Annotated in this window: 31 protein-coding genes, 2 tRNA genes, 2 rRNA genes and 2 pseudogenes (1 of these 37 cut by a window edge); 16 read left to right on the forward strand and 21 right to left on the reverse strand. The window is 46.4% G+C overall.

Annotated features, from left to right (window positions below):
- The 3 genes from M2137_RS04320 to M2137_RS04330 form a co-directional block, all read right to left on the reverse strand.
- Positions 1-310, reverse strand: the 5' portion of a protein-coding gene (locus tag M2137_RS04320) for a hypothetical protein (RefSeq protein WP_280765231.1). The gene continues 134 nt to the left of window position 1, outside the view; 310 of the gene's 444 nt are visible here — the first part of the coding sequence; the start codon lies at positions 308-310; its stop codon lies off the left edge, out of view.
- 80 nt (positions 311-390) lie between these two features.
- Positions 391-10,068: a LamG-like jellyroll fold domain-containing protein gene (locus M2137_RS04325; RefSeq protein ID WP_280765232.1), complete on the reverse strand. Its 9,678-nt coding sequence runs from the start codon at positions 10,066-10,068 to the stop codon at positions 391-393.
- A 390-nt stretch (positions 10,069-10,458) separates the two neighbouring features.
- A complete protein-coding gene (locus tag M2137_RS04330; RefSeq protein ID WP_280765233.1) occupies positions 10,459-12,267 on the reverse strand; it encodes a helix-turn-helix domain-containing protein in 1,809 nt (602 codons plus the stop codon).
- Between the two features lie 130 nt (positions 12,268-12,397).
- Between M2137_RS04330 and M2137_RS04335 the strand changes: the two genes are divergently transcribed.
- From M2137_RS04335 to M2137_RS04345, 3 genes are all read left to right on the forward strand, one after another.
- A tRNA-Arg gene (locus M2137_RS04335) sits at positions 12,398-12,471 on the forward strand.
- Between the two features lie 36 nt (positions 12,472-12,507).
- Positions 12,508-12,581: transfer RNA gene (locus M2137_RS04340), tRNA-Arg, on the forward strand.
- Positions 12,582-12,669: 88 nt separating this feature from the next.
- Complete coding sequence (locus M2137_RS04345; protein ID WP_280765234.1) at positions 12,670-14,283, forward strand: phosphomethylpyrimidine synthase ThiC; 1,614 nt, start codon at positions 12,670-12,672, stop codon at positions 14,281-14,283.
- Here the strand turns inward: M2137_RS04345 and M2137_RS04350 are convergent.
- From M2137_RS04350 to M2137_RS04360, 3 genes are all read right to left on the reverse strand, one after another.
- Positions 14,267-15,118, reverse strand: a complete 852-nt coding sequence (locus tag M2137_RS04350) for a patatin family protein (protein ID WP_280765235.1) — start codon at positions 15,116-15,118, stop codon at positions 14,267-14,269. The two genes, M2137_RS04345 and M2137_RS04350, sit on opposite strands and share 17 nt — an antisense overlap.
- Before the next feature lie 345 nt (positions 15,119-15,463).
- The gene (locus M2137_RS04355; protein ID WP_280765236.1) at positions 15,464-16,348 is read right to left on the reverse strand and encodes a HAMP domain-containing sensor histidine kinase; all 885 of its coding nucleotides are present in this window, start codon (positions 16,346-16,348) and stop codon (positions 15,464-15,466) included.
- Positions 16,345-17,019: a response regulator transcription factor gene (locus M2137_RS04360; protein ID WP_280765237.1), complete on the reverse strand. Its 675-nt coding sequence runs from the start codon at positions 17,017-17,019 to the stop codon at positions 16,345-16,347. Before M2137_RS04360 ends, M2137_RS04355 begins: the two co-directional genes overlap by 4 nt.
- Before the next feature lie 160 nt (positions 17,020-17,179).
- On the opposite strand from M2137_RS04360, the gene M2137_RS04365 reads away from it, so the two are divergent.
- The 4 genes from M2137_RS04365 (at position 17,180) to M2137_RS04380 (ending at position 21,834) form a co-directional block, all read left to right on the forward strand.
- A complete protein-coding gene (locus tag M2137_RS04365; RefSeq protein WP_280765238.1) occupies positions 17,180-18,112 on the forward strand; it encodes a DUF362 domain-containing protein in 933 nt (310 codons plus the stop codon).
- Positions 18,112-19,689, forward strand: coding sequence for a 4Fe-4S binding protein (locus M2137_RS04370; protein ID WP_280765239.1), 1,578 nt, complete (start codon positions 18,112-18,114; stop codon positions 19,687-19,689). The genes M2137_RS04365 and M2137_RS04370 overlap by 1 nt, the downstream gene beginning before the upstream one ends.
- A gap of 142 nt (positions 19,690-19,831) precedes the next feature.
- Complete coding sequence (locus tag M2137_RS04375) at positions 19,832-20,245, forward strand: PaaI family thioesterase (RefSeq protein ID WP_280765240.1); 414 nt, start codon at positions 19,832-19,834, stop codon at positions 20,243-20,245.
- 20 nt (positions 20,246-20,265) lie between these two features.
- The gene (locus M2137_RS04380; protein WP_280765241.1) at positions 20,266-21,834 is read left to right on the forward strand and encodes a serine hydrolase; all 1,569 of its coding nucleotides are present in this window, start codon (positions 20,266-20,268) and stop codon (positions 21,832-21,834) included.
- A gap of 61 nt (positions 21,835-21,895) precedes the next feature.
- Here the strand turns inward: M2137_RS04380 and mdh are convergent, their stop codons facing one another.
- The gene (mdh, locus tag M2137_RS04385; RefSeq protein ID WP_280765242.1) at positions 21,896-22,837 is read right to left on the reverse strand and encodes a malate dehydrogenase; all 942 of its coding nucleotides are present in this window, start codon (positions 22,835-22,837) and stop codon (positions 21,896-21,898) included.
- Between the two features lie 552 nt (positions 22,838-23,389).
- Positions 23,390-23,794 (reverse strand): DUF6249 domain-containing protein, encoded by a 405-nt coding sequence (locus tag M2137_RS04390; protein WP_280765243.1) that lies wholly within the window; start codon positions 23,792-23,794, stop codon positions 23,390-23,392.
- 162 nt (positions 23,795-23,956) lie between these two features.
- Here M2137_RS04390 and M2137_RS04395 point away from each other — a divergent pair, with 162 nt between their 5' ends.
- The 4 genes from M2137_RS04395 (at position 23,957) to M2137_RS04410 (ending at position 27,083) form a co-directional block, all read left to right on the forward strand.
- A complete protein-coding gene (locus tag M2137_RS04395) occupies positions 23,957-24,520 on the forward strand; it encodes an RNA polymerase sigma factor (RefSeq protein WP_280750654.1) in 564 nt (187 codons plus the stop codon).
- Positions 24,517-24,873 (forward strand): hypothetical protein, encoded by a 357-nt coding sequence (locus M2137_RS04400; RefSeq protein ID WP_280765244.1) that lies wholly within the window; start codon positions 24,517-24,519, stop codon positions 24,871-24,873. Before M2137_RS04395 ends, M2137_RS04400 begins: the two co-directional genes overlap by 4 nt.
- A 21-nt stretch (positions 24,874-24,894) precedes the next feature.
- A complete protein-coding gene (locus M2137_RS04405) occupies positions 24,895-26,361 on the forward strand; it encodes a TlpA disulfide reductase family protein (protein ID WP_280765245.1) in 1,467 nt (488 codons plus the stop codon).
- A 263-nt stretch (positions 26,362-26,624) separates the two neighbouring features.
- The gene (locus tag M2137_RS04410; protein WP_280765246.1) at positions 26,625-27,083 is read left to right on the forward strand and encodes a transposase; all 459 of its coding nucleotides are present in this window, start codon (positions 26,625-26,627) and stop codon (positions 27,081-27,083) included.
- Positions 27,084-27,356: 273 nt separating this feature from the next.
- On the opposite strand, the gene M2137_RS04415 is transcribed toward M2137_RS04410, so the two are convergent.
- The 6 genes and pseudogenes from M2137_RS04415 to M2137_RS04440 all read right to left on the reverse strand — a co-directional run bounded on the left by M2137_RS04415 (position 27,357) and on the right by M2137_RS04440 (position 33,459).
- Positions 27,357-28,469 (reverse strand): ABC transporter permease, encoded by a 1,113-nt coding sequence (locus M2137_RS04415; protein ID WP_280765247.1) that lies wholly within the window; start codon positions 28,467-28,469, stop codon positions 27,357-27,359.
- A gap of 21 nt (positions 28,470-28,490) precedes the next feature.
- Positions 28,491-29,594, reverse strand: a complete 1,104-nt coding sequence (locus M2137_RS04420; RefSeq protein WP_280765248.1) for an ABC transporter permease — start codon at positions 29,592-29,594, stop codon at positions 28,491-28,493.
- 2 nt (positions 29,595-29,596) lie between these two features.
- A pseudogene (locus M2137_RS04425) lies at positions 29,597-30,340 on the reverse strand (ATP-binding cassette domain-containing protein); the annotation flags it as partial.
- A gap of 264 nt (positions 30,341-30,604) precedes the next feature.
- Positions 30,605-31,225, reverse strand: a pseudogene (locus M2137_RS04430) (ABC transporter ATP-binding protein); the annotation flags it as partial.
- 58 nt (positions 31,226-31,283) lie between these two features.
- Positions 31,284-32,171 carry an HlyD family efflux transporter periplasmic adaptor subunit gene (locus tag M2137_RS04435; protein WP_280765250.1) on the reverse strand — a complete coding sequence of 296 codons (888 nt, stop codon included), beginning with the start codon at positions 32,169-32,171 and terminating at the stop codon, positions 31,284-31,286.
- 10 nt (positions 32,172-32,181) lie between these two features.
- Positions 32,182-33,459, reverse strand: a complete 1,278-nt coding sequence (locus M2137_RS04440; protein WP_280765251.1) for a TolC family protein — start codon at positions 33,457-33,459, stop codon at positions 32,182-32,184.
- Positions 33,460-34,389: 930 nt separating this feature from the next.
- Between M2137_RS04440 and M2137_RS04445 the strand changes: the two genes are divergently transcribed.
- From M2137_RS04445 to M2137_RS04465, 5 genes are all read left to right on the forward strand, one after another.
- Positions 34,390-34,782 carry a BACON domain-containing protein gene (locus M2137_RS04445; RefSeq protein ID WP_280765252.1) on the forward strand — a complete coding sequence of 131 codons (393 nt, stop codon included), beginning with the start codon at positions 34,390-34,392 and terminating at the stop codon, positions 34,780-34,782.
- Between the two features lie 20 nt (positions 34,783-34,802).
- The gene (locus M2137_RS04450; protein WP_280765253.1) at positions 34,803-35,354 is read left to right on the forward strand and encodes a DUF3575 domain-containing protein; all 552 of its coding nucleotides are present in this window, start codon (positions 34,803-34,805) and stop codon (positions 35,352-35,354) included.
- A gap of 13 nt (positions 35,355-35,367) precedes the next feature.
- A complete protein-coding gene (locus tag M2137_RS04455; protein ID WP_280765254.1) occupies positions 35,368-39,510 on the forward strand; it encodes a BACON domain-containing protein in 4,143 nt (1,380 codons plus the stop codon).
- A 369-nt stretch (positions 39,511-39,879) separates the two neighbouring features.
- A complete protein-coding gene (locus M2137_RS04460; protein ID WP_280765270.1) occupies positions 39,880-42,639 on the forward strand; it encodes a SusC/RagA family TonB-linked outer membrane protein in 2,760 nt (919 codons plus the stop codon).
- Positions 42,640-42,653: 14 nt separating this feature from the next.
- Positions 42,654-44,279 carry a RagB/SusD family nutrient uptake outer membrane protein gene (locus M2137_RS04465; protein WP_280765255.1) on the forward strand — a complete coding sequence of 542 codons (1,626 nt, stop codon included), beginning with the start codon at positions 42,654-42,656 and terminating at the stop codon, positions 44,277-44,279.
- Between the two features lie 12 nt (positions 44,280-44,291).
- Here M2137_RS04465 and M2137_RS04470 read toward each other — a convergent pair whose 3' ends face one another.
- The 7 genes from M2137_RS04470 to M2137_RS04500 form a co-directional block, all read right to left on the reverse strand.
- Entirely contained in the window at positions 44,292-45,476 is a 1,185-nt protein-coding gene (locus tag M2137_RS04470; protein WP_280765256.1) for a class I SAM-dependent rRNA methyltransferase, read from the reverse strand.
- Positions 45,473-46,057, reverse strand: a complete 585-nt coding sequence (locus M2137_RS04475) for a 3'-5' exonuclease (protein ID WP_280765257.1) — start codon at positions 46,055-46,057, stop codon at positions 45,473-45,475. The genes M2137_RS04470 and M2137_RS04475 overlap by 4 nt, the downstream gene beginning before the upstream one ends.
- A complete protein-coding gene (locus M2137_RS04480; RefSeq protein WP_280765271.1) occupies positions 46,054-46,602 on the reverse strand; it encodes a DUF5063 domain-containing protein in 549 nt (182 codons plus the stop codon). The genes M2137_RS04475 and M2137_RS04480 overlap by 4 nt, the downstream gene beginning before the upstream one ends.
- Before the next feature lie 316 nt (positions 46,603-46,918).
- Entirely contained in the window at positions 46,919-47,968 is a 1,050-nt protein-coding gene (locus tag M2137_RS04485; RefSeq protein WP_280765258.1) for a Gfo/Idh/MocA family oxidoreductase, read from the reverse strand.
- 34 nt (positions 47,969-48,002) lie between these two features.
- Positions 48,003-48,812 (reverse strand): alpha/beta hydrolase family protein, encoded by an 810-nt coding sequence (locus M2137_RS04490; RefSeq protein ID WP_280765259.1) that lies wholly within the window; start codon positions 48,810-48,812, stop codon positions 48,003-48,005.
- Between the two features lie 105 nt (positions 48,813-48,917).
- Positions 48,918-49,029 (reverse strand): 5S ribosomal RNA (gene rrf / locus M2137_RS04495).
- 114 nt (positions 49,030-49,143) lie between these two features.
- A 23S ribosomal RNA gene (locus M2137_RS04500) occupies positions 49,144-49,242 on the reverse strand; the annotation flags it as partial.

The following is a 49,242-nucleotide window of genomic DNA, read 5'->3' on the forward strand; positions in this document are numbered from 1 at the left end:
GGTTGCTCACAATCGTCAGATAGCAGATATACAGATCATACTCCGCCTCATATTTCAAGCTGACCATACCACGACATTCTTCGCCACTGAAGGCCGACACAACTGTGTTTGTACTCTTGCTTATACCATCCGGGAAAGCGACCTGGGCAATATAAGTCATACTGTATTCGTAGCTCTCAACCTTAGGTTGTACCCAATCAATCGTATCGTTTGATGGGATCGGTTCGTTCTCGTCGTCTTTCCCGCAGGAGATACAGAGGGAAAGGGAAATAGAAACAAACAATAGATATATATATTTAATTGATTTCATAAGATTTTATTTTTTTGTTTAAGGAGGTATCAAAAGCCTGTTACAGCTTTTGACACATCCTTTTGGGAATTAAACGATTATTATCTATTCTTAATCAGCTTGAAAGAGTCGATTCTCTCACCGGTTTTAACCTGCAAGACATACACTCCTTCAATCAGCGAATCCAGTTTACTCCGATCCAATTGGATATGATTCAATCCCGGAACAGCATTATGATTGGACTGATAAACCAAGACGCCCATCAGGTTATACATACTCAGGGTGATCGTATTGGTTTCAGGGGTATCTACCTCAACAGTAAGCCTTGAGCTAAATGGATTGGGATAGACAAGCGTGTTGTTTGCCAACAGAGTCAATGTCTGAGGTCTCCCCAGACTGCCGTACACGGCATTCTTGTCGAAGCCAAGTTTCTCACGCAAGGGGAACTCTTCGTTGTAAACCTGGAGACTGAAGGAGATCATATCATCCGATTCTTCTCCCGGTATGGTAGCAAAGAAGAGTTGTTTGCCATCGACCTCGACAAGAGGCGTTGTATGGGTGATCGTCCCGTTCAGGCGGGTGACAAGCTCAGCTGCAGCCGGCAGTTCCGTACCATAATCTACTTCTGCAATCAGGGAGAGGTTATGTTCATACGGTGAGGATTCACCTATATGTTCTTCCGCCACCGGAGTTTCCCAATCGAATGATGCTTTAGTCGACAACGACGAGCGCTCAGGATACGTAAAGCTCTTGGCAGATCCTGCCTTATACATATACCCCACACCGGGCATCATATAGGAGAGACTGCCCACCCAACCTAAATTGGAATCGTAGACGGCAAAGCCGGTCATACTCTTAACAATATCGCCTTCACTGGGGGTAAATCCGGCAAATGCCTCTCCTACTCCCATATTGGATTGTGGAATGAACGAGATCCAGTTCCAGCCTGTTGCCAAATGGATCGATGTTTGTGCCGGATTCAAGGGCGTTCCGGAAATCTGCAGTTTGTTATTGCCATCCATCTTCACCAGATACATTTGAGTAGTGTTTACTCCACTGCCACCCAGATCGCTATTTAGCCATCCGCCTAATTCATTGTCGTAGCGGCTAAACGCTCCCGATGCTTGTCCTTTCAGCTCAACACCGTTTTTGATACCGGCAAATAGCTTATTGACATCGTTGAAAACAGAGGAGGTCATATTAAATGATACCCAGTTCCAACCTGCCTTCAGGTCGATTGTCTGCAACATGCTGTTGGTTGTTGCAAAAATAACAGGATTCAAGGCTGAACCATGCAGTGTATTAGGCACGAAGGAAATATTGCTCGGTAATACATTGGCATAGGTCTTACCTGTGCTGGCATCCCATATACGGAATTCAATCGGGGCATCATTCGTTGAATAATAGATATTCAACATCACCTGCCATACGTCATACCCTTTATTGTATAAGGGGCTTGTCACTCCGACACATTCTCCATTGATAAAGGCGGCCACCAGGTCGTTCTCATCTTTCGAGATGACATCGTTGATCTTTAACTGACCAATCATCGACATGGATGTTTCATATTTCCCCGGATCGACCGACCAATCGGGCTTTTCACCACCCACGTTCAGCGTAAACAACAAGGTATGCGAATATTCCCCTTTCAAATGGATCTGTTCTTCATAGATACCCGGATTCAATCCGTCATCTACTTTAAACTGAAGCGTCTGTGTGGTTCCCGGTTGAATCGTTCCGCTACTTGGCGTAATGGTCAGCCAGCTTGGGATATTCTCAATGGTATAGTTCTCTTCGTATCCACCTAATTTGGCGATTTTCACATCGAACGTCAACGATTCACCATTCTTTTTGGTCTTTTGCAGCTCAGACTCTTCCCAGTGAAGGAAGCTTCTGTCGATATAAGCACTCCAGGAAACGGGTGATTTCATACCATTCCCATTTAGGTCCTGAATACCTTTTGCCGTAATGGTTATATAGGTACGTTCGATCAGGTCACTGGATTCAGTCAGATTCAACACAATCTGATCCTTATTAGTCACATATTTAAATTGATAGTTCTCTACCGGTCCCGCATCTTTTACAGGAGCAATCTCGGCTACTTCCACAGCATTCGTAGAAATGGCCACCGGCGTATTCGCCTCGTTCACCTGATCACTCAGCGAGAAGGCGAGTTCTTTATTTTGATTATTATTAACAATATATGTATCAAACGGATAATAAGCAATCAAACCGACTTCGCCACCCAACAACCTTACATTATTATTTCGGCTGATGTAATCTTGCGTCAAGGCCAAGTTCCAGATGCGGAACTCATCGATCACTCCGTTAAACGGCAGGTCGGAGCTTGTGCCGTTCCAACGACGCATGCCTATGTGCATTTCTGAATTTGCTAACGAACCGATCTCCATGCCGTCCATATAGGTCTGAAGCTCACCGTCCACATATACATTCGCACTACCGGCACGATTCACCGCTAAGGCAAAGTGATGCCATTTGTTATCCAGGTAGTTTGTGGAGGTAATGTCGTGTACAAATCCTTTCGACGCCATCTTCAACGTACCGTTTTCGAAATAGATACTCAATTTTCCGCCTGTTGAATTATCATTTCCATCACCACGTCCGCTCGAGAAGAGCGTTCCGTTTGCCGTACTGCCTTTGAACCACATTTCGATAGAGAAATCCTGTTCTTCGTCGATAACAACCGTCGCACCGGTATTGATTGTCAGGTAAGCATCCCGTCCATTGAAAGAAAGAGCGTGTCCTTCGGGAAGAATCTTCCAGGAGGCATTCATTGCTCCATGACGATTCGCGCTCTTATCCTGCAACAGGGTTCCTTTTCCTTCATCCATCATCCAATAACCGATAAGTCCAAGCGTATTGCCCGGAAGGCGCACATTCCGATCTTTCGACACCTTACTTTGCGTAAGGGCTCTGTCCCAAAGACGTAATCCGTGCATATTCCCGGCAAGATGATTCGTGTTGGTCAGTGATGAGCCCACTTTAATAACCCCCATTCCATTGTATGCCGCGGCTTGCTTGCCGGTAAACAATACGCTACCGTAGCTTCCTGCTGCATAATAGGCGGAAATAGTTGTTTTTGTATGGTCATAAACAATGGCATAATGTCCCCATTCGCTGGTATTCGTGATAGCCTCTTCGCTGGTTAAAACAGTATTACCCACTGTTACCTGCAATTTATTGGCTTCCGTGAATCCGATTGAGAAGGATTCGTTCTGCGTGCCATGGCTAAAGACAGTTGACGCACCCAGTGCCTCTCGTTTCAACCAGAACTCAACTGTAAAGGATTTATTGGCCAGATTGATTTCCTGCTCCATGGTCACATTCCCGGCTACGCCGTCGAAATGAACCGAAGTAAAATGATTGTCTGACGATCCATTCTTCACTCCTGTGATTGTGAAGTTCCTTTCCGACACCATTCCTTCATTAATATCTTTGTTAAAGCGGATCATCAGATCATTGGTACCCGTCAGGATACCGTTTGCCGGTTGAGGTTTGCCAAACAGCTGCAATTTCACATTGTCTTTCACGCCCGCGATAGAAGGCGTTATCATCTCAGACAACAGATAGCCATCTTCGGTTTCACATACGGTACGCGCCCTGAGTTCATACCTGCCGTCAAGTTCTTGAGACATATTCCAACGATAGCGGATATTTGTATCCGACTCTTCGATCAGGATATCTCCCGGTTGGTAACTACCCGTTTCCTTCAGGAAGAACTTCTGCAAGCTAATCCAAGTCGATGCGGAGGATTCTTTATACTGCAGATCAACATAGGTAAAATTATTGTAATTCACATCGTATCCTTCCAATACGATATCCAGCGTATCTCCTGTTTCCGAATTGACAATCCAGTTTTCCCTGGGGAAAGCAAAAGATATATCACTACAAGAAGGCAGGAATTCTGCCGAAAGGAACACATCTTCGAAAAGAGACTGTTGTTGACATTCCGCTGCCAGTATGATACGGATATCTTCATACAGATTCTGATCCGGTCCTTTCTCTATTGTCAGTGTTTTCTCCACAATCTCATTGGCCGGCAGCAGGAAGGTGCGTCCGTTTCCAATCGGAAGGCCGTCTATTTTTATCACCGCTCCATGCGGATTTGTCGTATCATCTACCATCAATACATAGTAGTTGTCCCATCCTATTTCCGACAGGTTCTTCAACTCGAGTGTGAAAGAGGCCGGACGATGGCTCGGCACACGCAGGCGCGTGTTGCCTCCCTTGACGGATATATCGGGCACATCCACCTGCATGGTTGATTCGCTCAACACATGCACGCCAGGTTCATAATACTGGGTTCTCACCTCCGGTTCGTAAGGACAGGAGGTGCGACCACCGCGCGTCTTAAAGGCAATCATTCCCGCCTCTGTCCAGCCATAATCAACACTTATCTGATCCGTCAATCCCTCTTCGGATAAAACAAACCCTACGGTTTTTGTTTCTGATGCACCGGATGAGGAAGAGCTTTCCGTACCAATGTTTATGGTGGATGAGGTATTCACCGTCATACCGATTCCTAAGACCGTTCCTCCTATTTTGCCTGTCACTTTAGGTGAAAGCAGGAAGGTAAATTCACTGGAGGTGGTATAGCTATTGGTAGTCGATTGAGAATATTCTATTTGTGAACCGGCGCCGAAGCTATAGTTACCGATCACATCCATCTCTACTTTTCTTCGCTCATTCTCTGCCAATGCTTTTTCCCACAGATTGATCTGATCATGACAATACTGTATGGAGTCGACAAACGAATCCATCTCTTCAGATTCCAGATATCCTACGGGGAAAATAATCTCATAACTCGGCCCTTCATAAGCACTCCTTCTTGTCTGATTTCCGAATATCGGATCCATATTACTTTTCCCGAAATACAGCGAATCACTCTTACTGTATTTACTCCGGTAGTAAGGAGCCTCCAGTGCGGTCGGATCAGGCTCTTCATTTTTCAGTAAAGAGTGAATCAGATTCTTCCATTTGGGGATATTGGTTTCAATGATTTCCATTTCCGTATAAGCAAACCGGGTATCGAAGGTCAACCCAAAGGCCAATCCTTTCGATTTACCAATCACATAATCGCTTCCTTCGATAAACTCAGAGATCCTTTCGTTGGTAGCCGTTTCCAATTCGTCTCTATGCAAAATGGTGATCGCATTGGTTTCCCCATATTGGATATTGGTGGAGTTAGCAATAAATACATCTCCTGAATGCCCCACATATAAGGGATCGTCCTTGGTCTGAAATCGTTCGGTAAAGGTGGTTACCTTTTCCGTTTGCGTTGTGTTTTTATAGGTTGTGCTTTCCGTAACGCCTGTCTCTACTTCAGCCACGATCTCCGACTCCAGGATGACACCGGCACCGATTCCTGTCCAGGTAATCGTTTTAGTACCCACGTCGAGTAATACGGAAGCGTCTACCGACTGCCCACCTGTGATCGAAATATCCGATGTCTTGGTAAAACTGGTTCCTTTTTCCAGATAGGAGTAACTATTGCTACCTGGAGGATCATGTACTACGGCCGTGATTTCATCCGGACCTGCTGTTACAAAGTCGGTACCTGTCGATTTAGCACCAAGCACATAGGCCGACAACGAAGGATCTTTCATCGTCCAGTTGTAAGGAATATTATCTATATACAATACCGCACTGAAACTCTTAACACCTTCTACTAATTCAGGCGCTCCGACATAGAAGGAGTAGGTCGCTTCCCCAATACTATCCAACTGAATAGTGGGTCGCCTATCTTCCAATGCCAGATCGTTCGATATCCGTATCTCACCGGTAGACACTTTGACCTCATCTGTAATGTCTTTGATGTCATTCACATATTTTTCGTATGCGCTAAACTTGAACTTATAAGTATTGCTTTGAGAAAATACGGGCAGGTCAAATTCATATTTTGCTTCCCCGTTCACCTTCGATACCAACGTTAATTCCAGCTTTTCTCCCGTAATCGGATTCGCACGGGTAAAGTTCTCATCTCCAAAATAATACAAAGGAGTACTTCCGTCCAATTGTTGAACGCTAAAAGAGGGATATGCCTGATGAATATAAGACCAGGTCGCGTGATAATAAACCGTATCCGAACGGGTTACTGCTTTCCGGTAGGCAGGTTGGCTACCAGACGCCGGCACATCAACCGAATCGACCCAGGTACGGATACTTTGCTGCATCATACTCGTATCATCTACGGCGGAATGAGTCAGATCTAACTCTTCCATTGCTTCCAATAAAAAGTTATACTTGTCTTTCCCGTAAGTAATCTCTTGTATCAGATAAGCTTCCGGATACAGATCGACAACAAACTCTCCTGTTTCTTCGCTAACAGTTATTTCAATTTCACTTCCATGGATATTCATATTCGTTACATCCTGCATGACAAGGTTTTCCTTTTTCCATTCACCGTTATTATGCTCTCTCACGATGGTCGTATCTCCGTCAAACAAGTCATAATTCTTTTTAGCCACAAGCTTGATCGTGGTTGCACCGATATTGTTTTTCGATTCGCCAAATCCGAGGGGTTTTGCTTCTTCCACCTTTCCTCCCACGACGCGACCAACCACTTTCACACGCGTGCTGTCTGTGAAATTAAAACTACACGGATTCGAAATAACCGGGTTTATTCCATTCTGCAGCGCTCGTCCATTATTTGCAAAAACATGTCCGGTCTTTTCCACCTTGATCTCGTGCTGTCCAATCGGTATGGGAATCTCGTAATAGCCATTCGCGCCTGACAGAATCGGTGTGCCATACATATCGGTCACAGTTTTCCCGTCAACCAGAAAACTACAACCTTCCACCGGATAGTCACCTCCGGCATAATACACATAACCGGAAACAATGAACGACGAATTATCGACAAAGTCTATATTATTATGCACCGGGCTGTTCGGTGAGAAAAAAAGAGATTTCTGTGGAGGTGTGAACGAATGTCCTCCCAATAAAGGTATCAACCGATAGTCCGACCCATCTTTTGTATAGGGCACAGTCGTGATCTGGTAATTCCCGTAATCGTCTGTGACCCCCTTGATCGACAATTGCTCACTGGTAGGCACCTCTGTTGTGTTACGGGTTGCCGAACCCATGATTTTGGCATGATTCTCATTGTAGTTCGATCCCGATCCGGAATAATCATACACATCTTCTCCGAAGAACTCGTCAAACCGGTAATAGGCCACCAAGCCATATTCCTTTCCGGAAAGATAGCGGTCGTAGTTTTTCTTTATGTCATCTTCCGTCAGCGAGTAGTCCCATAACCTTACCTCATCCATATAGCCGTTGAGGATGGAGGCACTATCAAACCAGCGTCCCAGATTAATGTAAACATTGGCCGGATCTTCTTCCGGCGAATAACATCCATCTGTAATTTTGGCTGATCCAACCTCTTTCCCGTTTATGTATAAAATGACACTTTCAGTAGCATAATTATTCACGACGGTAACATGATGAAAATCAGTAAAGTCAAAGGTATCTTTATCTAACTTATCTGCATCAAACTCAATCACATAGCTTTTTCTGTTCTCATATGCCCCTTTGATAACAAAGAATCGATATTGCTTATTTTCTGTACTGAAATCCAAGGCGTAAAGGTTGTTTGCGAATATAATGGTTTGATTTTTAGTAGTTGCCGTTGCAAAATCCTTAAACTTTATCCACGCCTGAAAGGTAAAACCATTTCGGGGAACCAAGATCGGTTTATAAGGAATCCGCACTTGCGTCCAGGCCTCTTGCTTGAACTCCATCGAACGATTCAGTATGCTGCTGGTTCCTTCTGCCAGAATCGACACCCCAACGGCTGGAGTCATCTTATCGGTATATAAAATATTCCCGCTGACAACACCATAAGGCTGTTTGAATCCAACGGATGAAATGATTGACGTCGCGATGGTAGAAACGACTCCATTACATTCTACCTGTCCCGCAATCACGTATTCGTAATAGATCCCCGGATCCGGATCCGGATCGCGATAGGTGTACAGGTAGTTTCCCGTTTCATAATCAAACCGCCCGATAACTTCCGATTGACTCATCGAGGTATTTTCGTTGCTTCCTGATAAAGGCCTACGGGTCAATATAAAACGTTTGAAATTGTTGGCGTATTCATCCTCCTTTACTTTCCATTCCAATTTAACGGCATCTGCCGTCACCCCTTTAGAGGCTTTAAAGTATTCTATGGCGGGAGCAATAGTATTATCCTGAAGTACAATTTTCTCAAAGGTGTGCTTGCCGACAGCAGTTTCCATAGAGCCTTCTCCTTTTACGACCGCTATTTCAAAAGTTAGAGGCGTACACATCTCCAACTGATCGATTGACAAAGAGGTCGTAGCTTTATTACCCGAATACACAGGAGTGACACCGCTGCTTGAAGTCATCGTCAGTTTATACTTAAACCCCTCTTCCCATATTCCATCTGTTACCGCATCCCACGAAACCTGAACGGATGTGTTGCCTTTATTTTCAAAACGAAAACTTTCGGGAAAGGCATAGTTTGTATTAAAAGGAATATGTGATTTGATAGAGAAAAGAGTTTCCCATTGTCCAAACTCCTGGGGTTTCGCCCGATAATAATAGGAAATAAAACCCTTACTTCTGTCTTTTATCTTGTCGATAAGCTGACCTGTATTTTCCCCACTTTCAATGGTTATATTTCCAATGGACTCTTTGTCGGAAAAATCAGCTTTTGTTGCACGCTGAACTTCAAACGTAGTCCGTGTATTCGCCTTGCTGGCTAATATCAACTTACATTGCACGCTTCCATCCAACAGGTTTCCTGTTTCCAACTTATTTATAGTCGGATATCTATACTCTGAAGTGGCATTTGAGGTAGCATAAAATATCGGCATCGTATGCGTTTCATGATATGGTTTTCTTTCCCTGACAACCCGAAGTTTGAAACCTTTGTTTAACTCGTCTTTGGAAAATTTATTCAAGGGAATCAGTATTTCACCCTGAGCGTCTTTATTGGTAAAAGAGCTTTCCTTTTGTAATACAGTCCATTTTGAATCTCCGGTTATCTGTTTCTCGACAATAAACCTTCCTGTTCCATCGACTGCCCTGTCACTATTAAAGTTATTTATATTCCAGTTTAATTTAATACGGTTTTGTGCCAAATCTTCCGTCGCGTTTAGGGATAGATTATGGACAGGTGAGGTGAGATTTACCTCGAATGTTTTTTTCCCTAATATCGGTTCTCGACCTTCTTTTGTTAGACTCTCTTTATAAGCATAATCATAATGATATTCATAAATAATCTTTACTGTCTTTCCCATGAAACGTTGGGGAATGTACCAATGTGTTTCTGTTTTCCAGCCTTTATCATCGGCATAACTATTAAGTGACAATGATTGACGGTTCTTTTTTTGCGGATCGCTCCACCCGTCTTTGTGTTGAGTCACCCACATCCCATATTGATCCTGATCGAACACTTGATTTGTAACAGAAAAACTTCGCGATCCTCCATAATCTCCTTCTCCTACTTTATTAATCAAATAGCAGTATGTAGTACTATTATCAATCACTACATGTATTTTTAAATACATTATATAAGAAGGCAGTGACCAGCTTGATTGAGTCCTTATCCTACATATATCATACATCAGAACCACCTTTCCCTCTTTTTCGTCATAGCGGACTTTCATGTATTCATTCTGATCCAAATGATTGCTTTCTGCCTTCCCTGTGGCAGCACCCAAGACCATGAAGGTCCACACCATTAGCCATACGGCCAATTTTCTCGATCGGTTAGTTTTTCTTTCCATAATATGTTTCCTTTTAAAGTTGATGAAACAAATATAGAATAGGATAACATTCGGGTAGTCTCACTCCCGCAAAATCAAGTCCTATATGCGCAAAACATTCACAAACAGCGCTTTATAGTTTTATATTTTTTCGACACAAAACAAAAAAAACCTTCAAAACGTTGCAAAGTTTGAATAGTTACGCCGTATTACAACCATGTGAACAAATGTTAATCATATCACTTTCAACAAAACCCCCAATTTACGATTTGTAATTTCCGAAGGACTTTGCGCGCAAAAAAGCAGGAGTATTTTTGCAAACTCCCGGGAGAAACACTTTTTAACGTATGGAATTGTAAGCAAAACGGCCGTTTTGCTTACAATCGCTATTTTAACATTTCGGGGTTTTTCTTACACCGCCTGCCCGACGAAGGACTTTTCGGTCATCATTTCGCGTATTTCGGTCGGGGTTAAGCCGTATTTCTTCCGGAAGAGACGGTAGAATGTGCTCTTAGTGGAGAAACCGGAGTAGAGGAATATCTCTTCGATCGTCTGATTCTTATTGTTCATCAATAGGTCTTTGGCGTGTATCAACCGCAAATTGTTGATATAGTCGTTGAATGTCAGGCCGGTCTCTTCCTGTATGGCATCGCAGAGATACTGGCGGTTGGTGCCGACTTGCAGGGCTAAGTGTTCACGGGTCAGGTCTGCTTCCAGGTAGCGCTGTGTCTCCAGCAGGTATTTTTGCGCCTGCAAGAACAGATGGGATTTGCTGCCATCAGCTGTTTTTCCGGCGTCGGCCAGCGATTCGGAGAGCTTCAGGGATAACTCTTCCGCCTCTTTTCGCTGTTCGTTCTGCCATTGCAGCTGTTCGAATAGCTTTTGGTTTTTCTCTTTCAACCGTTTAGCGTTGTATCGTACATAGAGAAGGATCAGTATAAGAAGGATCACCAATAGTGTCAAAGCGGAGATAATAATACCCAATATCTGAGCATGCAGGCGGCTCTTCTCTGCTTCGGCTTCCAGGGTATAGACCTGATGGATCGTACGCAATTCGCTAATCTGGCGGGTCAGGGCGTCGGTAGACAATGAATCGGTCGCCTCTTTGGTCTGCTTAGCCAGCTTATAGGCCTCATCGTAGCGATTCATATCGGCCAGTAATTCAGCTTTTTGATCCTGCAAACTCAAATATTCCGTAATAGAATTTTCTTTGAAAAAGGAGAGTGCCTCGTCAAGATGATGTATGGCCAGTGGATATTGTGCGGTTGCCTGATAATAGGAGGCGTAAGCCATATTTAGCTCCTGAATATAGATTTCGTTCATTTCGTATTGCAAATAGGTTTCCGCCTGATCGAGTGCCTCTTTAGCCTGCTTTAGATCGCCTTTTTTGACATAATTCCGGGCATAATAGCCGTTCAACCTCATTTTATAATCTTCCATAAACATAGACTCATGCGGCGTTCCTTGCTTGTTTTGCTCAAACAGATCGATAGCCCGCCATAGTTCATAGCAATGGGATAGGGATGTCGTATAATGCCCCAAATCATAGGTGACGCTTATCAGATAGAAAAGATAATCCATCCGATAGAACTGACGTTCGGGGAAATATTGCGACAACAGGCTGTATCCTTTTTCCCAGGCACTTCTTGCCTCCTGCTTTCGGTTAGCATAGAAATAGGCAAGCCCCATATTTTCATAAGCGCTAATTTCTCCTTCCCGGCTATCCAATTCCATGGCATAATCAAGCATGCTCTCCGCATACTCCAACGCCAAGGCATAACTGCCTTTAGAGAGGTATTCGCTTATGATGAAACACTCCGCTTCAAAATAATAATCATACGACTTATGTTCTAAGAAAAAAGCTTTAAATGCATTTGTCCTATCCAGGAAGCTATCGATCAGGCAGCTTTTCCCTGCATAATGAGCTACCATATTGATGTAAGCATTATGAAGCTCGGCGATGTTTCCATACTTCAGTGCATCTTGTTCCAACCGGCTCAGGTAAAAGAAACATTCATCCGTTCCTATCGTCAGTTGTGCCAGGTCGAGCCAACAATACATTCTCAGGGTAGGATTCTGTAGCGTGTCGATCCGTTGCAATAGACTGTCTTTTCGGGCGGCAAACGAATTGTTGCCATAAGCCAAAGAGGAAGAGGCAAATAAAAGAAAAAGAGAGATAAGCAGTATAGGCTTATTCAGGCGACACTTTGTAGTTTTCATAAGATAAGTCCAAATAGATTGTGCCTCACAAATTTATTTCTTTTACATACGCGAACCAAACAAAAAGAAAAAAATATTTGCCTGTTTAAAGAAAACTACTACCTTTGCACTCGCATTCTGAAAGAATAATGGCCGCGTAGCTCAACTGAATAGAGTAGCTGACTACGGATCAGCCGGTTACAGGTTTGAATCCTGTCGCGGTCACTATCAGAAACAGATTGCAAAAACACATCATGGAATGGCCGCGTAGCTCAACTGAATAGAGTAGCTGACTACGGATCAGCCGGTTACAGGTTTGAATCCTGTCGCGGTCACACCTTCAGAAAGCGTTGGAAGATATTCTTCCGACGCTTTTATTTATGGGGAGTTTTGTTTATGTTTACAGTCTAATGCTAAAAGAGAATGACAACAAATAAGAGTATTCGCGTCTCCTTTCCTGCTTCCGAAAAGATCTATGTAAACGGATCGATTAACAAGGTACGGGTAGGTATGCGACGCATTACACTTGACGACACGGGAGCGACCGACACAGAAGGCCGTGTATCTTACAAACCCAATACGCCACTTATCGTATACGATACCTCCGGTGCCTACTCCGATCCGAAAAATACTTCTCTTTTACAGACAGGGCTTCCGCGCATTCGCGAAGAATGGAGCAAACGCCGGAAGGATATTGTTTCCATTACTTCTCCGGATTCAGGCAAACATGAATCGGCAAACAAACCGTTGTTTCCGATAATCATCCCTTCCTACAAGGCGAAAGAGGGGAAACACATCACACAACTTTCGTATGCCAAACGGCGCATTATCACACCCGAAATGGAGTATGTTGCCATCCGGGAGAGCCAGCATGTCGAGGCGTTAGGGCTGAAATCCTATATCACGCCTGATTTTGTTCGCAAAGAGATCGCTGCCGGGCGTGCCGTGATTCCGGCAAACATCAACCACCCTGAGCTCGAACCGATGATTATTGGTAATAAGTTCTTAGTAAAAGTCAATGTACCTTTCTATTCACCTTCCGTCTCATCGGGCATCGAAGAGGAACTGGAGAAGATGATCCGGAATTGCAAATGGGGAGCCGACTCGTTTCTTGACCTCTCAAAATCAGGTGATATCCCGACAGCACAAAACTGGTATCTTCGAAACGCTCCGGTACCGATCGGGAGTATTCCACTTTACGAGGCGTTGCAACAGGCAGGCAATGAGGTAGCGGCGCTCAACTGGGATATCTACCGAAACACCTTGATCGAACAGGTCGAAAGAGGCATTGACTTTGTCATGATACATGCGGCATTATTGCAATCACACATAGACAAAACCATTCCGCGGTTGACCGGCATTGATTCACCGGCAGGCCTATTTATGGCGGAATGGATACGCCGTCATCAAAAAGAGAACTTCCTATACACACATTTTGAAGAGATATGCGATATCCTTCGCCAATATGATGTCACACTTGTGATTGGCAACAGCCTGGGAGCCGGTTCCATCTATGATGCCGGAGACAGCGCCTACTATGCGGAACTGAAAATAAAAGGAAAACTAACCGATATCGCCCGGGAGAACCTGGTGCAGACCATGATTGAAGGGCCTGGCTGCCTACCGATGAATAAGATTGGGGACGATATGAAGGAACAACAATATGCCTGTCGTCAGGCGCCTTATTTCATGCAAGGACCAGTAACCACCGACATCAGCTACGGCTATGACCACATTGCCTCCGCCATTGGCGCCGCCCAGATAGCTTCATTCGGTGCTTCCCTGATCGGTTGCGTCCTGCCAAGCCAGAGCGACCATTCCTCGATCAGCAAAGAGGAATACAGAACAGCTATTCATACGCATAAGATTGCCGCCCATGCGGCCGATGTAGCCAAAGGACATCCCGGAGCACAGGCACGCGACAACGCCCTGAGCAAAGCGCGCATCGAACAGCGCCATAAAGACTTTTGCCACCTGGCCATCGACCCGGAGAAGGCACTTCTTCTTTATAAAAATAAAATTAAAGGGAAAGAGTAGTCGAAAGGAACGCTTTTTCGGCTGCAGCATAACCCTCTTCATACAACGCCTGCAGCTTCTGCACATCACGTTCGGTACGTCCTGCCTCCAATGGCCTCTCGGGAGCTATCACAAGGGCTCTTCCCGCTGCTTCTTCTTGATCCACAAAATCCAGGAGTTCGTTGTAACGACGGTAGCGAGTGCGCAATTGTTCGCGCAGAGCCGGGTATTTCCGGTAGATAAAACCCGGCAGTTTGAAGTCTTTCTCTGCCTTGCGGTAGCCTCTGTTGCGGGTAAGCACTACGACATTCTTCGTATATCCCTCTTCGATCGAGCGGCGGATCGGAATCGCATCACAGACACCTCCATCGACCATCGGAACGCCATCCACCTGCTTCACGGGACAGATCACCGGAATACTGCACGAAGCACAACAGATATCGACCAGGCGATCGCGATCCTCTCGCTCTTCAAAATACTCAGCACGACCCGTCAGGCAGTTGCTAGTGACCATCACAAAGCGGCCGGGTGAACGAAAACAAGTATCATAATCCAACGGATAATAGAGATCAGGGTATTCATAAAAGAGGAAATCCATATCGATATAGCCTCTTCCTTTCAGGAAATAGGACAGGCCGATGTAGTTGCGCTTCTCTAATAGATCGATATTACTGAAGCGGGAACGTCCCCGTTGGCGCGAAGCATACGAAATGCCGTTGCTGGCTCCTGCCGAAACACCGATCGTATACGGGAACCAGATCTCCCGATCCATCAGCCAATCCAATACGCCGGCCGTAAAAGTCGCACGCATGCCTCCACCTTCCAATACCAATCCTGTTTTATTATCTATGACCATATCACTTTTGTTTCGTTTGTATACAAAAAAACCATTGCTCGATTCACATCGAACAATGGCCACAAAAATATAATAAATCAGCGATAAATAAGGGTCAAATATATTTCTTGTTTTTACATATAACGCCTCTTTCTCCAAAAACCAGACTTACCAATTGGTCAAAAAAATAACCGCAGGTCTAACTTATTTCTTTCATTAAACCTGTTTTATTAGTAATCTAATAAGTAATATGAAAACCAGAGGTCTTGAAATTCAGTGAACGGTTATACGTAAAATTACTTTTTCTCATTTATTATCCCTTTTAAAACACCTATATAACTACTAAGGCATCGAAAATGTTCGGTGTCATGGGAAAATTATTTTCACCCGCGTCCCTTTCCCCAACTCGGAATAGACCGATATCTTCGCCCCATAGGTTTGCAACACCCTAAGTGACAAGGCCAACCCCACGCCATAGCCGGCAAACCCACGTGTATTGCTTGCCCGGAAAAAAGGTTGAAAAATCTGCCCCAACTCATCCGGAGGGATGCCTATACCATAATCTTCTATCTCCAATTCGTTCACGCGAAGCCTTACTTCGACCGGTTGAGTGTCGGAATATTTCAGTGCATTACTCAGAATATTTTCGATAGCGATCTTCAAAAGATGCGGGTTTGCCTTCACACTGTAAGCAAAGCTATCGGGCGAGAAACGCACTCTCCCGCCTACAAACGACATCATAAACTCTGCTATCTGGATCGATTCCGTAAAACTCTGCAGTATCTCATCATGCCCCCGGGAAAGGAAAAGCAATTGTTTCATCAGGTGGATAATGCGCTTTGTCTCGTGTAGTATCCGGCTTATAGCCGCCTGATACTCTTCTGGGGTACGCTCTTTCAATAAGGTAATCTCACACTCTCCCTGAATAGCCGTCAACGGATTATTCAGTTCATGGGAGGCATTGCGCACAAAAGCCTTCTCGCTCTGAAAGGCCGTATCGATACGCTCTATCATCCGAGCCGTATAACGGCGACTGACCAGATAAACAAGCAGGGAGCTAATCACAACAAAACCAACCAGCATAATGGCCACATAGCAAAGCAACGAAGGGATAAGAGACGATTCTGCTTCCGATCCGGCTCCCTTCGGCAGCAGGAAACAGGCCATAACAAAAGACAAAAGGGCTAACAGCGCGATGCTGCCGCCTATAATACCCGTATACGTAAGTGCGATTTTCTTTTCTGTTGTCATAGTTCCAGTCTGTATCCTACGCCTGATACCGTATGGATCAGCTTGTTCCGAAAGCCTTTATCCACCTTCCCACGCAAATAATTCACATACACATCCACCACATTCATATTCCTGTCGGGCTCTTTGTCCCATACTTCCCGGATAAGCGCTTCGCGACTGACAGCCTCTCCGGCATGCATGATCAGATACTCCAACAGGCGATACTCACGCACTGTCAGATCGATCGATTGCCCGTCACGGATAGCCCGCCGCGTCTCTCTGTTGAGGGAAAGGCCGGCATAGGCCAACGGAAGGGAAACATCGACACCCGTCCGTCGCAACATCGCATTCACCCGAGCCACCAGTACCTGAAAGCTAAAGGGTTTCACCAGGTAATCATCCGCCCCGGCATCCAGACCGTTCACTATATCTTCTGTCGTTCCCAACGCGGTCAGCATAATCACCGGCGTCTGAAAACCATACGCCTTTCGGTATTGCCTGCACAACTCAATACCAGTCATGCCCGGCATAATGATATCAAAGATAAGTAATTGATAAGTCTCTTTCCGAAGCAGTTCCCAACCGGAAAGACCATTATTGGCAACGGTAACGGTATGTCCGAACTCCTGTAAACCCCGTTCTATGAAAGAGGAGATATTTATTTCATCTTCAACCAATAATATACTTGCCATACCGATTCAAAAACAAATTTACGTGAAAGGAGCTATCTGATTCCATAATAAATGTTTAAACCATGTCAAACTTACACTATTTTACAGACATTCACTATATTTGCTAAAGAAAATATCCTCACGAAGTTATCCATAAATACATAAAGAAGTACAAACAAAGATGAAAAGACGTGATTTTATTAAGTCCAGCGTAGTGGCTGGCGCAGCCCTTTCCCTGAATTTCGAAGGCCTCCAGGCAGCACTAACTTCCAACACTATGGACGTACAAGCAGCGCCCGATATGGTCGCTATTATGGGAGGCGAACCGGAAGCCATGTTAGATAAGGCATTAGAAGCTTTAGGTGGCATAAAGAATTTCGTAAAAAACGGAGACAAAATCGTTATAAAGCCGAATATCGGTTGGGATCGTTCACCCGAGATGGCAGGAAATACGAATCCGGATCTGATCAAAGCATTGGTAAAAAGATGTCTGGATGCCGGAGCTTCTAAGGTGACCGTATTCGATCATACCTGCGATAACTGGCAGAAATGCTACGACAATAGCGGTATTGCCGCTGCTGCCCGTGAAGCCGGTGCTATTGTCATGCCAGGGAACGAAGAACGTTATTTTAAAGAGGTAGCGCTTCCGAAAGGCGTTAAACTGAAAAGCGCGAAGATACACGAATCTTTAATCGAATGTGATGCCTGGTTTAATGTTCCCATTCTGAAGAACCACGGGGGAGCTAAGTTCAGTTGCGCCATGAAGAATATGATGGGTATTGTATGGGATCGCCGCTTCTTCCACCAGAACGACCTCCACCAGTGTATTGCCGACATCTGCACCTGGGATAAGAAACCCGCACTGCATATTGTGGATGCCTACCGCATGATGCATCAGAACGGACCGCAGGGCAAGACATTAGCCGACGTGGCCACCCTTAAATCCCTGATCGCTTCTACAGATATTGTGGCTATCGACACAGCCGCGCTCGGCATGTTCAACCAGGTAAAGAAACTCGATATGGAAGCGATCAGCCACCTGAAATTCGGTGAAGAGCTCAAGCTCGGAACAACCGATCTGAAAAAGAAAAACATTCAACGTATTCGTTTATAATGAAACGACCTAATTACTTGAAAGGATTGCGGGTGACACTGGCAATCCTTCTTTTCGTGCCCATACTTCTCTATTTTTTAGACATCCGTTATGAGCTACCGGCGTGGTTCAAGGTGTTTCCGCACATTCAGATTCTTCCGGCTATCCTGGCAGGGACAGCGCTTATTATCCTGTTGCAACTCGCATTGGTACTCCTGTTCGGACGAATCTATTGCTCAACTATATGTCCTGCGGGAATCCTCCAGGATATTATCAACCGCATCTATTGTATCGGGAAAAAGAAAAAGAAAGGATCGCAACGGTTCAAGTATCATAAGGCTAACAACATCCTGCGATACGGACTGACCGGTATTATCTTTATACTTTTATTTCTCGGTTTTGCCGAACTGACATTGCTTTTCGATCCGTATAGCAATTTCGGTCGCATCACAGCCAATATCTTCCGCCCTGTTGCTGTGTGGGTCAACAACCTGTTGGCATCCGGCTTGGCGCGCTTCGACAATTATACGCTTTACCACATCTCCATCAGTACCGTGACGACATTCAGCCTAATCGCTGCCTTGGTGGCGTTGATCCTCTTCGTCGTACTGGCCTCCTGGCGGGGACGCATCTTCTGTAACACCCTTTGCCCGGTCGGTGGACTATTGAGTCTTTTCTCACGTTTTTCTTTATTCAATGTTCATATCAACGAAGAAAAATGTATCAGCTGTGGTCTTTGTGAAAAGAGTTGCAAGGCGGAAGCCATCGACACGAAGAATCTGACGGTCGACAATTCCCGCTGTGTGGATTGCTTCAACTGCATCTCCTCCTGCAAAAAGGATAGTATCAGCTACAGTTTTAATCCTCCCTGGTCGGGTAAGAAAGAGAAAACGACGGAGAAAACAGTAGAGGCAGTAAGCGAAACGGCTGCCCCCACGACAAACACCCGTCGCCATTTCCTGGCTACCAGCGCAACAGTTGCCGCCACCCTGCCTATTGCCTCCGCCTGGGCGCAAAAACAACAAAAGAGCGACCGCCCCAACCCGATCACCCCGCCGGGATCGATCAGCTTGGAGCGCTTCAAAGATAAATGTACCGGATGCCACCTTTGTGTCGTGCAATGCCCGAGCCATGTGCTTCGGCCGGCCGGTCTGGAGTTTGGTTTAGGTTATATGTTGAAGCCGCATATGGCGTATATCGACAGCTATTGCAATTACGAATGCACCATTTGTGCCGATGTTTGCCCCAACCATGCGATCCATCTCGACTCCAAAGAAGAAAAGCTAACGACGCAGGTCGGTATCGCGGAGTTCTTCCTCAATCGTTGTATTGTGGAGACAGAGAACACCGACTGTGGCGCCTGTTCCGAACACTGCCCGACACAGGCCGTGCATATGGAACGCTACAAAGAGGGATCCACCCTCACCGTTCCGGTGGTTGAGCCACATCTCTGTATTGGTTGCGGTGGTTGCGAATCGATCTGTCCGGTACGTCCCAACAGAGCCATTATCGTAAAAGCCAACCCCATCCACCAGCAGGTAGAAAAACCGGCAGAGGAAGAAATCAAAGAATTCGAGATCGACGACTTCGGTTTCTAAGCCAAGATGGGGAGAAACCACCCCAAAAACTCAAGAATTTCCAAATCACAAGTGTAAGCAAAAGAGAGCTTTTTCGAACGAATCAGCTCTCTTTTGCTTACATTTTGCCTTTTTCCTATCTTTGCATAAATTACTATATAATATGGATCCAAAAACAGAAGAACGGCTACGGGAACGGGTAGCCAGAAACCCTTATGTAAACTTTCTGGGCATTGAGTTTACTAAAATAGAAGAGGGTATTGTAGAGGCTCGTATGCCATTGACCGACGAGCAAAAACAATACAGTGGCGTAAGCCATGGCGGCGTACTGGCAGCGTTGGCGGATACCATCGCCGGGTTTGCAGCCTATACGATGACCCCACTCGATAAAGATGTGTTGACGGCAGAGATGAAAATATCCTTTCTTCGCGCCGCTTGGGGAAAAGAATTGACTGCAAAAGGCTATGTAATCAAGCCGGGACGGAATATTCATTTCAGCGAATGCGACATCTACTGCGACGACAAACAGGTCGCCAAAGCATCCGGCACCTTCTGTGTTGTCCGACCACAGGTTTAAATAATAATAAACATATTGCTATGATACGTAAGAGAACCGCTTCGTTTTTGCTTTTGTCAGTCATTGTCCTATCGATTATATCTTGTTCCAAGCCTCAACGCATTGTGCGTTATGGCGATATGCTTCCCCGCAGCAATCCGGAAAATCAGGGCGTTGCCACCGAAGGCATTCTCCGTTTCCTGGAAGAAATCGAAAGCCAGGGGATCGAATTGCATAGCTTTATGATGTTGCGCCACGGCAAGGTCATTGCCGAATGCTGGTGGTATCCCTATAAAGCAGGCATAAACCATGCGATGCACTCGGCCAGCAAAACGTTTACCTCCACCGCTATCGGCTTTGCCGTAAAGGAAAAACGGCTGAAGGTAACTGACAAAGTCATCTCCTTCTTCCCGGACGACCTGCCGGAAGAGCCGTCGCCTTTCCTGCAGGAAATGACGGTGAAAGACCTATTGACCATGTCGACAGGGCAAGACCGGGCACCTTCCTATACGATGGAGGATGAAAACTGGCCGCGTCTGTTTCTGGCTGCTCCTGTGGTGTATGAGCCGGGAACGCGTTTTCTTTACAATTCCGCAGCGAGTCATATGCTTTCCGCGATTATCACAAAGCTAACCGGCGAATCGACCTTCGAGTACCTGAAGCCACGCCTGTTCGATCCGTTAGGAATAAGCGACATCCAATGGGAAACCGACCCACAAGGGCTGACAGTCGGCGGAGGTGGAATGCGTATCAAAACGGTAGATATGGCAAAATTAGGACAGTTCTACCTGAACAGAGGCGTATGGGAAGGCAAACGATTGCTCCCTGCTTCCTGGATAGAAGATGCCTCGTCGCCACATATCTTCCAATATCCCGACCGGATGCCTGCCGAAAATGCCGGAAACGAAGGAGCGCAAGGCTATGGTTACCAAGTTTGGATGTGCTCGCCGGAGAATGCCTATCGCGCAGATGGGGCCAATGGGCAATTGATTCTTATCCTGCCGAATCAGGATGCTGTCATTACATTGACCGCGCGAACCACAGAGGCATCCCGGGTGATGCAGTTGGTTTGGAAATACCTGTTGCCTGTTATGTTCGACAGAATACTACCGTCCGACGAAGCGGCCTGGGAGGATAAGACATCGCTGTTATCGGGTCTCAGCCTGAAACGTCCCTATCTTACACCGGAAGACACACCGCTTCTGACGGATACCCTGTTGGATTTTAAGATGAACCCGAATGAACAGGGGATAGAAAAGATGAGCTTTCGCTTCAACGAGCGAGCCGAGTGTCTTTTAACGATCGAAGAAAAAGGCAAAAGTTATACCTTGTCCTTCGGAGAAGACAACTGGCTGACCGGAGAAACCGACCGTCCCGGCCCCTATTACCTCAACCCGCGCCGCAATCCGGCCGGAATGGCTCCCTTTACGGTATCGGGTTATGCCGCCTGGACGGAGAAGAATCGATTGATGCTTCGCCTCAATTACCTGACGGATATCCAGTATGAAGACTTTGCCTGCCGCTTTAACGGGAAACAATTCACGGCAGAATGGACTAACAGCCAATACCCCAACGCCTCCCCAATCATCCTGACCGGGGAGATGGAATAAAACAGAAAAGGGGTTGTTCATGGCGAACAACCCCTTTCTTTTTTCTTACTTAAATGGCCTCTTACAATACGTTGATCTCTTTCAATACGGCATTGGTTTTGCGAACCGCTTCCGCACTCTTAACAAAGAGCTCTTTTTCTTCTGCATTCAGGTCAAGCTCAACGATCTTTTCGATACCATTCTTTCCTAAGATCACCGGAACACCGATACAAATATCGTTTTCACCATATTCACCTTCGAGGGCAACAGAACAAGGAATCATCTTCTTCTGGTTGTGAATGATCGATTCAGCTACCAACGCTCCGGCTGCACCCGGTGCATACCAAGCGGAAGTACCCAACAAACCGGTCAGTGTAGCACCACCTACCATAGTCGCTTTCGCTACTTCTTCCAGTTTTTCTGCACTCAACAGCTGGCTTACAGGAATTCCTTTATAAGTAGCCAGACGGGTCAATGGAATCATTGTTGTATCTCCGTGTCCGCCGATTACCATGCCTTCTACTTCGTTTGCATTGCAACCCAAAGCCTGAGACAGATAATACTTGAAGCGAGAACCATCCAAAGCACCACCCATACCGATGATACGGTTCTTAGGCAAACCTAATGATTTCAGGGCAAGATAGGTCATTGTGTCCATCGGATTAGAGATAACCACGAGGATCGCATCCGGTGAATATTTCAGGGCGTTTTCAGCTACACTCTTTACGATACCGGCATTCACACCGATCAATTCTTCGCGGGTCATACCCGGTTTACGCGGAATACCTGAAGTAATGATGATGACATCAGAACCGGCTGTTTTCGCATAATCATTGGTGCAACCAACAACCGTCGTGTCAAAACCCAACAATTGAGCGGTTTGCATCATATCCATTGCTTTTCCTTCGGAAACGCCTTCCTTCACATCCAACATGATCACTTCATCTGCCACCTCATTGAAGGCAAGAACATTCGCGCAGGTTGCGCCCACATTACCGGCGCCTACAACTGTTACCTTAGACATAATTAATACGTTTTATTTGTTTTACATTAGACAATATCCATCACTTAAAAACCACGCAAAGTTACGATGTATAAACGAATAAAGAAATTTTTCCATATTTTATTTTGTCGGGTTGTATTAAATAACGCTAAATATCCAAAGCCTTTTTGCCCTCCCCTTCGGCATATCCTAATGCCCTCTTTTTCATAGAAGTCATAGAAGAATGAAATCGGGTATAGCTTATGCCCCGGCAAGCTATACCCGATTATCATTTTGATAGCAAAACAGCCTTTTCGCTTTACAATATGATATGTTAAAAATGAATAATCACTTAGCCGGAGGCGTAACGCAAATGCTTCTCCCGAAAGTTTGTCTTCAAACACCCCACTATAATGTAAACAAACGTTAATTTGACTATTTCCGACGAAACCCCTAATTTACGATTTGTAATTTCGGCGGGACTTTGCGCGCAAAAAAGCGGGAGTTTGAAGACAAACTCCCGGGAGAAACACTTTTTAACGTATGGGATTGTAAGCAAAACGGGCGTTTTGCTTACAATCCGCATTTTAACATTTACTCCTTATCCTTCTTATTGATCTTTATTTCGATAATAAAAGCAATCAACAGACCGATGCCACCGAATAACAGAACAGATGCGCCATAGAGAACAGAAGCAATCTCGCGTCTGTACCATTCGTTGCCTTCGATGATATCAGCAAGTCCAATATGCAGAAAAAAAGCGACCAATAGCCCTAAACCTATTCCGGCCATTAGAAATCCAACCTTTAAGGCGCTAAAAGAGAATCGATTGAAACTGGGCATCGTTAGTTTCCCGTCGAAGGCGATTGAGCTGATCTTTTCGCTCATTTTCTCGATAATAGCCAAGCGTTCTTTTTTGCGAACAAACAGATCAAAAAGCCCGTAAACCCCGGCAATGCATATTCCCACAACAAGGGGAATAGAAATAAAATCCATCATAATCGTATTGTTTTAAAATGAATACTACAATTTGTTTGCCTATTTGACGCACCTCTTTGTGGCAGGTTACACTTTACGCAAAAAATAAAATCATTCTTGTTTTTTTATTTTTATCTTTAGAGGGTGTAACCTATAAGTTCGGTTTGCGTCCATACAATACAAATGGAGTTGTATAGCGACATATATTACGTGCAGCGAATACAGGAGGGTGATATTTCCTGTTTCGCCTGTTTAATCGACCGATATAGTCAGCAGGTACACACATTGATTGCCCGGGTGGTGACCAGCCGGGAAGATGCGGAGGAACTGACGCAGGATGTCTTTATGAAGGTCTACCGTCACCTTTCTTCTTTTCAGGGGAAAAGCAGCTTTTCGACCTGGCTCTACCGCATTGCTTATAATGCGGCCATTTCGGAAGCGCGGAAAAAGAAGCAGGAGTTCCTGGCGATTGATGAGACACAGATCGAGAATGTATCGGAAGAAGAGATCGAATCCCGCTTGGGGCATACGGATCATTCCGAGCAGATTGCACTGTTGGAAAAGGCGTTGACGCAATTATCGCCCGACGACCGGTTTATCATCCTCCTGTTTTATATGGAAAGTAAATCGATCGAGGAGGTGTCGGCCATTACCGGGCTGACGGAATCAAATGTAAAAACAAAACTGCATCGCATCCGCAAGCGGCTGTATGCGTTATTAATGAAAGAAAAGGAGAAACAACTATGAACCGATATGAAGAAAAGGATTTTTTAGGCAATATCTTCCGGCAACTACCCGGCGAATCGCTCCCGGAAGATTTCCGTATGCATATGATGTGGAAGATCGAAGCCGAAGCGGCACGAATCCGCAAACGCAACGAGCGGTTGGGGCTATTGGCGGTGATTTTTGCCTCACTGGCTATCATCACATTGGCCGTCTTTGCCATTATCTACCTGGAGATACCGAAAATAACAATTTCGGTTTCGGCACTTTCCTCTTTGCCTTTTTATTTCTATATTGGCGGCTTGGTACTGCTTTTGCTTGGCGGCGACTACATCATGCGCAAGCGCTACCGGCAAAAGCATAAAGAGAATTTATAAATGATAAATGCATTTCAATTCATGAAACAGATTTCCTTTTTCCTTTTATTCACCGCATGTCTCCTTTTTGCGGGATGCGAACCGAACCAAACAGTCACTATCACCGGCAAAGTAACCGGTGGAAACGATCAGAAGTTATTGATTGTTCCTCCCATAGAGGGATATACTGCCAACTATTTTAGCGAAGAGATCACACCGGATGCGGAAGGAAATTTCTCCTTTACGTTTACTGCCCAGGAGGCCTCTACCGCTTCGGTCATTCTATATGGGAAGGGATCGAAGATGTTTATCGTAGAACCGGGAGAGACATATCACTGCGACATCGACAGTTCGGATGGATTTATCCTGAATATTCAAGGAAAAAATGAAGAGGGAAACCGCCTCTTCACGGAAAAAAAATACCACGATGCCTATTACGATCCGTTGCGCAAGGCGTTGGTATCGAGAGAGAATCCGCTCGCTGCCGAAGAGATCATCATTCGCGTAAACGAACAGAAAGAAACAGAACTGGCCGCTTTCCGCACGATGCAGCAGGAGGGCAAGACCAGCGCTGCCTTCCAACGGGTGGTTGAACGCGAATTGCGAGGCTATTATGCCTATCTGTCGTGCGATATTTTGCAAAGTTATATCTCGTTGTTTAGCCGCGAGAACGAAGAGGCGGCACGCCCTTATAAAGAGGTACTATTCCTCACGATGGAAGCCAATCCTCCGACCGATAGCGAATTATCAAAGTCTTCCTCCTGGTATAGATACACTTATATGGTCTACGGAATGACTATGCAGGAAGAATTCAGCCGCGAAGAACTGATGGAGATCTACAACCAAGGATTAGGCATTACCCACCAGATGGAATGGGCATCGCTTTTCTTCACCGGGAAAACCAAAGAATACTTTCAGGCATATCTGTTGTGTCGTGAAGGCTCCCAGTCGCAATTCAACAAAGAACTGATCCCGCTTTTTGAACAATTCCAACAGAATTATCCCCAGAGTGCCTTTACCCCTTATATCAAACCGCAGATCGATCCGATCGTCGATTTCTATGAAAAGGTAAAAAATCCTTTCAGCCCAGGCATGAAACTGGTGGAGAATATGGATCATATCGCTTCGCTTAAAGAGGCGGTTGCCCCCTACAAAGGGAAAAAGATCTATATCGATGTGTGGGCTACCTGGTGTGGTCCCTGCAAAGAGCAGTTTAAACACAATGGTCCGCTCAAAGAGCTGTTGAAAGAAAAGGGTGTTGAAATGCTTTATATCTCTATCGACCGCCCGGAAGACAAAACCAAGTGGGAGAATATGATCAAGTATTATGGTCTTGAAGGAAATCATATCCTCGGCAGCGAAACGCTTATCAATGACCTTAGGGTGATATACAATCAAAACGGAATGTTAGCCATTCCCTGGTATATCCTGTTCAACGAAAAGGGAGAGATGGTAGAGTTGCATGCCAAACAGCCCTCGCAATTGGAAGAGTTGAAAACATTCCTCTAAAAAGTTGTCAGTTGGTTAAACGCATTAAAACAATGTTCGCTTTTTAGCATGAAGGCGATCACAACAGACAGGCATGCATGGCCGAAGACCACAACAGGCCTATAAGGCCGAGTCCCGGAGGGACGAAGACTTAGCCCAGGGTAAGCAGGCTGAAAGACTGCGCCACCCTGGGGATCAGATGAATATATTTATATTGAGTTCTGAAAGAACGAAAGAAAAATTATATTATATTTATCGATCTAAACCTTAAAACCTTCACAACTATGTCCCAATCCTTATCTCAACTGTATGTTCACCTTGTTTTCCACATCAAAGAGAATAAAATATATATTCAAAAAGGTGATGTGGCTCGGGTTTGTTCCTATATCGCCGGGATCCTCCAACAACAAGGCTGCCCCCCAATACAAATAAACGGGATCTCAGATCATATCCATATCCTTTGTGTTCTATCTAAAAATATAGCGTTGGCTAAACTCATTCAAAATATAAAGGTCGCTTCATCAATTTGGATCAAAACATTGGGTGCGCATTATCGGAACTTTGCTTGGCAGAAGGGATACGCGGCCTTTTCAGTGAGTGCCTCTGTGTGTGATAAAACAATCAGCTACATACTTCGGCAAGAGGAACATCATCAAAAGGTTAGTTTCAAAGATGAGTTATTGCGATTCCTGCAAGAGTATAATATTGAATATGATGAAAGGTATTTGTGGGTAGAGGATTGATTTTTGATTGCTTTATGCTTTGCGAAGCGATCTTCGATTCGTTCTTTCAGAACTCATTTTTTATATACATCTAAAAACCCAGGGTGGCGCAAACCTTCGGCCTGCTTACCTTGGGCTAAGTCTTCGTCCCCTCCGGGACTCGGCCTTTCAGGCCTGTTGTGGTCTTCGGCCATGCATGCCAAATATAGTAACACTCACATGCGTTTTTCCTGCAAAACCGGGGGATGGTTTTGCGGATGATGAATCTTTCGTTTCGTTTTACGGAGAGGGAATCTACTGTGACTTCCGGTAACTGATAACTGCCCAGACATTAAAAAAGAACATCATGGCGATAAGCACCAGCATATCGATCCAGAGATCGGCAATGGTGCTTCCGCGGAGGTAGACCGATTGCAATACATTCACCACATATTTTGTTGGCGTAAAGGCGGCAATCCACTTTGCCCAGCCGGGCATACTATCGATGGGAGTCAATAATCCCGACAGCATAATAAAGATAATCACAAAGAAAAACATCACGAAGAGCGCCTGCTGAATAGTAGCCGAGTGGTTCGAAATCAGGAGTCCGAAGCCGGTCATAGTCAGGATAAAGAGCGCCGCGAAGAAGTATAAGGTCAGGAAATGCCCCAGGGGAACCAAGCCATATATCAGCCAGGCAAACAAAAAGCCAAACGAAACAGCCACCAACCCAATGATCCAGAACGGGATTAGTTTGGCCAATATAAAGGCGAATTTCCCGATAGGGGTCACATTCAACTGCTCGATCGTGCCCATCTCCTTCTCGACCACGATATTGACCGCCGGAAGAAATCCGCCCAATATGATCAGTGTGATCATGATCAGTCCGGGAATCATGGTGAACCGGTAGTTTAAGGTCGGGTTATACATATATTGCGTGATCAGCTCCACCTTGGGCGAAGCGATGTATTGCGGGCGATTGCCCGTTTCGGCCAACGCACGCGAATACTGCATCAATAGCTCATTCATATAGGATTGCCCCATCACCCCCTTCATGCTGTTCACGGTGTTGATGGTGATTTGCACCGGTGTCGTTCCGAATTGCACCAGATCATATTCGAATCCGGCCGGTATTTCCAGTATCAGGTCGGCATCCCATCGCTCCAGATCGGCAAACGCCTCTCGATATATACCTGTCTGCGATTGGAGATTGAAGTAGGTAGAATGTTCTATCTGCCGGATAAAATCGCGTGAGAGGGGCGAGTGGTCGTTGTCGACAAGCGCTACCTGAATGTTTTTAATATCCAGATTGGTTGCCCAGGGCATGATCAAAAGCACCGCAAGCGGGAACATAACAGCCACCCCCACCATAAATTTATTGCGAAGCAACTGCTTAAACTCCTTTTCCAACAGATATTTCAGGCCCATATCTCTTTTATTTCTTTGTCGTTATTCCAACCGGTTATTAAACTTACGCAGGCTGATTGTGATCAACAGGACAGCCATAACGATCAGAATCACGATCTCTTTCCATATAAAACTAACCGGCAGGCCGGCAATCATCAGCTTCCGAACCGCCATAATATACCATTTCGGTGGCAACAGGTGGGAGAAATACTGCAATATCTCCGGCATACTCTCCACCGGAAAGATCATACCACACAAAAGAATCGTAGGCACCATCAATAACATGGAGGAGAACAACATGGCAATAATCTGCTGATCGACCAGGGTAGAGACCAATAATCCCAACGAGAGCGCTATGATAATATAGATAAGCGACACGACACAAAGCGCCACCATACTCCCGGCTACCGGCACTTTCAGTACAAAAATCGACAACAACAGGATCGTCAACAGGTTCACACACGATACCGTAAAGTAGGGAATCATCTTGGCAATGATGATATGGATCGGGCGAAGCGGCGAAACCAACAACACCTCCATCGTGCCCGTCTCCTTTTCTTTCACAATAGCGATCGAAGTCATCAACGCACAGATAAGCATGAGTGTCAGCCCCATAATACCCGGCACGAAGTTATAAGACGATTTCATCTGCGGGTTATACATCAATACAACGTTGGGCACGATACCTTTCCGCCCTGCTCCCGGTTGCATATCCTGCTGATACTGGGCAACAATCGCCGAGGCGTATGCCGTATAACTCTGCGCCATACTGGCATTTGTTGCGTCGACCACCAACTGCATGGCGGCTCCTTCGGGATCAAACACCTTTTCCGAGAAGTGATCGCCAAAGGCAATCACCATATCCAATTCCCTTCCCCGGAATTTCCGGTCGATATCGTCGGGAGAATCCAGACGTTCTTTCACCGTGAAGTATTCGCTGGCGTCGAGGCGATTCAGGATTTGCTCAACGGCATGGTCGGGTTCCGAAGTCAATACACCGATATTGACATTGCGCACCTCGGTGGTCAAGGCGAACCCAAAAAGGATAATCATCACAACAGGCATGATCAATAGGATCATCATCGTACGCCGGTCGCGCAGGATATGATAAAATTCTTTTCGTACAAATACCCAAAATTCTCTCATAACTATTCCATCCTTTCTGCTTTTCTGGCCAGTTTGCGGAACACCTCATCCATCGACGAGGCATTAAATTGCTGTTTCAGGTTCGATGGCGAGTCGAGCGCGTCGATACGTCCGTCGACCATCATCGACACCCGGTGGCAATATTCCGCCTCATCCATATAGTGCGTGGTTACGAATATCGTAATGCCCCGGTTGGCCGCTTCGTATATCATCTCCCAGAACTGTCGCCGGGTGGTGGGATCGACCCCGCCTGTCGGCTCGTCGAGGAAGACAATCTTCGGCTCATGGAAGATCGAAACCGAGAAAGCCAGTTTCTGTTTCCACCCCAGCGGCAACGAGTCAACCAGCGTATCGCGTTCCTTCGTGAAGTCCAACCGCTCGAGCAGTTCCTCCGTTTTGCGGGCGATATCGGCATCTTTCATCCCGTAAATCCCGGCATATAGGCGGATATTCTCCCATACCTTCAGGTCGCCATACAACGAAAACTTCTGGCTCATGTAGCCGATATTCTGCTTGATCTTCTCCTGTTGGCGGGCAATATCGAAGCCTGCCACCTGCCCCATGCCGGAGGTCGGGCGGCTCAGACCGCACAACATACGCATGGCGGTGGTCTTTCCCGCTCCGTTTGCCCCGAGAAAACCGAATATCTCCCCCCGCCGCACCTCGAAAGAGATGTGGTCGACGGCGGTGAACGAACCGAATTTCTTGGTCAGATCCTTCGTTTGTATGACGATATCGTTATTCATCCTGTATTTTCCCCTTGTCTATTAATCTTTGGCCAGCCGCATATAGCAATCCTCAATATTCGCTTCTACCCGCTCGATCCGAACAGCGCTATGCCCTTTCTGTTGCAGCTGCGTCAACAATGCGCTGCTGTCGAAAGCGCCGTCTGCCACCGTAAAGTGATGAGACTCGCCCGACACATAACAATGATCAACGCCTTTGTATTCCCTCACATCGTGCAAAAGACGGAAAATATCATCGCCTTTCACCGCATAAAGCGGCAGATCGAACTGACGGATGATATCCATCGGCCGGTTGATCGACATAAACTGCCCGTTCTTGATCAGGGCAATGCGGTCGCAGAGTTTGGCTTCGTCCATATAGGGTGTGGAGACAATAATTGTGATCCCTTGTTTTTGCAGCCGGTTGAGCATCTCCCAGAACTCTTTGCGCGAGACGGGATCGACACCGGTGGTCGGTTCGTCTAAGAAAAGCACACTGGGTTTATGGATCAAGGCGCAGCATAAGGCCAATTTCTGCTTCATGCCTCCGGAGAGTTTCCCGGCGCGGCGACGCTTAAAGGGCTCCAGTTGTTTGTAGATCTCCTCCACCAGGTGGTAGTTCTCCGCGATGGTGGTGCGGAAGACCGAAGCAAAAAAGCCCAGGTTCTCTTCCACCGTCAGATCCTGGTAGAGCGAAAAACGCCCGGGCATATAGCCCACTCGTTTGCGTATCTCGCGGTAGTCATCCACCACATCCAATCCATCGACGCGGCATGTTCCCTCGTCGGCAAGAAGCAAGGTCGCCATAATGCGGAAAAGCGTTGTCTTCCCGGCGCCATCGGGGCCGATAATGCCGAAGAGTTCGCCTCTGTCGGCATCGAAGCTGATGCCCGACAAGGCTCGGATGCCTCCTTCGTAGCTTTTGTGGATAGTATCGACAACGACCGCCTTCACTTTATTTGGTTTAGAAGTTGACCTCTCCGTACATGCCCAATTTCAGGTAACCATCGTTCCGAACAGCGATCTTCATGGCGTAAACCATATTGGCGCGTTCGTCGGACGTGGTGATATTCTTCGGCGTAAACTCACTCTTTTCAGATATCCAGGTGATCTTTCCTTTGTAATCGCGTGAGTTGCCGCCACCAAAATCAGCCTTCACATCTACCTCCTGTCCCAAGCGGATATCGATCAACTGATCGGAAGTGACATAGGCTTTCAGATGCACATCGTTCATATCCGCGATCTTCAACAAGGGACGTCCGGCAGAGCAGAGTTCGCCCTCCTGCGCGTATTTGGCCAGTACCGTTCCGTTGATTGGCGAAACGATTACACATTTCCGCAATCGGTCTTCCAATTGTTCGATCTGCGCCTTCAAGCCGCCGATTTGCGCCTCTATCGTAGCGACTGATTTGTTTAATGTATTCTTCTGGGCTTCCAGCTGCTTTTCCAATACCTGAATGGCCGAATTGATATCGTCCAATTCTTTGGTTGTGGCGGCATCCGACTTCAACAGATTCTCTACCCGCTGTTTCTCTCTCAACTGTTTTGTCAGTTGTTCTTCAATGGGCGCCAGTTGAATGGAAACAATGGGGCGGCTGGCTTCCAATGCCAGGATATTCTGCTCCAGTTGTTGCTTTTGCAGGAAGAACTGGGTCGAATCGATCAGTCCGATCTGTTGCCCTTTTTCCAATGCGTCGCCTTCTGTTGCCTGAAAGGTAAGGAGCATACCGGCTACCTCGCCCGACAAGATCACTTCGGTCGCCTGAAACGTACCGGTCGCATCCTGTTTTCCGCTTTTCCCTGTGCATCCCACCAATAGGGCTATTATTAAAATGCAAACTAACTTCTTCATATTTTTTATTTTACTGATTCACCGTAAACTTCAACTCATACATATTCTTCAACAGTTCGATCTCGTGGGTCGCCTTACTCTGCCGCGCCAGGCTCTCCGCATGTATCTCACGCAAGAGGTCGCTCACCGTGCGCGAGCCATTCTCGACCTGCACCTCCGTACGCTCCCTGACTGCCTGCCTGAGACGGATAATCTCATCGTCCTCGCGCATCACCTTCTGCATACGTTCTACTGCCAGGCTCTCCTGTGTCTTTTTCAGGTTCATATTATACAGGAAGGTCTCGCGCTGGCTAGCCAGTTGCATCCGCCCTGTTTCGATCTTCGACAAATCATTCTTCCGGGTATAGAATCCGGAGATATTCCACTGAAACTTGATGCCACCCATCAGATAGGGCGACCATTGATTCTCCACCATATCGGCAAACAGGTTTAATCCCGGATTGGCATACGCTCCTTGCAGGAACAGACCGATTCGCGGGCGCACCTGGGCGTTGACCCCTTGCTGTTGGCTTAACAGATAACGATCCTGTGCATCGAAATAGTTCAATTCGGGACGTTTGATCGACAGTTGCGGATGAAGGGAAGGCATCACGGGTTTCGCCAGGTTTGTTGTTGTCGTAAACTCTTTATTAATCATAATCCCCAGCATCGTCCGGTACGCCTTTTGCGAAGCCTCCAGATCCGATCGTTGCTGGCGGGCGCTCAGAATCTCTACTCGAAGCAGATCGAGATCATTCTGCCCGGCCACGCCATTGGTGACATACGACTGCACTAAACGCTCATTGCGCTCAAGCTCTCCGATCAGGATATCGACCTCGTTCCGCTTCTCTTGCAAAAGAAGCGTGCCGAAATAGAGCTGGTTCACCCGCTCCTGCAGGTTATACATCTCTACTTCCCAACTCTGAACGGAGACCTCTTTCTCAGCTTTTGCCCGGTCGACTTGGGCTTTCACCGCCCCGCCTTCGTAGATCGCCTGTTCGATCTGAACAGATGCTTTGTACTGATCCTTACGCAATCCATCGAAATCAAGGGGAAACATACTCACTAACTCATCCGGAAAGGCCATGACATCCGTCTGATAGGTCGCCTGAAGCGCCACCGATAGCTGCGGCAGCCAGTTCTTGCGCGCGTTGGCCACCGTATAATCAGCCAGTTTATCGATGAGTCCGCGTTGCTGAATAACCGGATAATTATCGCATGCCAGCTGTTGACATTCTTCCAGGGTGAACGTTTGCGCGGTGAGTAGGAAATTGGAAAACAGAAAAAGAATGAATAAATATCGTTTCATACTATTAGATTATATCCCGGTATAACTTTTTCTTTTCACAACAACAGCGATGAAAACCCAACAGAGAGTCAAGCCCGCTTGTCCTATGCCGAATGCACATCCTGTTTGTTGCAAATATAGGAAGCTTTTTGAGATTCAAAATCTTAGCGACTGTTTTTTTGGTTTCCATACAAGGAAAATTATATTTTATCAGAGCATCTGTGTCGGATCGTAAAAAACCTCAACTATCATTTTGTCAAAATCGCGGGAGTTTTTTTCCGAATTGGCAGGACTTTGCGAACAAACTCCCGGGAGAAACATTTTTTAACGTATCATATTGTAAAGCAAAATGGCGATTTTGCTATCATTTTGTCATTTCGCCTTCTTCAGAAATCGAACCCTGTTTCGCTTCATAAGTAAAGCAAAATGCAAAGCAAAAGATGGATCATCTCAAGAAGTGGGAGGATCTCCGTCGTGAAAAATCATCATACGAAATGACTATCTTTCTTGCCCGGACGGATGCCTCGCAAATCGAGCAACTTTGTCACTTTAGGACAATAAATGACACACTGAGATTCGAACAAATACAAAAGTGAAGATGATTTTTAGTTTTTTAAACAAATTCCTAAAATAAGCACTGATTTATACGCAAACGGACAGTTTTGGGCTGAAATTTGTCGATTTGTCATCACTTTTTTACGATTTGATAAATATTTTTTCAGATTTGTAAAAACCGAAAAAACCGTTTCCTCTACCTTTGTACTGTAAAATAGACCAACACTACAAGGGAGAATATTCGAGGAAAAAAGTGCGCCAAATTCGATAAAAACCGGCATGCGATTGTACTTACTCAAACAGATGTAAAAACCTCCTGTTAGCAAGGTACTGTAAAAGGACTTAATTAAGCACAAGAAAAAGCAATTTCTAAGTATAAATTTAAATTTTAAACCTATGAGTGATTTATTCTCAAAAAGAATTGGATCTCTGATGATTTTGTCAGCCCTCTTTATGCTGGTGCTGACAGGATGCGTCAACGAAGATGATCCTCCAGCGATCAGTGTCTCACAAAATGAAATCTTCTTCGACCAGAAGTCTGATGCCACACCCGTCCAGGTAAATAGCAATGCCGAATGGAAAGCATCGAGCAATCAGACCTGGTGCCGTCCTTCTGTATCAACAGGCAGACATTCATTAGACATAAAAGTACTGGTGGATGAAAATGATACAAAGTTTAAACGCACAGCAATTATCACCTTTGAAACACAAGGAAGCAACAAAACAATCTCATCGATCATCGTCTCTCAGGAAGGAATCGACGTGTGGGGAAATGGTGAAACCAATTAATCAAAGAAGGAGAAAGAGATATGAAAAAAATAATCTTGGTTTGTAGCTTATTATTGACTCTTACTACGTTAACCAATGCACAAGATAAAATAGCCGTAAAGACCAACGCATTAGGCTGGGCAGCTTATGGAACGATCAATTTCGGTGCCGAATTGGGTCTGTCCCAACATTGGACATTGGATCTTGACCTCTATGCCAATCCGTGGAAATTTGACGACCACAAGCAATTGATGACTTTCGGCGCACAGCCTGAAGCACGCTACTGGTTGGGCGACCGCTTTAAAGGACACTTCTTTGGTGTGCATGCACAATACTTCCATTTTGATGGAGGACTCGACAAATACCGCTACGACGGCTGGTCTGTCGGTGGAGGCCTTTCATATGGATATTCACTGGCACTGAGTGATCGTTGGCTGATCGAAGCCAATGTGGGCGCCGGATACATTCATGCAGACTACGGCAAAACGGGTCGTGTACAATACCCGGGGGATGTACGCATATACGACCCAGAAATAAAAAACATGTTCGGTCTTACCCGTGCCGGCCTGAGTGTTATTTTCCTGATCAAATAAAAAGTAATTAATTATGACACATAAATTCAAACAATTCAATATCAAGGTAGGTTTACTTCTGACATTGTGTCTTATGGTCTTTATGAACACAGGATGCGATGAAGATGATCCTACGGTTTCTACTTCGGTAGAAGAAATGTTCATCAGTAGTGATGCTGCCAACATTCCGCTTACAATCAAAGCAAACTGTGGCTGGACAGCAAACAGTGATGCAGAATGGTTATACCTCTCCCAAAAATCGGGACGGGGAACAACCGATATCAGTATGATGGTAGAGGCATTGGTGTCTGACAAGGCACGTACAGCGAATATCACCGTTTCGGCTGAAAACGGCAACAAAACAGTAATTAAGGTAACCCAGAACGGCTTGTCGGAAACCGGCATACGTATCTCACCGAAAACGATTACGATTGGTGCGAAGCCCTCACAGGGCAATGCCTTCGGTGTGGTAACGCAGTATAGCGACGCCGTTGTTTCCGCAGAAATAACGGCTGGCGAGAGCTGGATCAAAGATCTGATGCCAACCACCGCTATCGACGGATATGTGAAGAATGTATTATATACCTTCTCGGCAACAGAACATATTGATGCTTATGAACGCGTTGGTAAGATTACCGTTACGGTAACCTTCGCTAACCAGGTGCATACCGAAGAGATCACCGTAATCCAAAACGGATTGGGCGCTCCGAACATCTCAACTCAAGAACGCATCTATATGATGTACAACCAGACTTCATACGCACAGAGCCTGTGGGTGGAAGATGGCGACCAGACAAACGTACGTTACGAATGTCATACCTCCTCCGCTCAGTCGGGAACCGATGGACAAACGACTCCGTGGATCACCGGCGCAACGGTTACTGGCGATGGTATGCTCGAGTTGACTACATTGCCTAATAGCTACGACGAAGTACGCGAAGGTGAAGTAATGATCATCGCTTTCCGCGGTGCCGCTTCTGTGAAAACAAGTATCCATGTGATCCAGTCAGGCTATAAATCTGCCGGAGCAAACATCCCGAATGCTTTGTTGACACACGATTATAAAGCAGCCACTCATCAGGTGCCGCTTAACCCGATCAACGACTCGAAACTGAAAGTAGTCGCCAACAATGCCACTGGCGGTTGGGTGAAGGATATTAAAATCGATGAAGAGGGTGTAATGTCCTATGCACTGGCAGCTTACGATGGAGCATCAGGAAGCTACCGCGAAGCTACAATTACGTTAGAAGCGACCAATGGTCACAGCAATGCTGTTTACTACTACGTCACAGTTCGTCAGTACGCTCCGGAAGCAGCAGGTATCTGTTTGCCGACCTCGCTGATGACACATAGCTCTGCCGCTCAGACAGGTGTAATGCCAGTGAACGCTAACTACGCATCGAAGGTGGAAGTAGTCGGTGTATCTCAACGGACATGGTTACAACATGTAAGGATTTTCGGAACCGACCTTATTTACGAACTTACCCAATACGACGGTTCGGCAGGCGATTACCGCGAAGCGATCATCACCCTGAAAGCAACCAACGATCATGCAAATGCGTCTTACTACTACGTAACCATTCGTCAGTATGCGCCGAATGCAGCAGGTATGAACAATACGACTCAGATCGTGACCTTCAACTCCGACGGTACAACCGATGAAACAATCTATGGCGAAGACCAGATAACGACCCTGCCATTGAATGCAATCAACGGTTCAACACTGGTCATTGAAGATGTTTCCGAAAAGTGGGTAGACATCGAAGGACTGGATCTGAAATCCGAAGGTAACAACAAGAACTATATCTTGAGCTACGGTGTTGCTCAGTTTGATGGCCGTGAAGGCGATATGCGTGAAGCGGTTATTACCATCAAAGCCTCTAATGGCCATACAAACGATGCCTATTACTATATTATCATCCGTCAGTATGCGCCGTTGGCAGCCGGTATCAGTGAATATCCTACCATGGTTGAACACGACTATACAGCCAACGCACAACTTTTTGGAGGATACGATTGGTACAAATTGACTCTCAACGCGTTGAATAGCTCCACTATAGAGTTAGTCTCGGTTGATAATGTTGGATATGGCACAGATTGGTGTCTCTATTCTGAAAATTGGCAAATTGGCAACCCAAATGAGAATGAAGAAATCCGTGAATATCGCTTCCTCTACCGCTTAACGGAATACAATGGAGAAGACGGTCCTTATCGTGATGCACGCTTTACTTTCAAAGCAACCAATTCACATAATAATCCTTCTTATTTCTATGTGGTGGTTCGTCAATATGCACCTGAATATGCGGGAATGATGATTGATGATAAACGGGTCAACTTATCATCTGAAGCCCAGATTAGAACTTTGCGTTATACCTTGCTGAATGGTTCTGAAATTATCGACTTATATAAAGAACCTATCTTAGCTTATGGTGTAAATGCAGACTGGCTTAATATTGAACAATTCTCTGAAGAAGGCAACTATTTGGAATATCGTGTTGAGGCATATGATGGCGCTAATGGTCCATTCCGTGAAGGGTATATTTGCTTTGTTGTTGGAAATGATCATATAAATAAAATGATCTATACAGTAACTATTCGTCAGTATGCACCGGATGCCGCAGGTATCAGTATTAGCGAAGAGACGATCTGCTTGAGCTATCAGGATTGGGCCGATCAGGAAATTTCTTACGAGATACTGAATGGTTCATCGATCAAATCGGTAAAAGTCAGAACAAACAACAATGCGGAACCAAACTGGCTGACAGCAGATCTTGATGCAGATGGTAAACTGACCTATTCTGTTACCAAATTTGCCGGTGGACAAGCAGGTGATGTACGTGAAGGGTATATCGATCTCGTGGTAACCAACTCACATAACAATGCGATCACCTACACTATTCCAATCCGTCAGTATGCACCGAAAGCGGCAGGAATGAGTGTAGATACGGATGTTTATGTTATACCGACAGCAGGAGCCTTAGACTTTATCGTAAAATATGAATTACTGAATGGATCTAAAATAGACTCAAGCGATCCAGATCTGCACATACAACAGGAATTTACAGATTCAAATAATCCTCAGAAATTCATAACGAAATTGAACTATTTTACCAACACACAGATGCGAATAAATGCGAACGCTTACGACGGTTCGAGTGGTCCCGTACGTTACGCTTATATCTATGTACCGGTTCAAAATGAACATGCGGATAAAGTAACCTATCGGTTTACCTTTATGCAGTATGCTCCGGATGCCGCCGGTATCAGTATGCCGCCGATGTTTGTGACGCATAATTCGACAACAGCGGATGGTGGAGCAGGGTCTCTTCCGTTGAATGTATTGAATGGATCTACAGTAGTGGTTCAGAGTTACACTTCGAATATCTTTACTAATGACGGGGCTCCGGAAGTGGTGGATGGTAAGTTAACCTATACATTAGCTCCGTTTACTGGCAAACCCGGCAGCTTCCGTGAATCTGTTGTTACATTAAAAGCAACCAGCGCACATGCAAACGCGGCAACCTATACGGTTACTATTCGTCAATATGCGGCGGATAATACGGCAGGGTTGAAATCTGATTTGCCTTCGTATCTTGGGTTTGGTAGTCCGGAAAGAATCGATTATACGCTGAACTATGATCTGTTACCCGGATCAGCAATAACAAATGTCACCTTTACCCCGGGTACAGGAACGACCGCGTGGATCACTGGCTTTGATACCACAACAGCAGGTGTTCTGACATTTGATGTGGCTGCGAATACCGGTGCTTCTGCTATTGATTATTCTCGCGAAGGGGTAATCACCATAACAGTCTCAAACAGTAGTGCTGGCACATCGGCTATTTATTATATCAATGTGCGACAATATGCACGGGACATGGCATACGCAGATCGATCTTCTTTAACTTTTAATGGTACAACAGGTTCTACTGTTACCGGAATTGGAACTATTACATTAAAAAATGTTCCAGGACAAGCTACTATTAGTGTTAGTGGAAGAAACAGTACTGATGGGAATGCGACAATTACTAACTTAAAACTTAGTGGTAATACTATTACAATGACTGCCAATTGGGCAACTTCGACTTGTTCTTGTACCATATATGTTGACATTGTAATTAATGCAGCTCCATACACTCAATACATTACAGTTCCTTTAATTGTAACGAGATCTTAATGCTGATTAAATCTTATTCTGTTTAATCTACAGACCGTTGAAAGGCAGCTTTCAACGGTCTGTTTTTTTGTACTCCACACTGATTTTTGTAAAATAATCTTCAAGAAGGGTAAAGTTGTCTGCCGGAATCTGACTGTTGACGATCGTCGACAGTATTGTCGATAGTTGTCAGCAATATTGTCGACGGCTATCAGCAGTATTGTCGATAGCTATCGACAATCAGATTGTCGGTCAGATCCTTTTAACCATAAGAAACCCACCCTACCCCGCTGTCATTCCAATCTTTTTTCGTATATTTACCCCATCACCCCCTTTCAGAACCTGACTATGCATTAGATACTTATAACAAAACCTTACCCTATGAATGCTATGAAACAGTCTTTGGAGAAACTCCGTTATCTTTCCCTTTTGATCTATTATTTATTCTTTCTATTATCAAAAGGAGTTGCCCAGGAAATAATCATCTTACCCGATACGGTTCGCTTAGATGAAGTGATCGTGGTGGGGTATGCCACCGGAAGCGAAGCGACCATCTCGGGCGCAATCGATAAGGTAAAAGAAGAGGATATGAATCGAGGATTGATCACCACCCCTTTCGATGCACTCAGGGGACGGGTAACCGGACTATATATCCCTCCGGCAAATAATGGACCGGCCGCGCTGGAGGCGGTGCGCATCCGGGGCACTACCTCGCTGACGGGCGGCAACGACCCATTGGTAATTATCGATGGCATTTTCGGTGATCTCAGCCTGTTGCGCGCTGTTTATCCGGCAGATATCGAAAGCTTCACCGTATTGAAAGACGCTTCGGAAACGGCTCAGTACGGCTCGAGGGGTGCCTCGGGCGTGATCGAAGTCACCACCAAAAAGGGAAAAGCCGGATTGTTTAATATCACCTACGAGGGGAATTTCGGCATAAGCTCCGTAGCTCGCCACCTTCGGATGCTCTCGGGCGATGAATTCCGACAGGTAGCCCGTGAGCGACAGATAGAGATACTCGACCAGGGCTACAACACAAACTTCCTCGAAGAGATCACGCAGACAGCCCTTTTGCAGACACATCATATCGCTTTTGGCGGCGGTTCGGAACACTCCAACTACCGAGCCTCGGTGGGATATGTCGATCAGCAGGGGGTGATACGCAATAACAGCTCGCGCAACTACACCGCCAAACTGGATATCACCCAGCGCGCCTTCAACAACCGGCTGACACTCGATATCGGCATGTTCGGCTCCCTCTTGGATATGCATTACCTGAACGACTACCAGAAGACCTTTTATTCGGCAGCCACCTTCAACCCCACCTTCCCCAATCACAAGAATCCGGAGACGGGTGGCTGGGACATGGTGACAACCGCCAGCCAGATCACCCACCCGATTGCCTGGATGGATGTGCAGGACGACGAAGCCAACGCGCTGGTCAATGCCCGGATGCGTGTAGTAGTGCAACTGACAGATCATTGGAAATTGACCGGGTTCGGATCGTACACCTACAACTCCGTGGAGAACTCCCACTACAAACCGACCACCGTATGGGGCGGCGGAGAGGCCTTCCGGGGTTTAAAAAAGACACAATCGCTGTTGGGCAACCTGATGATCCAATATAAAAAGGACTGGAGAGGCAACCACTTAGATATCCTGGCGCTTGCCGAAGCGCAGAAAACCACCCTGAGCGGATTTCACACCACGGTGACCAATTTCAAAACCAACCAGTATGGCTATCATAACCTGCAGGCTGGCGCTGTCCGTCTGTGGGAAGGCACGGCCTCTTACTTTGAAGATCCTCGTCTGGTATCCTTTCTGGGACGGGTCAATTATGTACATAAAGGGCGCTATATTGCCACCCTGAACGCACGGGCGGATGCCTCTTCCAAGATTGGTATCAACAACAAATGGGGCTTTTTCCCGTCGGCTTCGCTGGCATGGACGATGAGTGAAGAGGCGTTTATGAAACCGATCACCTGGCTCAACAACCTGAAACTACGGATTGGCTACGGCCTTTCGGGCAATCAGGATGCCATCCAGTCGTACACCTCCATGCAATTGCTCAAGCCCAGCGGCGTGGTCTCCGCCGGAGGCGCTCCCACCGTAACCATGGGCCTGATTCGCAATGCCAACCCCGACCTGCGCTGGGAGGTGAAACATACCTTCAACAGCGGCTTCGACCTGGGCATTCTCGAAAACTGGCTGATGCTGAAAATGGACTATTATATCTCTCGCACACACGATATGCTCTACCTCTACGATGTGAGCGTGCCGCCTTTTGCCTACAACAAACTATTGGCCAATCTGGGATCCATGGAGAACAAAGGGTTGGAAGTGGCCTTAGGCATAACGCCCTGGCAAACGGCTGATACGGAACTGCAGGTGAACGCTACCTTTTCCCGGCAAAAAAATAAATTATTATCGCTGAGCGGAACCTACCGGGGAGAGAAGATGTCGGCACCTGAACAGATGCCCATCACCAACCTCGACGGGGCAGGGTTCCACGGAGGCTATAACTATATCGTCTACCAGATCGTCGGCGAGCCGGTTGGCGTATTCTATCTTCCGAAATGCACCGGTCTGGAAGAGTTGCCGAATGGAGGCTACCGCTACGCGATTGCCGACCTGGATGGGGGAGGTGTCAACCTCGAAGAGGGGGGCGACCGTTACATTGCCGGACAGGCGATGCCCAAAGTCCTGATGGGTACCAATATCAGCTTTCGCCATAAGCGGCTGGATCTCTCCCTGCAGATCAACGGAGCCTTCGGGCATAAGATATACAACGGCACATCACTCACCTATATGAATATGAATATATTCCCTGACTATAATGTGATGCGCGAAGCGCCCCGGAGGCATATATACGACCAGACCGTCACGGACTACTGGCTGGAACGGGGCGATTATATCAACTTCGACTACCTGACCATTGGATGGAATGTGCCTTTAAGCGGCAGATTAAAGCCATACATCCAGTCGCTTCGCCTCTCGGGTTCGGTGAACAACCTACTAACCATCACCGGTTACTCCGGATTCTCCCCGATGATCAATAGCTATGTGGTCAATAACACGTTGGGAACCGACGACAAACGCAATTACCCGGTCACCCGTTCCTACTCCATCGGACTCAGTATTAAATTCTAAAATAAGCAAGTAGTATGAAAAAAGAGCTATTATATATAGGAATAGGAATCCTGTTCGCTGGCTTTTCTGCCTGCGGTGACTTTCTTGAAGAGAAGCCGCGCGACCAGATCCACGAGGAAGAGGCCTACCAGGATGCTACGAATCTGTACCTAAACACGGTAGCGACCCTCTACACCCATATTGGAGGAGACACATACAGCCAAGGGCTTCAAGGCACTTATCAAGGAGTATACGACCTGAACACCTTCACGACCGACGAGGCCATCATCCCGACACGCGGTGGCGACTGGTTCGACGGTGGACTGTGGCAGGGATTGTTTTTACACAAATGGGGGACAAAGAATGACGCTTTATTGGCCACTTGGGAGTATCTCTACCGGGTGATCGTATTGAGCAACCGCTCGTTGGAGGTATTGGAGGCACACCGTTCGGTACTGACCGAGGGCGAATACAACGCCTATTATGCCGAAGTCCGTGCCTTCCGCGCGATGTATTATTATTATCTCTTCGATCTCTTCGGGCATGTTCCCTTAGTACTTTCGTCGGATACGCCTATGAAAGAGGTATTGCAAAGCAGGCGTAGCGATGTGTTCCGTTTTGTGGTCGACGAACTTCAGGAGGTGCTCCCCTTTCTCTCTCGTCAGCGAAGCAACCGTTTCGGTGAATACTACGGGCGTGTAACCCGCCCTGTCGCCTGGTTTTTATTGGCCAAGCTGGCATTGAATGCTGAGGTCTATACGCATGATAACTGGACAGACGGGAACCGTCCCGAGGGAAGCAACATCTATTTCACGATCGAAGGCGAGCAACTGAATGCCTGGGAAGCAACCATTGCCTACTGCGACTCCCTCGAACGAAGACACCGCCTGTCGGAAACCTACGAGGAGAATTTCGCCATCTTCAACGAATCGTCTGTCGAGAATATCTTTATCATTCCGATGGATAAGAACCTATACCGCAACCAGATGCAATACCTTTTCCGCTCCCGCCATTATAATCACGGCAAAGCGTTGGGCATGGTCGGCGAAAACGGTTCGAGCGCGACCATTGAGGCGCTGCAAACCTTCGGATATGACAGCGAAACGGTCGATCCCCGCTTTGAGATGTGTTATTACGCGGGGGTAGTCCGTGATCTGAAAGGGGATGCAGTACCATTGGACAACGGTGATATCCTGACCTATCTCCCCTGGGAAGTCAAATTGGATCTTTCCGGAACAGCAGCGGAAAAGACCGCCGGCGCGCGCATGAAAAAGTATGAGATAGACCCGACATCGAGCAAAGACGGCAAACTCATGGACAATGACATCGTACTCTTCCGCTTTTCCGACGCACTCCTAATGAAGAGCGAAGCCAAGGTGCGCAAAGGAGAGAACGGCGATGCGGAACTAAACCGGGTTCGTGCCCGGGTGGGCGCTGCCTCACGTGAGGCAACCCTTGAAAATATCCTGGCAGAGCGTCAATTGGAACTGGCCTGGGAAGGATGGCGGCGCCAGGATCTGGTGCGCTTCGGATTGTTCACCCGCGCATACAATAGCCGTCCGCAGCTCCCCGGCGAGGAGAACGGATACACCACTGTCTTCCCGATTCCTGAAAATGTATTGATCTTAAACCCGAACCTAAGCCAGAATCCGGGGTATTAAAGGGGTATTTCTTTACTCCACATATAACACCAGCCCCTTGAGGTACTCGCCTTCGGGATGGTAGATATTCACCGGATGGTCGGCGGGTTGGGTGAGTTGATGGAGGATGCGCACATTGCGACCCGATTGGGCGGCAGCGCTAAAAACAGCCAGGCGGAAATTCTCTTTCGTTACTACTTGTGAGCAGGAGAAAGTAAACAGGATACCACCCGGTTTGATCTTCTCGAAAGCAATGGCATTGAGCTTGCGGTAGCCCTGCAGCGCGTTACGCAATACGTTTTTATGCTTGGCAAATGCCGGCGGATCGAGTATGATCAGATCGTATTGATTGTCTATCTTATCTAAGAATTTGAAGGCGTCTTCCGCAAAAGCCTGATGGCGCGAATCGCCCGGGAAATTCAGTTCAACGTTCTTATTGGTCATGGCAATCGCCTTGGCCGAGCTGTCGACGGAGTGTACCCGGTTGGCCTCTCCACGCATGGCGTAGAAAGAAAACCCTCCCGTATAACAAAACATATTCAACACATCACGCCCCTTTGAGTATTGCTCCAACAACGAACGGTTCTCGCGCTGGTCGATAAAGAAACCGGTCTTTTGTCCTTTCAGCCAGTCGACATGGAAAGAAAGACCATTCTCCATCGCTGTCTCATCGGCATGACCGCCAATCAGATAGCCGTCTTCCGAACCCAGGTTAGCTTTGTAAGGCAGGGTTGCCTCCGATTTATAATAAATATTCCGGATTTCATCGCCCATCACCGCCTGAATGGCTTGTGCCACCTGCTCTCGTGCGTAATGCATGCCCACAGAGTGTGCCTGCACAACGGCCGTTGAGGCATAGACATCGACAATAAGCCCCGGCAGATTATCGCCCTCTCCATGGATCAGACGAAAGGTATTGTTGTTTTCCGCACCGGCCAATCCCAACGCCCGGCGTAAGGTATAAGCCACCTCAATACGGTGTTTCCAGAACGCATCGTCAATAACAGCCGGCTCAAAAGAGAGTATACGCACCGCAATACTGCCGATCTGATAGTGCCCGACAGCCAGAAACTGCTTATGGACACCATACACCTCCACCAATTCTCCCTCCTCCGGATCACCTTCAATCGATTGAATAGCTCCGGAAAACACCCAGGGATGAAAACGCAATAACGACTCCTCCTTTTTGGGTTTGAGGTGGACTTTCTTATAATTCATCGTACGGAATTTAGTTTTTTGTAGATCTTCAGGCAGGCCCAGGCATCGAGGGCTGCATATTTCTGTTGCGGTTCGGTCAGGATCTCCGCGTCCCAGTTGGTCAACCGCTGACCTTTGGAAATCTTTTTGCCGAACAAGATGGCATATATCTTTTGCAGGCTGGCCTCTTCTATACCGAATTGGCCTACATAGTTTTGCAGATCCAGAAAACGCATCGGGGTCACCGTGGTGCGCTTACGGATCGCTCCGAAATCATCGCGTAGCGATAGCCCTATCTTTAGGATATCTTCGCTTTTCAAGAAATTCTCCAAGGAGGGAGGAATACCGATCGTATTCAGGCGAAACAGGAAGCAGGCATCCTCAGTCGATATCTGCATCAGGGAGATCATATAACGCTGCCCCTTGCGAAAACTGGGACGCGTCTCCGTGTCAAACCCGACCATATCGAAATGTTGCAGGTACCCGACAGCCTTATCACAATCACTCTCATTGGTGATCAGGATAATCCGGCCGGAAAATTCTTCAACTTCCAGGGCGGCTATTTCATCTTTCGATATGGTATGTGCATACGGTTCTATCATATTTCTTCTTCAACAGATTCCAGGTTTTCATCCATGTCGTAACGTACGGCATGCAATGCTTTGAGCGCATTCAACGTCTGCTGTCCCCAATAAGAACGGAAATTCTCCCTGCAAACGGCCACTGCCTCCTGCATCACCTCTTCGATGCCCTGCCGAAAGAGAGAAACAAAGTTTCCTACATCCTGATACACATCGGCGAGGTTTTCAGAGATAAAAGCCGCAATAGGCGTATCGCTGTATTGCATATCCGGGTGGAATGTCTCCAGGTAGGTGTCCTTATCGCCCAATAAATCGGCTATCCGGCTACGCACCGCCTCATACATATCCTCCGTTACGCTCAGCTCCAGATCGATATCTTCATCCGATGCCGCTTCCGGCAATAGAGAAGCCTTGAGGTAGAGCAACGGCAACAACTTAACCATCTTATCCACAAAGGCAAAACGATCCGCTTGTCCGGCAGTTTCCACGAAGGTACAATACTCCAGAGCAACAGTAACAAATTCCAATGTATTTCGGTCGTAAATAGGGTTATTTTCCTTCACCACACGTTCACTTTTGTATATTCTCATTGAATTCCGAACGCAAAAGTACTAAACTTTTTAGAAAGAATGCAGGTGCAAATAATAAAGTAAGTAAAGAAACGATAAAGAAAGGCGAATAGCGAAACTTACATTTTGTCAAAAACGCAGGAGAAAATTTCCGAAATCCCGGGACTTTGGAGACAAACTCCCGGGAGAAACATTTTTTAACGTATCATATTGTAAAGCAAAAAGGCCTTTTTGCTATCATTTTGTCAAAAAGAAGATGTTGCCGTATAGGGGACTTTAGGGGGCAAAAAAGGGGAAGGTCACGAGGAGGGAATTAGCCCTCCAGGTGAACTACTTCCCCTGTGTGTTCGCTTTCAAAAGAGGCCTGGATAATGCGGATGACCTGCAACACATCTTCCGCATCGGTTAGGGCTTTCTGGTTTTCGGTCACCGAACGGTGGATATCATCGTAGAAAGCCATGTAGTTGCCGGGGAGCGTTTCTATTTTCCCCCGGTAATGCAGGCCGGACACCGTAGCATTGAGGGTTCCCCAGTTCGCTTCCGCCTCTTTACCCCAGGCTGCTCCGGTCGGGATAACACCTTGCTTCAGACATTCTTCCTGTGGGTCAAGACCCTGTTTTACATAGGATCCTTCCGTTCCATGCAGATAATAGCGCGGCGTCTCCTCGCGCATCAGGTAGCCGGCGCGAAGCAATACTTTTACTTGCGGATAGATTAGTTTGATGAAATAATAATCATCCACCTCACTCCCATCACGCAGGCGGTCGATATCGGCATAAACAGCCTGCGGCATACCGAAGAGTTGAACCGCCTGATCGATCATGTGTGAGCCCAGGTTGTAGGTGATACCTACCTGTTGGTCGGCCTTTTCTTTCCATGTGCCTGGCTGGATGAAATTACGATAGCGCTGAAAGGCCGACTGAAATTCGACGACCCGCCCCAAAACACCCGATTCCAGTATCTTTTTCACCGTCAGGAAATCACCATCCCAGCGACGGTTCTGATAAACAGCCAAGACCAATCCGCTTTTTCTCGCCAGCCTTACCAACTCTTCTCCCTGGCTTACATCGAACACAAAGGGTTTCTCCACGACAACATGTTTACCAGCCAACAACGCCAGCTTCACATAGTCGTAATGAGTCGTGTCCGGGGTATTAACTACCACCAGTTGAATCTCCGGGATGTCCAATAAGGCTTCAAACGAGCGCACGATCTGAACATGGGGATAACGCGCACGCGCCAGGTTCTTACTACGTTCTACAATCGTATGAAGCTCGAATCCCGGATGAACATCAAGGAATGGGGCATGGAATACAGAGCCCGACATGCCGTATGAGGCTAAGCCCGTAATGATCTTTTGCATGGTGTTAGGGATATAAGAATAGTAAACAGCCCTTTTAATTCATCTGAAAATATTTCAAGAAAAACAGGATCTGATAATCGATGGAGTTCTTCCAGTAAGGGCCGTTATGTACGCCCGGACGAACAATATAGTCGTGATTGATCGCATTTTCCAACAACTTCGCATGAAAATTGTTATTGACTTCAAAGAAAAAGTCGCCGTAGCCGCAATCGACAATCAGTGCCAGGTCGCCATTCTTTATTTTATCGATCTGGTTGATCACCGTATGGCTGTCCCATAGTTCGCGATTCTCTTCGAGGCTTCCCAATTGTTTATCCATCTCCCAGTTCTTGGGGAAAGGGCGGATATCGACTCCTCCGCTGCTGCTTCCGGCTGCGCCAAATGTTTCCGTATGACGGAAAGCAATCCAAAGCGCGCCATGTCCGCCCATACTAAGACCGGTAATAGCTCGTCCCTCTTTGGCGGGCAGTGTCGGATAATGTGTGTCTATGTATTCGATCAATTCTTGAGACACAAACGTTTCATACCGGGAAGAAGGATCCTTCGGGCTGTCCCAGTACCAGCTATTATGCCCATCCGGGCATACAAAGAGCAGTCCGTCCCGCTCGGCTATGTCCGGCAGATTGGGTTTGATGCCGAGCCACATATTGGCATTGCCGCCATACCCATGCAAGAGATAGACAGTCCGAAGCGGTTTCTCACTTTTCTCCGGCGCGACAATGACCACCGGGATCTCTTTATTCATTGATTTACTGAATACTTTTACGGTTTCAACCGTAGCTGCCTCTGTAACGATCGAGAAGAACAGGCAAATAAAAATTAGATGTAGTGCTTTCATACTCATTTGATTTACTGCACGAATATAATGAAAAGATCATATTCCGACAAACAAAGTATATAAAACCAAAAAAAGAGCCTGTTCAATTAAGAACAAGCTCTTTTCACTTTAAATCGGCAGCTACCTACTCTCCCACCTTGTGAGCAGTACCATCGGCGTGGTGAGGCTTAACTTCTCTGTTCGGAATGGGAAGAGGTGGATCCCTCACGCTATAACCACCTAAATATTTTTCTAATTGTTAATTATTAATTGTTAATTGTTAATTATCAATTAGATAACATATCGGACTCAATAAAGTAAATCATATCACTTACTCCTATAAAAAGTATATAAACCATTTCAGAAAAGTCACGGGCTATTAGTAACGCTCGGCTACATACATTACTGCACTTACACCTGCGTCCTATCAACGTCGTAGTCTACAACAACCCTTAAG

It is taken from the genome of Parabacteroides sp. PFB2-10, assembly GCF_029893085.1.
Lineage (GTDB): Bacteria > Bacteroidota > Bacteroidia > Bacteroidales > Tannerellaceae > QVMG01.

Excerpts from the sequence above, each read along its gene's own strand:
- M2137_RS04325 (WP_280765232.1), bottom strand. The coding sequence starts at position 10,068 with ATGGAAAGAAAAACTAACCGATCGAGAAAATTGGCCGTATGGCTAATG.
- M2137_RS04330 (WP_280765233.1), bottom strand. The coding sequence starts at position 12,267 with ATGAAAACTACAAAGTGTCGCCTGAATAAGCCTATACTGCTTATCTCT.
- M2137_RS04345 (WP_280765234.1), top strand. The coding sequence starts at position 12,670 with ATGACAACAAATAAGAGTATTCGCGTCTCCTTTCCTGCTTCCGAAAAG.
- M2137_RS04350 (WP_280765235.1), bottom strand. The coding sequence starts at position 15,118 with ATGGTCATAGATAATAAAACAGGATTGGTATTGGAAGGTGGAGGCATG.
- M2137_RS04355 (WP_280765236.1), bottom strand. The coding sequence starts at position 16,348 with ATGACAACAGAAAAGAAAATCGCACTTACGTATACGGGTATTATAGGC.
- M2137_RS04360 (WP_280765237.1), bottom strand. The coding sequence starts at position 17,019 with ATGGCAAGTATATTATTGGTTGAAGATGAAATAAATATCTCCTCTTTC.
- M2137_RS04365 (WP_280765238.1), top strand. The coding sequence starts at position 17,180 with ATGAAAAGACGTGATTTTATTAAGTCCAGCGTAGTGGCTGGCGCAGCC.
- M2137_RS04370 (WP_280765239.1), top strand. The coding sequence starts at position 18,112 with ATGAAACGACCTAATTACTTGAAAGGATTGCGGGTGACACTGGCAATC.
- M2137_RS04375 (WP_280765240.1), top strand. The coding sequence starts at position 19,832 with ATGGATCCAAAAACAGAAGAACGGCTACGGGAACGGGTAGCCAGAAAC.
- M2137_RS04380 (WP_280765241.1), top strand. The coding sequence starts at position 20,266 with ATGATACGTAAGAGAACCGCTTCGTTTTTGCTTTTGTCAGTCATTGTC.
- mdh (WP_280765242.1), bottom strand. The coding sequence starts at position 22,837 with ATGTCTAAGGTAACAGTTGTAGGCGCCGGTAATGTGGGCGCAACCTGC.
- M2137_RS04390 (WP_280765243.1), bottom strand. The coding sequence starts at position 23,794 with ATGATGGATTTTATTTCTATTCCCCTTGTTGTGGGAATATGCATTGCC.
- M2137_RS04395 (WP_280750654.1), top strand. The coding sequence starts at position 23,957 with ATGGAGTTGTATAGCGACATATATTACGTGCAGCGAATACAGGAGGGT.
- M2137_RS04400 (WP_280765244.1), top strand. The coding sequence starts at position 24,517 with ATGAACCGATATGAAGAAAAGGATTTTTTAGGCAATATCTTCCGGCAA.
- M2137_RS04405 (WP_280765245.1), top strand. The coding sequence starts at position 24,895 with ATGAAACAGATTTCCTTTTTCCTTTTATTCACCGCATGTCTCCTTTTT.
- M2137_RS04410 (WP_280765246.1), top strand. The coding sequence starts at position 26,625 with ATGTCCCAATCCTTATCTCAACTGTATGTTCACCTTGTTTTCCACATC.
- M2137_RS04415 (WP_280765247.1), bottom strand. The coding sequence starts at position 28,469 with ATGGGCCTGAAATATCTGTTGGAAAAGGAGTTTAAGCAGTTGCTTCGC.
- M2137_RS04420 (WP_280765248.1), bottom strand. The coding sequence starts at position 29,594 with ATGAGAGAATTTTGGGTATTTGTACGAAAAGAATTTTATCATATCCTG.
- M2137_RS04435 (WP_280765250.1), bottom strand. The coding sequence starts at position 32,171 with ATGAAGAAGTTAGTTTGCATTTTAATAATAGCCCTATTGGTGGGATGC.
- M2137_RS04440 (WP_280765251.1), bottom strand. The coding sequence starts at position 33,459 with ATGAAACGATATTTATTCATTCTTTTTCTGTTTTCCAATTTCCTACTC.
- M2137_RS04445 (WP_280765252.1), top strand. The coding sequence starts at position 34,390 with ATGAGTGATTTATTCTCAAAAAGAATTGGATCTCTGATGATTTTGTCA.
- M2137_RS04450 (WP_280765253.1), top strand. The coding sequence starts at position 34,803 with ATGAAAAAAATAATCTTGGTTTGTAGCTTATTATTGACTCTTACTACG.
- M2137_RS04455 (WP_280765254.1), top strand. The coding sequence starts at position 35,368 with ATGACACATAAATTCAAACAATTCAATATCAAGGTAGGTTTACTTCTG.
- M2137_RS04460 (WP_280765270.1), top strand. The coding sequence starts at position 39,880 with ATGAAACAGTCTTTGGAGAAACTCCGTTATCTTTCCCTTTTGATCTAT.
- M2137_RS04465 (WP_280765255.1), top strand. The coding sequence starts at position 42,654 with ATGAAAAAAGAGCTATTATATATAGGAATAGGAATCCTGTTCGCTGGC.
- M2137_RS04470 (WP_280765256.1), bottom strand. The coding sequence starts at position 45,476 with ATGAATTATAAGAAAGTCCACCTCAAACCCAAAAAGGAGGAGTCGTTA.
- M2137_RS04475 (WP_280765257.1), bottom strand. The coding sequence starts at position 46,057 with ATGATAGAACCGTATGCACATACCATATCGAAAGATGAAATAGCCGCC.
- M2137_RS04485 (WP_280765258.1), bottom strand. The coding sequence starts at position 47,968 with ATGCAAAAGATCATTACGGGCTTAGCCTCATACGGCATGTCGGGCTCT.
- M2137_RS04490 (WP_280765259.1), bottom strand. The coding sequence starts at position 48,812 with ATGAGTATGAAAGCACTACATCTAATTTTTATTTGCCTGTTCTTCTCG.